Origin of the sequence: Candidatus Uabimicrobium amorphum (assembly GCF_009002475.1) — a bacterium.
In the GTDB taxonomy this organism is placed as follows: Bacteria; Planctomycetota; Uabimicrobiia; order Uabimicrobiales; family Uabimicrobiaceae; genus Uabimicrobium; species Uabimicrobium amorphum.
This window is the reverse complement of sequence record NZ_AP019860.1, coordinates 6,433,600-6,491,270: the sequence shown is the minus strand read 5'-3', so window position 1 is coordinate 6,491,270 and position 57,671 is coordinate 6,433,600. Positions and strand designations below refer to the sequence as shown.

Sequence of the window (57,671 nt, the reverse complement as noted above, 5' to 3'; positions counted from 1 at the left end):
CTATCAATACGACGTACAAAATGAAAAAATGTATTTTTTGGAAAAAATTACGAGGGCGTTTTGAAATTTGTTAACGAACTTGCTGGTCTTTTTAAGAAAATCGCCATCAAAAATAAAGCGCCGAGAATGATCAATACCATTGTATAAGTTTTGTATGACTTTGCTTTTGTGTCTAAATCATTTTCAGCGATCTTTGACCATAGAGACTTAAATTCAGCCTTATCCATTTTATTCCCCACAATACCATGCCTTTACAATTTTGAATTTTTACTGTTATCACATTTCATAATCAATACTCCTGTTCAACTTTAAAAGAAAGAGCATTGATTTGATATTCATCGTCATTACTGTCTTTTATCAACATAAAATTTAGTTTTTTCTCCACATCGATAGGGAATGGAGTACTCTCTACCATGTTGATCCCTAGTAAACTGGCCTCTACTACAGTCATTGAATTGACAATTGTTATTTTAACTTGGCAATCAACCGTTTGTCCTTTTTTTGGTGCTTTCCGTGGATTTTTAGCTACCAAAGGTTGCGCAACTATATAATTTTTATGTACCTTACCATAAATGACTTCTACACTTGTCGAATCATACATGTAAGCTCCCACCGCATACTTTCCATCACCAATACAGAAATAAGGATCAAAATCTTCGCTGGTGCGTGTAACATTTGCCGTAATGGTAATTACAGTTGTTTTTACCTTTTTAAGTTGCTTTTTCTTAACCAGTGGAACATCGATTAAAATGTAGTTTTTTCCGCTAAAGCTAGGGGCTAGGTCAACTAACTTCACCGATTGATAAAAGAGTCGATAGAATCTAGGGGTAATTTTTACATATTTCTTCTTGAGTAAATCTCTCCCGGTAAAAATTTTCTTGTAAACACTTTTCAACTTTTTAGTGGACGAACTCATATGTAAATTTTTTGGGATGGGTTTCTTTTGGCGAGGTGATGGATCTATTACTGTATGCATTTCTTGATAGCTATTAAGTTTATCTTGTACTTCTTTGATGATGTTTCCTTGGGTACCTCTCGTCTGCGATTTATGGCGATATTTTTGTAAAAATTCCGCTAAATATTTCATTTTGTGTGTTTCTGAAATACCGTTTTTACTTATTTTTCTCGATAACGCGTCGTAATCTCTATTGATTTGACTTTTTTCAAGGTTATTGATATCAAAAATAACTTGCGTATTTTCGATCTCCGAAGTTTTTAATTGGAAAAAAAATTCGCCATCCGTGTGTTTCTCGTCTTCAAATTTTAAACGTCCAAACCTTGGTTGTTGGGATTTTGTTTTGTTGGCAACATCTTTGCGCAAATGAATCGCTAATTGCGAAGCATCGTAGTACTGTAACTTATTATTATGTAGTCGACATAGCAAGAAATAAGCAAACGGAGAATGCCCTTTATCTTTATATTCATCTAAAACTTTCTCTACACTACCGGATGTTAAGACCTGACAACTTTTCTCTCTACTATGTCTTTGAACATAATAATCGGCTTGTTGAATACTGTAATCTTTTTCACGTACAATTCCACTATCGCCGCGTGTCGATGCGAGTGCTCCACTGTAACAACTATCAGAAAGTAACAAAACGTGTTTACATTTTTCTGCGATATCCATAATTAAATCACGAACAACAACGTCTTGAATACATTGCACGCGATAATTTTTTTCTGGATTGGCATTCTGCGGTACCCAAAAAGAATCAGCGGTTTGTTTATCATATGCTCCATGTCCGGCATAAAAAATCAAAACGGAGTCCTGTGGCTGAACATTTTTCTCTAGTTCGCCAAGCGCGTCAAAAATGGCTTCTCGAGTTACATTTTTATCTAAAACACGAATTTCGTTTTTTTCAAACATATATCTTTTCGATAGCATTCTTCTTAACGCCGTAACGTCTTTACGTGGAGTTTTTAAGGCACGCCAATATTTGTAATCACTAATACCTATTAATAAAGCGCGATATTTTCCCGGCATTTTACGGTAAATGTAATAACGCTGATTTTTATCCTGATCTTTACGAATGACTGCGCGAAAAGCTTGCTTAGTACCATCTTCAAAAGTACAAATAAGATGCCACTCTCTTCCCATTTTTCTCGATACCAAACGCTGTACACCATGTACACCGTTTTCCTTTAAGATTTTTTTCCATGTATAATTGGAAATTTTACCTGGTTTAGGACCTTTAAAAAGAGCCTGACCTTGACAAACGGAAAACTGCAAAAAAGCTATACATATCAGTAATCTAATACTGTTCATTTATCTACCCCTCTTCGTCTCTTACCGATTGATATTTTTGGTGCCTATTGAAACATTGTTGTATCGCTGCTTCGGCGCTTTTATCTTGAGGATTATTTTTCCATGCTCTGAGATAAAAAATTGTGGCCTTGTACATTGCTGTGCTATTGATTCTAAACTCACCTATCTTTTTGCCTTCAGCCATAAATTTTTGGTATTTTCCAAGGTTTTGATATTGAGACCGTAGTTCTTCTTCCCACTGTTCATTGGTTTTTACAAGAGAAACATCCTTGTTTTTAATATGTTGATCGAGATCGGAAATGTCATCTAGAACCAGTGCCGCCCCACACTTATGTGAGCACATGATGGCATATTCGGTTTCGTATCTTTCCGATTCAGGTATATCAGTATAAGAATGAACATTGGTTCTTACATCGACAGTAAAATCAGACTTTAGACATGTGGGACATTTTAATAACTTCAACCTTTCATTTACCCAGTTTTTTGTGACTTCATTTTGAAAATGAAGTCGTAGACCGAAATCGTAGTCAGAATCGAAATGAAAGCCTAAATATTCCTTATAGACGACTTTAAGACCACGAGAAGAGGGAAAGTACTCTGTTAAATAAGCATCTTTTTTAAGATCAGCAAATCCAGTTCTGAATTCCTCAAAAAAAAGGTACACACATCCGACGAAAAGAAACAAAGCAATAATTCCGATAAAATCTGGGAAGCGGTACACAACTCCCAACCAAAATACAATGACAAATATGCAGCCGGCTAGAAAATATAGTGCTAGATTTTTTAAATATTTAGCTAGATGGTGTTTCCAAACTTGTTTTTTTTGGCACTCTAAGCATAGATCTTTTGCAATTTCTTCTTGTAAGGAAATTTCCTTGGTACAGATAACGCAGATGTTTTGAAGGGAAGGTTGTAGTTGCATTTTCTCTATCGATTCTAACTTAATTTTTTCCTGCATTTTGTACTCCATCATACAAAAATTGAAATATCTCATTCTGACGCTTTTGGTTGCCATAAAACCACAGAGCAGGAGTTTCAGTAATTAGCTAAAGATTAGAATTAACAGAAGAAAGAAGAAAGGAGAGTGATGCAACTGTTTTAATTTAATATAATTAGGGGAATTCAAAATTCAAAAATTCAAAAATTAGTTTCCTTTTTAAGGATATAAAAATGGAAACAGGAATTCCCCTGATAGATAGAGTACAAGAAATATATCCGTGGTACAAGAGTGAAGAGTATAAAAAATTGGAAGAAAGATATGGTACGAGAGTAAAAGAAACTCTAAATGAACTGATACTTTATCCAATATTTCAATTTGATAGTATTAATGATATTTCACAAACGTTACAAAAGAACAAAAACAAATATTATGATCTTTTGAAAGACAAAGATGTCGATTGGTGGCAACTAATCAAAGAAATAAGCTTTGGGCTATTAGTAACGTTCTTAAAAAAATACAGAAGCAAAAAAGAGAAATCGTCAAAGAGTCGTTGGAAAATAAGACTAATTTTAGACAGCACGATAATAAAACGCTGGGGAAGAAAAATGGCATATACATTTAACGTGTACAATCCAACAGATAGGTGCTACATGCATGCGCAAAAATTGTTATTTTTTGCTGTATGCGTAGGAAAAGATAAATTCATTTTTCCTTTAGCCCCCACTTTTATTACATCGAAACAGCACCCTAATCATGTAAGTCCAAAAGTGCAAATAAAACAGATGCTTTTAGAATTAAATAATTATGTACATGCCAACGGTCTTACTCTTGATGGGGTGCGCATGGTTACCGACTCGGAATACTCCATCATTGAAGTTATGAAACTAGCAAAGCAACTTGGTCTTGAATTCTATGGAGCATTAAAGTCTTCGTGGGTTGTTAATATCGATTCTGTTGATACTCATGTTTTAGAACTTAAGAATGGTTGTATTCCTAAGCCTCCGAAGCATAGTCATTCGATCGGTTTGTACTATCGTTTAAATGCATCGCATAACATTCTCGGCGATATTGCTCTGTTAATTAAACCCTACTTTTGCCCATTTACTCGTCGGCTTAAATATTCTGTTTTTCTCTCTTCTAACCCCAATGTTAACTCTAATGTTATACATCAAGAGCATTCTGTTAGATGGAAGATCGAAAACATGTTTCGCGACTTTAAGCATGTTCTTGCCATTGCTTCTTATCATGGAACTTATCATGTCGCACAAAATGCTTCTTTTGCCATCAGTTCTTTACGTTTTATTTTTGCTCGTCTTTCTTTGAAAGTTGCTGCTCTTTCTCCTTCTTTGCGTTGGAATATCAAAAATACTAAATTTACTCTTACTAAACTTTCTCGTTATATTCGAGATCATTATTTTCTTGATTCTAAATCATTTAAATTAAAACGGTTGCAGTACTCTCCCCTTTCTTCTGTTAGGTAACTCCTACTTATCCGACTACTACGGAAACTTCTGCAGAGGTCACAGAGAAAAATGATAAAAAACAATAGAAACATTTTCTTTACAACATTATGAGCTGCATCAATTAAAGAATATTTCCTTTACTGTGTCATCCTGCTGAAGCTGGCTTCAGTTTTATTGGGACGGAACTTTCCACAAGGTGTCATTCCTGCGAACGCAGGAATCCAGCAATGCAAAGTTGACTTGAAAACGCCTGAATCCCTTATCAAATAAGGGATGACACCCTGAGGGAGCTTTCTAGTTCCAGGGAACACTAGGTGTATATTTTCACTAAATTTGGCGCGTTTAGCTAATTGATGGCACACCCTAAATAAACTCAAATATTAAATTAACCTACAGTTCTTTGTAGTTTTTTTGAAAAAAATTTCTCTGTGACCTCTGTGGTTTTATTTTTTCTTTATACAACACGTCCATTAGAGTGAAATGTCTATTTAAAACTGGGGAACAATTTTAGTTCGTAGTCAGTTTATTTTTTTTGGGTAAAAAAAATCGATAAATCCAAACAATATACACCACCCCGAGCAAGAAGGGAAAAATTCCCATTTTATGTTCCAGAGACAGATTGATAAACGTAAATATTACAATGGGATACACTAATATTACAACAAATAAATGCGCCCTTTTTGTTAGATAAATGGATCTCTTTACTTCATCCGTCGATTTTTTGGGGATGATCGTTATCAAAGGTACAATTGCGAGAAAAATAACTATGGTAGTAAATACCACATTTCTGTATTGCAATTCTGCGGGCAACTGGAAGAGTAGGGCAAACGAAAACATCAGATATAATATTGCCTTAATCGATTGTTTTAATTTTTTTACACGCCTTTTTTGTTCTTTTTCTAGCAGCCATTTTTCCTTTATTGTCTCGAGTTCATTGACAACATAGTCACGGCCAACTTCATCTTCACTCATTTTTATAAAATCCATTTGGAAGGCGACGCGTTGTAAATCTCCATTTTTTAGAGCAAACTTCGCATGATCCAAACGACTTTTTAGTTCATAGCGCCTAGCTGTTAGGTTCTTATCCCATAATTCTCGTGCTTGCTCAAAACCAAAAGTTGCTTTGATAAAATTTTCATATAGCAATGGCGTTTGAACTCTTTTTTCTATTTCATCCAGATTATTCCACTCTTTTATCCAATTTTGATTTTCGACCAAAAGTTTTTGTGCTTTATCGGAGATCGCGATACTTTCTTGATGGTTTAGAAAATCGGCAATGGCATTTTTAAAATCGAAAACACTGCGATAACGCTCTTGAATTTCTTTGGACATCGCTTTGTGACACACTTGTTGCAATTCCGCCGGAATACTCGCCGAGAAAAAAGAAACGGGTCTGCTCTTTTTGGCGTTTAGTAGAACTAACCACAAACTTTTCCCCGTATGCGGTGGTTTGCGACGTAATATTTCACACAAAATTCCACCAAGAAGATAGACATCTGTGGCATACGATATGTCTTTGCCGCGCCCTTCGGCTAGTTCAGGGGACATGTAACACGGAGTTCCCAAAGGAGTCGTAATTTCATTTTTATGCACGGTGCGCTTTTGGTCAGGATTTTCTCTCACATCAACGGCAATTCCCCAATCCATCACCAAAACTTCACCAAAATCTCCGATCATGATATTGTCCGGCTTTAGATCGCAATGAACAATTCCTTTGCTGTGAGAATATTCTATCGCATTACATACATTTATTAGTATTTGTAGGTGCTTTACTAAATCGTACTCTTTGGCTTTGTCTTTGTGTTCCGGCGTTTTTGGATAAAGAAGATCTTTCCATGAAGTACCCCTAACAAGCTTCATCGCTAAAAGAACTTCATTACGCTGATCGTGATCTATTTCGTGTACAGGAACAATGTTGGGGTGCTCGAGGTACGCGGTGACCAAAGATTCGGCGAGAAATTTACCTCGATCCGCATCTGGCAACGTCTTTTTTATGGCGATTTCACGTTTTAATTTTGTCTGTTCCGCTTTATAAATAATACCCATACCACCGCGGTTGATTTCTTGGTAGTTCTGGTAGTCTTGCGTGGCATTAAATTCTACTTGGACTTGTGATTCATTTTTCCCTGCCGTGGTTTCTGTCGCAGAAAAAGTCACTTTTTTTTCTATATCTTCGGAATTTAGCGTTGCATTTTCGGAAAACGTCTCGCGGGGAGAATCTTTGTCCTGCGAAGAAACCGTGGAATCCCCAGAAAATGTGTTGTCATATGTATCAGGAGTTGCTGACGATGGGCTATTCGGGGACAGTGTACCATCCCCCGAAAAGGTTTGTTGTTGCGGAGATGCGGTAATATCGTGAGAAAATGTCATTTCTTCGGATTTGTAATTATTCTTTGTAGAGCCTTTGTGTAAACTATCTTGCTCGAGGATTTTTGACCATAACGAGCGGAAAGTATCATTATCCATAATCGCTTCCCGATTTAAATTGAGGTTTTCAAAAAAAGTTATGCCCTTTCGCCACATCGGTTTTACTTTTGTTTACTTTTTTATTTCTGTGGTTTCAAGGGCACATGTGAAGCTTCGCCACCAACCTATTTACTCAAGAGAGAAATATCCAATTCAAAAAAGAATTCGCCATCATTTTCTGCAATTCCCTTTAGTCGACCGAATTGTGGGCTTTGTTTGCTGGCTTGTATCACGTCTTTTCTAAGCTCCAAAGCCAACTGTGAAGCGTCGTAGTGACGTAGTTTATTTGCGCGTAGTCTCTTTAGTAGGAAAAATGCAAACGGTGAGTGCCCGCTATTGTTGTAATTATCGCTCACTTGTTGTACGTTTCCCGATGTCAAGATTTGACAGCTTTTTTTGCGGTCATTTTCAACCACATATTGATCGATACGTAACTGCGCTTCTGATTCTTTTCCCAAAACTTGACGCGCTATTCCACCACCTCCGGCGCGTGTGGCACGAATCAGTTGTCCGCTATAACAACTGTCCGACAATAAAAGTAAATGTTTGCAATTTTGTGCGATTTCCGAGAGAAGATCGCGAATGATAATGTCTTGAACACATTCCACGCGATAACTAGCATCTTGTGTAACGTCCTGTGGGACCCAATAAGAATTATCACCATTTTTTTCATATGCCCCATGCCCGGCATAATAAATTAAAACTGAGTCATCGATGTTGACGGTATTTTTCAGCTTTTCTAGGCTTTTGATAATTGCTTTTTGCGTCACCGTGTATTTTTGCGGATCGCTGTCTGTCAACACGTCAATTTGTGTGAAGTTATATTTCTCTTCTAGAACCTTTTTAAGCTCCGCTACATCTTTTTGCGGAGTTTTGAGTTTATTCCAGTATTTATAATTGTTAATCGCAATCAGCAAGGCGCGATGTTCTCCCGGGACTTTGCGATATACATGGAAATGTCCGTTTTTACGCTGTACGGCATGGAATGCAATTTTGCTTTTGTCACTTAGGGTACAAATGAGTAGCTTCTCTTTTTTGGTTAAATTCACTACCTTGAATTTTTCGATGCCGCTAATGCCTTTTTCGGTAAGGACTTTTTTCCAATCTTCATTTGACATTTTCTCCGCGGTTGGTTGGCTAAAGAGAGTTTGTCCTCTTAGATGCGAAAGTATCGTTTTTTGAGGAATCCCAACACCTGCAGTGCTAGGGTATAGCAAATAACTCATATAACCAACCAATAAAATTGAACCAACAGCGATAAAGGCACGTGCGCGACCAGAAAATCGAGATAAATAGCTTGTATTTTCTTCTGTTGCTTGCGATATAGAATTTACCGTCTCTGATTTTGTATCAGGTGCCGGTTTCTGTGGTGTTTTTTTCACTGGTTTTGGTTTGGGGGCCACGGGAGGAACGCCCAAAGTGTCCCACCACGGTGTCACAAAAGCGTGTTCACTCAGTTGCGCTAAAAACTCCGCAACTTTTTGTCGTCCGACAAGATATTTGATGACATTTGTGTAGTACATTTTGGCATTGGGTGAATCGCTAATCGCGCCTTCGTTGATATCTATTCCCATTAACGCATTTTTTACTTCATCTTTCTCGACAAAATTGTCACTAAGGTCTTGGACCAATTGATGAATTTGTTTTGGAGATAATCTTTGTTCTGTCATAATTTACACTCTTAAATATTTGGTTTTTGTTGTAGTAAATCGCTAGTCCTAACTTTCGAATCATTGATAAGGTATGCTCTATGAAACCAGCTTTTCATTTATTTGTGTGACAATAGGTTATATAACTTTATTCATACAAAGCAGCAACTCTATTTTTGATCCTCGGCTCTTATCACTCCAAAACTAAAACGCGAATTTTGATTCGAAAAAGAGTAACCTTCACCAATGGGTTCGGCTTTACCGTCACCGCAGACACTACCAGACAACCACAGTGTATTATTGACATTGAGTATTTCGTTGCTTCCTTTTTCCATCGCGCAAAAACTAGCGTCTTCCCACTTTAGTGCGGCTTTCCCTACGAGTAATAAATACGAATGATGTGGGGTGTTGTTTTTACGACGAATAAACACACTAGGTTCACAGCGACAGCTACCAATTTCACCAATGGTATCTGCTGGTGAGTTATCGATAACGGATATTTCGAGATGGATCACATTGGCAACAACAGCCGTACTGAGTGCTGGTAGCTTTACCGCTTCGTTGGCAATAAGCTGTCTTCCATCGAGAGTAGTGCCCACTGTGCTCCCCAGGTCTTGAATATAAGCACTGCCATTTTGAACAAAGATTTTAAAATGCTTACCAGAGATCTGACGTATTCCATCTTCGTTGCCTTTTGCTGGCAGAGGTCTCAGACATATATCTTGTTGTTCCTTTTCTATCGAGTTGCGACCGATTTGTAAGGAATCTTTTGCATAGACAAACAAGCGATGTTGTACACCCTCAACTTCACACACTAGCTTGGTACTTTGCAATGGAGAAGCGGTGGACGTAGGCGTTAAAACATTTTGCGTTACGATAGTTCCCGTACCGCTGTAAGTGGCGTCCGGCGCTTGCTTTTCTACAGATATGGGAATACGTGAAATAGTACCCAATTGACCAATCGCAAATGTACTTTCCGGATCTTCGTGAATAGAAGCCAATATTTTTAACGCATCTTTAGGTGAAGCAGGTCTTAATGAACGATCTTTTTCCATAAGATGCCTGATAAAATCTAAAAGCTTCTTGTTAATGGAAACAGACGGTTCAGGAACAGGAGACTTCAAATGCATTTCAACAATATCCAAGGCACTACTTCCCTGGAAAGGTAAATCTCCACATAGACACAAGTAAAAAATCACCCCAACAGAGTAAAGATCGGTGCGAATGTCAATGTCTTTTTCAGCATTGATTTGCTCCGGAGACATGTAGGCCGGAGTCCCCATGATGTTTCCGGTGCGCGTTAGTAAAGTCGCATCGGAAGACACGGAACGCAATAAGCCAAGATCGACAATTTTTGCCATACCATCCGCGCTAAGAAGTATATTAGAAGGTTTTAGATTGCGATGCACCAAATTGTTTTTAGAAATTTCTTCGAGTCCCAGTAATACATCAGAAATAATTGTCACGGCTTGTTTTACAGGTAGTGGTGATGAATCTTTTAACAAGTCTTCCAAAGACTTACCTACGATATACTCCGACGCGATGTATAGATTACCATCTATGTTGCCACTATCAACAGTACGCACAATATGTGGATGATTGAGAAGCATCGCATAATTGGATTCGCGTTGGAATCTTTGCAATAACTCCTCTTTATTACTAAACTTTGATACGATTTCCTTGGTAATTAACTTCAAAGTAACGCGATGACCATTTTCATCATGCGCAAGGTACACATTACCAATGGTTCCTTGACCAACGCGCGAAATGATGCGGTAACTTCCAAATTGCTTGTCTTTTGACGACATTTGCGTTATGCACTCAAGGTACCTCTCAGCAAAAGGAAAACCATCATCTGCAACAGCATTTAGCCACTCTTCCAAGCGATTATGACGACAAAGGTACTTGATGACATTTTGTAAATAAATACTCTCTGTATTTGAACTTTCGATTCTTCCCGTATGAATATCTATTTTTTCAAGGGCAAGCTTCACCTGTTCCGCAGCAAGAAAATTATTTAAACATTCATCTACTAAACTAGAAATTTCTTTGGGGCTAAGGGACATCGATTTTTTCTCCTATGACTATATTTATGTAAAAAAAATAAAATAACAAATATGTAGAAATAATTAAATAACTAGTTAAAATTATTTTTCTGTAAAAAACGGCACTCTCATTCTAACGGGCTTGGTGGTCATCGTCTAAAACAACTAATTTTTGTACTTTTTTGCCATCTCGGACTTGATCCGAAATCCAGTAAAGTAAACCTACTTTTCGGAGCTGGATTCCCATTTTCATGGGAATGACACGTATCGCTATTTGTATAAAATTTTAGACTCTATACACACGACCACCAAACCCGTTAGGTCGGACTTTCAAAAAATATTTTAAAGAGAAAATTATGGATAACGACACATTTCGCTCACTGTGGTCAAAAATTCTTGAACAAGATAGCTCTCATAAATCTAAAGAAAAAACCTTTTCGCATGACATGACTGTACCTCCACAAGAACAAACATTTTCTGGCGATGGAACAGTTCCCCCTGACAGTCCATCGCCAACAGACACATTTTCCGAAGACGCCACTGTCCAACCTGAAGATGCTGTAAAAAAAATGACTCACTCTGTTACAGAAACAACCTCTCCTGACTTGTCAACAGTTCAAGCAAACTTCAACGTTGACCAAGACTATCAAAACTATGAAGAAATTAATCGTGGTGGTATGGGAATTATTTATAAGGCAGAGCAGACAAAACTCCAACGCGAAGTGGCAATAAAAAAACTTATTCCGGGAACCGAGGCAAATAAATTTTTGTCAGAATCTTTAGTCACCGCTCATCTTGAACATCCCAACATAGTACCAGTACACGAGTTAGATCGTAATAAAGACGGAGATATTCTTTTAGCGATGAAACTAGTAAAAGGAGTCTCGTGGAAAGATCTTCTATATCCTCAAACACCAGGACATAAAGAAAAAGCCAAAAAATACGACACCCAAAAGCATTTAGATATACTAATTAACGTATGCAATGCTGTCAGTTATGCGCACAGTAAGGGAATTGTCCACTGTGACTTAAAGCCAGAAAATATCATGATCGGGGACTTTGGCGAAGTTTTGGTCATGGATTGGGGAATTGCGGTAAACATTGACGAAAATCACCATAAAAAACATACTTTACACAAAGATAATATAACGACACCAATGGGTACTCCGTGTTATATGTCTCCCGAGTTGGCAGAGGGACGAGGTAAGAACATATCTTATGCAACAGACGTATATCTTTTGGGAGGAATCTTGTATGAAATTCTACATCGCAAACCACCACACTCAGGTGAAAGTTTATGGCTTGTTTTATTGGCAGCCAAAGAAAGTAAACCGCTAAGTTTGAATGAAGACGTACTACCAATGTTGGGGCAAATTTGCCACAAAGCGATGGCTAAAGAAAGTTGTGACCGCTACCAAAGTGTCGAAGATTTTCAAATAGCACTCAATGAGTATCGACAGCGTCACGAAAGTATATTGTTAGCAACTCAAGCCAATACTTTACTCGATGATACAATGAGTTATGTTGAAACTAATACAAAGTGGGAATTTTGGCAAAAGTTTAAGTTTGTATTTATCCAATTTCCTGGAAAAACTATATCTCCATATTGGTATTTCTCTTCTAAACCCCTACGATGGCTAGGATGTCTGATTATAGCTTTTGTATTATTGCCCACTATTCCTTTCTTGATGCCACTGATGGAAAGTATAGTATCCGCAAATACTTTTTTAATCTTCATCGGAATTATTACTACTCTGACGTTGTCCGCCCCCTTTATTTTCTCAGCGATTCTAATTTCCATATTTTTGAGCTATATCTCTATTTGCCTAAAAATAATACAATGGTTCTCTAGTCTATGGTTACCTGGTTTAAAAAAAGTTCATGTTTTTCCTGAGTCGAAGCTGTCTCCAACCGAAATATATCCAAATTTAGTTCAGGCGATGACACTATACGAACAAGCGATTATTCTTTGGCCAGAAAATAAGAATGCCCAGGAAGACAAAATAAAACTACACACAAAACTAGCAGACCTAGCTTTGGATTTTCAAGATACTAAGCTAGCGTCAGTTCATCTTGAGAAACTTAAAGGTAGTGACAGCAAAGATGTGCAAGAACTACATCGCAAACTATATTACTCTAAAATAGAGGAAAAATGTGTAAAGCATATGCTATGGGTGGCGAAAATGGGAGGTTGCATATTCTTTTACAGTTCCACAGCTTTTGTTGCTATGTTGGCGTCGAACTATCTGGGTATAACCAATTTTGATATTTTAGGTTGGATAAAATCAATATTTTTTGGTCAGTAACGCTTTAGAATGCCCTGTTCAGATTCTCTCAAATTAAATAGTTTGCCATAATACAACAGAAAGGAAAATTGATTATGGACAATGATACATTTCGCTCACTGTGGTCAAAAATTCTGGAACAAGATAGTTCATCGAAGCATTCTGTGCGCAATACATATAAATCGAAGGAAATGACATTTTCTCACGATATTACCGTATTTCCGGCACAACAAACTTTTTCCGGTGATGGAACCATTCACTCTACTCCAGCAACAGATACATTTTCTGAAGACTCTGGGGATGGCAAAATTCTCGCGGATCATCCATCGCCAACAGATACATTTTCTGAAGACTCCACTGTCTCTCCAGAGGAAAGTTTTGCAAGTAACGATGTTCTAGAAGATACTTCTTCTCAAGATGCAACTGTAACCCCTGAAGATTCTGCGGAAAAGGTAACTTTTTCAGCCACCGAAACCACTGCTCCTAAGAGTAGAGCGCGAATTCAAGCTAGCTTTAACACCGAGGAAGATTATCAAAACTACCAGGAAATCAACCGTGGTGGTATGGGTATTATCTACCGTGCAGAACAAACAAAACTCAAGCGCGAAATTGCAATCAAGAAAACGCTACCACAAGTAGAAAAAAACAAGTTTCTTGCCGAATCATTGGTGACGGCATATCTCGATCATCCCAATATCGTTCCCATATATGAGATGGAGCAAAACAACAGTGGCGACATTCTTCTCGCAATGAAACTGGTCAAAGGAATTTCTTGGAAAGACCTACTCTACCCACAAACCTCAGAACACAAAGAAAAAGCCAAAGAATACAATTTGCAAAAACATTTGGAAATCTTAATTAATGTGTGTAATGCCGTAAACTATGCGCATAGTAAAGGAGTAGCGCACTGCGATTTAAAACCCGACAATATCATGATCGGGGATTTTGGTGAGGTATTGGTTATGGACTGGGGGATTGCCGTAGATGTTAGAGAAAATCCCGACGAAAGACGTACTTTCCACAAAAGCGATGTCAAAACGCCGATGGGAACACCTTGCTATATGGCTCCGGAACTAGCGGAAGGACGTGGTAAAGATATCTCGTTTGCGACAGATGTTTATCTTTTAGGCGGCATCTTGTACGAAATTTTACAGCGCAAACCACCACACACAGCTAAGAGTCTGTGGCTGGTTTTATTAGCCGCGAAAGAGAGTAAACCTGTTAGCTTTCGCGATAAAACTTCTCTGCAACTACGTCAAATTTGTCACAAAGCAATGGCCAAGAAAATATCTGATCGCTATCAAAATGTTACCGAATTTAAAAAGGCTGTGGAGGATTATTTGCAACATCGCGAAAGTATCATGCTCGCCAATAAAGCGACAGAATTGTTTAACAAGACAAATAGATACATTAATCAGCATGTCAAGTCAGATAAGTATTATAAGTTCAAGTATGTATTTTACGAAGCTCCTGGAAAAATTCTTTTTCCATATTGGTGGTTGAACGCAAGTAAAGTCACAAAGAGAATATTCATAGCCACAATATTGATGTTATTTTTTACACAGCTTCCCAATGCTTTTTCTAACTCTAAATTTGACGTGTGGCATTTAATAGGTTTTACTATTTTTGCTCCTGCTTCATATGCATGCGGACTTGCAGTAATTATAAATTTTATCTCTCTAATCTGTCGAGTCATTTTATGGTTGTCAGGGAAAAAAAATATATATGTGTTTCCCCCTTTGGAGATATCTCCGTACCGAGTGTACACAGACTTGATAAAAGCGATTGGTTTATATGACCAGTCCATTGCGGCCTGGAAAGGTAACGAGGCTGCGAAACAAAACAAATTGAAATTACATGCACGAATAGCGGATTTAGCTTTAGATTTTAAAGATGTTAAATTAGCAAAAGCGCATTTGGAGATACTGAAAAAAGTGAATGCTACTGGTTTAAAAAACATTCGTGAAAAAGCTCGTCAGGCCGAGATAGAGGAGAAAGCAGATTCTTTTGTTGGAATTTTTGGAAAACTTTTTGGAGTAGTCGTGTTTTGGTTACCCATAGTTGTGATTATTACTGTCATAGCACAAAGTATAGCGTTACAAACATTATAAGAAAAGTAACTGAAAAGAGAAAATTATGGATAACGACACATTTCGCTCACTGTGGTCAAAAATTCTGGAACAAGATAGTTCATCAAAGCATTCTGTGCGCAATACATATAAATCGAAGGAAATGACATTTTCTCACGATATTACCGTATTTCCGGCACAACAAACTTTTTCTGACGATGGCACAATCCACGCGGAAAATCCATCGCCAACAGACACATTTTCTCAAGACGTGACAATTCCACCACAGGAATCAACAAGTACATTTTCTGGGGATTCGACTGTTGATTCGTTGGAAGATACAGCGGAGAGTCAAAACGCCAGTGATACATTCTCCGAAGATGCGACAATGGATACCGAGGACCATACAAAAAAAGTAACTTTCTCAGCGACAGAAACAACTGCACCAGCAAATGCACCGCAAACGAAAGTAACTTTCCAAAATGAATTAGACTATCAAAACTACCAGGAAATCAACCGCGGTGGTATGGGAATTATCTACCGTGTAGAACAAACAAAACTCAAACGCGAAATTGCCATCAAGAAAACGCTACCGCAGGTAGAAAAAAACAAGTTTCTTGCCGAATCATTGGTCACCGCGTATCTCGACCATCCCAATATCGTTCCCATATACGAAATGGATCAAAGCAGTGAAGGTGACATTCTTCTCGCCATGAAGTTGGTCAAAGGCATTTCCTGGAAAGACTTACTCTATCCTCAAACCGCGGAAAACAAAGAGAAAGCCAAAGAATACGACCTACAAAAACACCTAGAAATTCTGATCAGCGTGTGCAACGCCGTGAATTACGCTCATAGTAAAGGAATCGTCCATTGCGATTTGAAGCCCGAGAATATCATGATCGGAGACTTTGAGGAAGTATTGGTCATGGACTGGGGAATTGCCGTTGATGTGAGAGAAAACCCTGACGAAAGACGTACTTTTTACAAAATTGACATCAAAACGCCGATGGGAACGCCTTGCTATATGTCTCCCGAATTGGCCGAAGGACGCGGTAAAGACATATCGGTTACCACGGATATTTATCTTCTAGGCGGTATCTTGTATGAAATTTTACATCGTAAACCACCACATACAGGAAAAAGCCTATGGTTGGTTTTACTAGCTGCTAAAGAAAGTAAGCCTGTTTCGTTTGCAGAAAAAATTCCTCTAGATTTACGCCAAATTTGCCATAAAGCAATGGCGAAAAAACCATCGGATCGTTATCAAAGTGTTACTGATTTTAAACAAACAGTAGCCAATTACTTGAAACACCGCGAAAGCATATCCTTGGCCAACAAAGCTACCGAGTTTTACAATAGCGCTGTCAAATACATCAACACTAATAAAAGTCAGGAAAGTGGTTATAAACTCAAATACTTATTTTTTGAACTTCCTGGTAAAGTTCTGTTCCCATATTGGTACTTTTATGCCAGTAAGATTCTAAAATTTGTTGTTGGAATGGCAGCTGCAGTGTTGATGTGGGTTGCTTCTTTAAATAGTAACGTCCCTATTTCAGGAATTCCGTTTTTGATTATAGCTGCCATCATTGCGAATATTGTCTTTTTGATTGTTCAAACAACATTGTGGTTGTCAGGAAAAGAAAATGTTTATGTATTTCCACAATCAAAGCTATCACCCTCTCTGGTATATACGAATTTAATTAGGGCGATGAGCCTATATGAACAAGCGATCAATACATGGCAAGACAACAAATCTGCACAAAAAAACAAGATCAAATTGCACGCTCAAATTGCAAATATCGCTCTGGACTTCAAGGATATAAAACTAGCTAAAGTGCATATTGAAGAAATCCAAAAATTTGACTTAGCAAGCATAAAAAAATTACACCAAAAATTTCACCAAGCCAAAATCGAAGGAATCAGGGAACGTTCGGCTGTTAACATCTACAAGATCATCAGTTCGGTACTTTTTTATGGAATACTACTCGCGTTATTATCTCATTTTATTTTATCTTATGTAATCGCACAATAAAATTGCTCGTTTTTGAAAAACAGAAAACTATTTTCGGCCACAAATAAAGTCACAACTGATACTAATAACCACAGGAACTAAAATGGATGATGCTAAATTTCGCTCGTTATGGGCAAAAGTTGTCGAACAAGATAACGCACAAGAACATTCAATACGCAACACCTATAAAGAAGAAGTGACATTTTCTCATGACATAACGCAACTTCCTCAACAACAGACATTTTCTGAAAATGCAACCGTCAGCATGGAAGACAACATCGAAAAAGTTACTTTCTCTGCTATTGAGACAGCAGCACCTAAAAACGTATCGAAAACACAACCCGACCTTGATACCAAACACGACTACAAAAACTACCAGGAAATCAACCGTGGTGGTATGGGAATTATCTATCGGGCAGAACAAACAAAACTCAAACGCGAAATTGCTATTAAGAAAACCTTACCGCAAGTAGAAAAAAGTAAGTTTCTCGCCGAATCATTGGTCACCGCGTATCTTGACCATCCCAACATTATACCGATACATGAAATTGATCAAAACGACGAAGGCGATATTCTTCTCGCGATGAAATTGGTCAAAGGCATTTCGTGGAAAGATTTACTTTATCCTCGAACAGTAGAGCACCAAGAAAAAGCCAAGGAGTACAACGCCCAAAAACACCTAGAAGTTCTCGTCAGCGTTTGTAATGCAATGAAATACGCACACAGCAAGGGAATAGTCCACTGTGATTTGAAACCGGAAAACATTATGATCGGAGACTTTGGCGAGGTACTGGTGATGGATTGGGGAATTGCGGTAGATGTTCGAGAAAATCCCGATGAAAGGCGTACCTTCTACAAAAATGATATTACAACACCGATGGGTACACCTTGCTATATGTCGCCAGAATTAGCGGAAGGACGTGGTAAAGACATATCCTTTGCGACAGACGTGTATCTTTTAGGCGCTATTTTATATGAAATTCTGCATCGCAAACCACCGCACGCAGGAGAAAGCTTATGGCAAGTCTTGTTGGCCGCGAGAAACAGTGAACTTCATTGTGAAAGTACTACTCCCGCAGAGCTACAACAAATATTTAGAAAAGCGATGGCTAGAGAAATTTCGAACCGTTACCAAGATGCCGATTTGTTTTGTCAAGATCTACAAAATTATTTGCAGCATCAAGAAAGTATATTTCTCACAGAAACGGCCGTAAAAGAACTACTTTCATCGCAAAAGCAACAAAATAAAGAGCAAGTTTATGAAAGTTTGATGACCGCGATCGTTCGTTTTTCTAGAGCGCTCGAAATTTGGGAAAACAACAGCCGGGCTTTTAGCGGAATGGTTCAAGCACGACTAGCTTACGCACAAATTGCGCTAAATAATAACGATTTTGGGATTGTCAGTTCACAACTCGAAAAAATCGAACAGTTAGATCGGCAAAAGCATTTGCGAAAATTTGGTTACGTAACGAAAGACAAGCTTTCACAACTACAATTTTTGCAAAAGAAGCTACAATTTGAACAAAAAAAACAGAAAAATCTATTGCGCATGCATCGTTGGCTAAATACCGCTTTTTTTATTTTTTTCGCCCTGGCTTTTCTAGCTGCGCAAAATGTAAAAGTGCAAATATTACCTGTGATTCTTTTTGCAGGATATGCGCTAGTTACAAGAGGAAACAATGCCGCTTTTTTTGTGATCGGATACCCAGTATTTGCATTGCTTAGCATTTGCAATTTTATGATGCTTCTTTTCCTTACCCAATTTGAAGTAGATATGTGGAAAGTATTGGTCCTCATTGGCGCAATTGTTTTCTATTGTATATGGAAATTGCGAAATACCAACAACAAAAACGGCGTTCGTTTGCAAACATACTTTGATTTTTCTGGCATTCACCGTGACGCCGATGACCAAATAGATTTTAAGAATACAGTGGAAATGTTGATAATAAATTTGGCAGATGACGATACGGACAAACGCATCAACACACGCAACAAACTACAAGAGATCGGTTATCCGGCAATTGAATTTCTCCTTGAAGCAGCGAAAAATCACGAAAATTGGCTGGTACGTTTAAATTGCCTAAAAACAATTGCGCAAATCGCACCAGGAGATGTGGCGCTGCGAAATTCCCTTCGCGAATTGTATGATTTAGAACAAGACGAAGATGTAAAAAAGCAATTGCAAAGTATGCTGTAGGCCTAGAAGGTTAGACTTTCTGATAAATGTTGGTAAGGCTTATGGCTCGGAAGTTAGGGGGAAAGGAAGTTATCATTTTTTATATGTGCACTTTGATTGTGGCTATGATCATTGGCAGCCACAATCAAACCCTGCGTAGTACAGTTGCACACCAAGTTTGGCCTATCCACCATCGCGATTGTAAATCAATGGTGGCTCATGCAGGTTATCGGATGCGAAAAGCGACATATGGCTGATGGTGATTGGGCAGAGGTATTCTTTTTGTCACGCGGGCGGTATACACTTGAACTGTCCACGTCCACCATCCCCATCTTTTGTTGATCCATCGTTTTACTTTTCTGGTTCTTGGCTCATCATACACAACTCTTTTCCATCTTCGGTAGGTTGCGATACCAGCCTTCACCTCGATGCGTCCTATTCTCATTTTCGCACCTCTGCTTTTAAAAGATCTGATGATCAAATCTTTTAACGCTCTTTTACCTACACCTCTTAGGTTCCGCGCAAAATGATCGATATTTCTATCCAAGTAATTGCTGAAGTAAACCCAAGGATTTCCAGAATACGCGGATAAACCGAATTTGATGTATTCTTTCTCATCGATCGTCACTCCCCAAACGACGTCCCAACCACCGCGTTTGATATTTCTTTGGACTTCACCTTTGCTACTCCCTGCAAAAACAAAACTCGAGAGAACTGTCATCGTCAAAATAGTTAAGCACTTTTTCATCACGAAACTCCTAATTGAAAGTATGAATTTGTTTTTCTTTACTCATCAATACGACGGAGTCTCCGTGATAAAAAAATTTTTTTAGTCTCGTTGTATAAAAAACGATGTATTCACTATATAATAACTAGTGAAAAATAATTATGCATTACCGTTTTACTTATAATGTTTGGGGATAAAAGCGTCCAGAAAACCCAATTTACTACCATCATTATTTCCAACGAATTGCCGCGCTTTTAGAGTTATCCAATTTGCGCTCGTTTCTAGATGATTACGGTTTTTCATATTGAGTTTGGCAAAAAGTGCCAGTAACTCTTGTATTTCTTTTATCCCCCCTGATTTGCTATTTGCTGCCTTGAGTATCTTATAGGTTCTATTGACTTTGCTTAGCATTGTTTCATAGTATTTTCCAGGTTTGGTAGCTTTGGCCAAACCACGTAGAGCATATTCCAAATCTAACATTAAACCTGTAATAAACATAACGCGGAGTCTCTCTTTTGATGATACTGCATTTTCTTTATTATTTGCGGTTACAAAATTGTGGCGCTCCGTTCCTTGTGACCAACTAACTAACTCGAAAGCACTTCCCGCTTTGTGACCACCTACATTGACCAATTCTTCATCAGGCACACTGTGGCAGTCGTAGCAAGTTTGAGCTATTGAATATATATCTACAGGATTGTTCATCCCTTTGTCTATCGATTTTTGGCGTCTCGTTATTTTGGCAACTGTTTTGTCGTTGTGTACGAGAATCCAATCTTTCCCCGCTCCATGACACAATTCGCAAGAAACGCCAGAGACAACCTTGTTTGTACCTCCCTGTTGTGTATAATGGCATTTGTCACACCGTCCACTTTTTTTGATAGAGCCTTTACCACCCAGTTTTTGGAAAATATTTTTCGCTCTAGGTCTTTTTTCCATTTCTGCAAAAGTTTTGTAATGCGGTGTTTTTTTCCAGACCTGGGCTTCTTGGGTATGGCAGAAGCCACATTTTTTTGCCGTTACTATTTTTTTTATATCTACAGGTCGTTTTTTTATCGCCGAAATTCTTTTGATTTGCTGTTGAGTTTCCTGTTTTGACAAGAAAACCTTCGTTGTTTTTTCTTGCGTTTTTTCGATTTTACTTTTTGATGTTGTTGCTTGGTTCTTCTGAACAACTTGTATATCAGCCTTTCTTTTTCTGCTTTTTTGTACAACATCATTCTCGTGTTGATCTACCACTGATTTTGTATTTGCCATCTCATTTTTATATTGGTCGACCATGTACCTTATACTGCCATAAGGATCTGTTTTAAATGACCTAGCATGATAGTTATGACACGTGGTGCATTTTTCATTTGCGACATTGCGATTATGACAACTGCTACACAAATCTTTCGATATAGACCGAAAGCTAATGAGTTTTTTGCGATCATAATTCTCATCAAAAAATTTGTTGTTGCCTCCAACAGGATCTTGTTTTTTTAATATATGGCAAGAGGAACAATCCATTTCTGCTAAGATATGTTCCCGATGTGAAAAACGTGTGAATTGTACTTTGGGTTTTGTTTTACTAGATTCCCAGTTAATTTCCCACGCCGCATCTTTACTTTCTACTTTATCAATAGTGTGGCATTTTAAACAACGATTTACCGCATTCAAAACATAATGGGTGTTGCCTTCCACTTCACCTTCAGAATCAGGCTTGTCGGTGTTGTAGCTTCTAACCATTAAATCTAACCATGCTTTCATGACCGGATCTTTGTGTCGGGAAGGTCGATAGTGTAATGTATAATTACGAAAGTACCAACCTGTAGGAGAGTTTTCGTCTTTGAACTCAAAGTTATTAAACCGCTTGCTGTCTTGGGTATTAATAGGAGGAAAAACGCGAGATTGAATTACTTGTAGAAACTCAGCAACATTCGGAAATAGATTTTTTATCGTTTCACTTTTAATGGAAACGTGTAGTATTTTTTCGAGACGTCGTTTTAGTGCCAAGGTATTCTCACTAGTAATCTCGTCACAAAGACGCTGAATCATCATTATGTATGCATTGATGGCTTTGATTTCATTCTTTTTGCCATTCGTAGGAGAATCTGCGATGTGATCGTACAAAAACGTATCTAAGTATTTCGATATATCGTCATCACTTAATTCTTTATCTTTGGACAACAAAAGCCTCATAAAATCAGTAGCTTCGCCTGTATCTTCTTTGTCTATAGAAGGCCAGTGGGTAAATTTGGGGCGTACTTCGAATTGTTTAGACTGCAGATAAAATTTTTCCGTTAAGAATCCTGGAAAGCGGATAACAGCAATGTCTTCATCCTCTTTCAAAATGTTTGTTTGATGGCATTGATTACAAGCCTCTTCAAAATTTTTAGTTAACATGGCTTGCTCACTTTTATCTAGTTCGTGGCACGCATTGCAGTTGTGAGGTGCTGTGCTAGACCTACTGCGATCCTCAAAGTACTCCTCAAAGTGGTTTGTGTGATTGAAGTAGATATGAGTACCTTTTTTATGCGGGTAGTTATCAAAATTTGGATGGCCTTTCCAAAAATCAGAAGAACTTTGGTTATGGCATATCTGACAACTGTTATTATCAACCACCGAGAGATTGAAATTACGTCCTTGATGTTCTTTATGACAAGAAGAGCAAGCTATTTGAGGAGAGACGGCATTGTCTAGATTTTTTTTAGCTTGCGACAGCGTTTGGGAAAAACGAAATTCTTCAACTTTTTTATCATTCAGACCATACTTCTTCCAATGATTTTGTGATAAACCATGAATATTTAGCGCTGCTGATGAAGACTCTTCCCCTCTAATATCTGTTTCTTGTTGGTGGCAGCGAATACATCTTTCTGTATTTGAAATACCTTGTCCTTGATGACAAGTCGAGCAGCTATTTTCTGGATTAACACGCATACTTGCAATATTGTGTGCCGTTGTAATTTTACCTTGCTGCAACGAATTATAAATCAAAAATATAATTAGAAAAGTTACTGTAACCAATACATATGAGGATTTGATCTTAAATTTTTTATCTAAAAAACGGAAATAATTGCCCAAAAATCTGAACGTAGAATTTATTTTCCAAAGAATCAAACTTTCTTTTCTATTTTCTATTTCTGAAAAATCTTCGGTGGAAAAAGCAACGGCACGCTCTGTTGTATTGTCTGTTGGGATATCATTTTCTGAGCTGTTTATATCTGTTTGCGCTGAGGATATACGTGCTCTTTCTTCAGGAATTTGGTTTACGCTATTTTCTTTTGGTTCCTCTTTAAGAGGATCTACGCTATTCGAACTGTTTGGAATATCGTCAACTAGCACTTTATTTGAATTGTAGCTCTTGTATGTCTTTTTTATACTGCCATTTTGCATTTCTTCGTCGGAAATTATTTTAAGCCATATTTCTTTTGTCTCTTCAATATCCATGAATTTTTTCTACCTTTTTATTGTATTGATTCATTATTTACTCATAAACGATTGAAATTCATTCATAAATCGGAGATATTCACTATAATTCCACAATGATAAGCAAAAAGCGTAAATGTAAATTCCAACATAAAGGATGCATGCCATAAGAACGCTCAAAGCGAGCGCAGAACTAAATATCTTAGCTATATATAAAAAAATTTGTTTTATTGAAAAACGTAATGAAAGAATTGTAAGAATAGTGATCAAAAATACAACTACTGGTACTGTATACGTGTCTTTATTTTCAATAAATGGATTACCTGAAATAAAAATTGCTTTGAGAAAACCCGTAAAATGGTAAATAACCCAACAGTACAACGTTATTTTTATACGGCTCAAAATATGAACCATCGTTTTTTTTTCTTGGTCTTTTTTGTGTATTTCTTTTTCTATTTTCTTTATATCAAGAGAATTATCAGCAAAACGTTTCAAAAATATGATTTGCGATTTTGCAATGGCAATATCCTGATTGGCCAAAGCAAATTTCAAATATGACAAGCGTGCGGCATATTCCCCTTCGATTGCTCGAGAGTTACCTTTCCACAATGCCAATGCTTCCTGGAAAGAGGCAATCGTACTCGATAAATCATTGTAAATCAGTTCATAGCCATCAACCTTTTTTCGATTCTTTTTCAAGTGTTCAATTTTATCAAGACTTATCGCCAGAGATTTTTGAGCTCTGTTACTAATATCAATGCTCTCCCTATGCTTTAAAAAGTTTTCGATGTCTTTTTTGAATTCCTTAATTACCTGATAACGCTGATTCTTATTTTTTTGCAAAGCGCGAACACAAATTTGCTGTATCTCTAGTGGTACATCCTCTGTAAATTTCAGCTGCAATTCTTCGGTGAGTTTTGCCAAAATTTGCAAAATATTCTCTCCAGTATTTGGCAACTTCCGTGTTAAGATTTCATATAAAATACCACCGAGCAAGTACACATCTGTCCACGGTCCAATATCACGTCCTTGGCCTCGCGCTAATTCAATGGGCATATAACTTGGTGTTCCCATAGGGTGTCTGACATACAATCGATGGATTGCCTTAGGCGTATTTACTCTACTGTCATCAATATCCACCGCAATCCCCCAGTCCATGACCAAAACTTCGCCAAACGCGCCAATCATGACATTTGAAGGTTTTAAATCGCAATGGACGATTTTCTTGCTGTGGGCAAAATCTACAGCATTCATAACACTAAACAAGATATTAATGTGATCTTGTGTATCATAGCTTGCGGCCATTTTACGCTGCTCTGCCGTTTTGGGATGTAGTAAAGAACTCCATGGCACACCACCGACAAGCTTCATCGCGAGCATAATCTGCTGTGAAGACTGTTTTAGCTCATACACCGGAACAATATTGGGGTGATCTAGAAAAGCAGTCACTAGAGATTCGAAAACAAAACTACTCTTTTTATTCTTGTCATTGTCCATCATTTTTTTGATGGCGACTTCGCGTTGTAAACTATGTTGTTTGCCACGAAAAACAACTCCCATTCCCCCACGTGCAATCTCATCTAAAATTTCATAGTCCTCGTTTCCATAACTCATTTGTGCAGTATTTGCTATGTCGACGTTTTGATTATTTTGACCGAAATTTGGGGCAACTGTATTTTGGCTTGTGAAAGTTTCGCTGATTTCTATATTCGCAATTGTTTTTTCATTTGTGAAAGTTCGGTTTACCTTTTCGTTGGCAATTGTTTTTTCATTTGTGAATGTTTGACTTATCTCTTTTTTTGCAAGTGTTTTTTCATGCGAAAATGTTACATCTTTTTCTTCTGGCATTATGGATTCCCAAAACTAGTTGTATACAATGTCGATATGTGTACAACAATTGATATTTCTTTTGTGTCAGATACATCAATTTTAAGTACTTTCTACACAAAACAAAATAACAAAAATGACTCAATTTTGAGCTAGCTGTTTTTTATGAAAATTTGAAAACGAGCTCGATTAGCTTCACGAGGCTCAAGTAAATTGATCTCGTAGCAAACCAGAAGTAATAATGAGGGATTATGGTGGGCTTTAAAACAAAATTGCATCAATTCGTTGATACGGCCATTTATCAAAGCTTGTATCGACGAATTGATGTTTCGTTTTCATTTTGTTGAGGTTTGTATATTGCTTATTGATGATTGTATATTTTTAATGTATTAGAAGCTAACTTTCTGTCTTGATGTCTTCTGTCGTTTGCATAAACTATGTATGTGGGTTCACTTGTTATCGAATGCGAAAAGCTACGTACGGTTGATGGTGATTGGGTAGAGATATTCTTTTCGCCACGCGAGCGGTATAGAACTCCACCGACCACGTCCACCATCCCCATCTTTTGTTGATCCATCGTTTTACTTTTCTAGTTCTTGGCTCATCATACACAACTCTTTTCCATCTTCGGTAGGTTGCGATACCTGCCTTCACTTCGATGCGTCCTATTCTCATCTTCGCACCTCTGCTTTTAAAAGATCTGATGATCAAATCTTTTAACGCTCTTTTACCTACACCTCTTAGGTTCCGCGCAAAATGATCGATATTTCTATCCAAGTAATTGCTGAAGTAAACCCATGGATTTCCAGAATACGCGGATAAACCGAATTTGATGTATTCTTTCTCGTCGATCGTCACTCCCCAAACGACGTCCCAACCACCGCGTTTGATATTTCTCTGAACTTCACCTTTGCTACTTCCTGCAAAAACAAAACTGGAGAGAACTGTCATCGTCAAAATAGTTAAGCACTTTTTCATCACGAAACTCCTAATTGAAAGTATGAATTTGTTTTTCTTTACTCATCAATACGACGGAGTTTCTCTGATAAAAAAATTTTTTTTAGTCTTGTTGTATAAAAAACTATATGTTTAATGATGAATAGCTCAAAACTTTTACGTTATTTTTTATTAGAAGTTTCTGTTTTAAAATTGGAAGAGTCATGAAACTGTTTACTAAATGAGGCCGCATGATAATTATGACAAGATGTACAATTTTCGCCTACTAAATTACGATTGTGACACTTACTACACAAATCTTTTGAGATAAACTTAAAATCACTCACAAATTTTTTGCTATTGTGACTACTGAAAGATTTATTATAGGCTGCTTTATTAAAGTCTGGATATTTTTTTAATGTATGGCAGGAAGAACAATCCATTTGCGCTAAAACGTGCGGCTGATGCGAAAAACGTGTAAATTGAACTTCCTCTCCTCGCTTACCAGGTTTCCAGTTAATTTTTAACACCGAGTCTTTTTGTGAAGACTTTTCAACACTGTGACATTTGAGACAACGATTCATGGCACTCATTATATAACTAGTATTCCCTTGGACTTCATCGTAATAGTCAGGAGCATCTGTGTTATAAGTTTTTGCCATCAAATCTAACCACGTTTTCATGAAGGAATCTTTATGTTTCATGGGGCGATATTGTAATGTATAGTTGCTGAAATACCATCCTGTAGGAAGTTCTTTCTCTTCGAACTCAAAAGCGTTGAAATGCCTTTTGCGCTTAGAGTTTATTGGCGGAAGAATTCGCTCTTCCACTACTTGCAAAATATTACTAACGTTAGGAAATAGATTATCAAGTGTTTTGTTGTTGATAGAAACACTGAGAACTTTTTGTAAACGTTCCTTTAGAGCGGATGTATCTTCATTCGTTATTTCATCGCAAAGACGTTTGATCATTAGTACATATGCGTTAATTGCCCTAATTTCATTTTCGTCTTCGTCCGAAGGAGATTCCGCGATCATATCAACCAAGAATGTTTCTACATATTCAGAAATATCTTCTTCTTCCAGTTCTTTATCTTTTGAAAGTAATAAACGCATCAGATCAGTGGCTTCCCCAGAATCTTCTTCATCTAGAGAGGGCCACTTTCTAAACTTGGGACGCATTTTGAATGCCTTAGACTGAGCATAAAAGTCTTCGATTAAAAATCCTGGGAAGCGAATAATATTCAAATCTTCGTCTTCTTTAAGTATATCTTTTTGATGACATTGGGCGCAGGTTTCCTCGAAACTGTTTAGAGCCATCTGTTCACCTTGCCCAAATTTGTGACATGTTTGGCAATTCTGTGATACACTTATACCTTCTTTTTTCTTATATCGATAATAGTCAGAAAAATGTGATACGTGGTCAAACATAATATTTGTCCGTCGCTTATAGGGGTATTGATTAAACTCGGCGTGGTCAGCGGAAAAATTGGCAAACTTTTTCTTGTGGCATGTTTGACATTTACGGTTGCTTAACTTAGTGAGTATGGAATTACGTCCTTGGTGTTCTTGGTGACAAGCAGAACAAGCTAGCGGGGGAAGTTTTTCATTTTTTTGTATATCTATCTCATCTAGTTTTTGTGCAAAAGGTTTCTTTATACTAAAGTTAAAGAAAGAATTTTGTTGAGTCTTCCAAAAATCAGGGTTATGTTTTTCCCAATATTCTTCTGGTAAGCCGTGAGCATTTAATGCTGTAACATTTTTTATCTCATCGGAAGATTGTTGATGACAAACTGTACACTGTAAAGCATCATTACGTGGATTTTTGTCTTGCGTGTGGCACATATGACAATTTTGTTTACTTGTATGAATGGCCGCATGTGCTGATGTTAATTCTCCCAACTGCGCTGAATTAGCAATAGCAATAATGATAGCAGGAACTAAAACAGCAATGGCAACATAAGACATTTTTATTTTTGCCATAAACTTTTCGATATGAGAAAAAATCGACCTTACAAAAAGAATGATGCGCAACATAAACATATTTTGGTAATGACCAGTTTCCAAAATATCTTTAGTTGATAGTGAGGATACCGCTTGTTTTACAGCACCATAATCGGGTAGATCATTCTTATAATAGTTATTCGCGTTATCGAAATTTTTCTTGTCCTGTATTTTTTCTTTTATGGTTGGTGGGCCTTGTTGCACAGTTGTTTCTTCCGCATCAACTCTTGCTAGATTTTTTTGTTCATCCAATTCTGCCGTTTTGTGCAGAATTGTTTCTCTTCGTTTTCCACTGTGTTTTACATTGCTTTGTGATTTACTGGGGCTATTTCCCTTGTAAGTTTTTCGTACGTTACCGCTTTCCATTTGTTCATCAGTGAGTATCTTACTCCATAAATTTTTGGTTTCTTCTATGTCCATTTACAATCTTCCTACTATGGAAAAAATATTGGGGATAATCGTTCTGCTAAAATAACTATCAGGCCTAACAATGATAACAAGAGAAATACTGAAGCCACTACCATAAAAATAAAACTCAACAACTTACCGACAAGTAAAAAAATTTGTTTGCCGGTAAAACGCAAAGACAACAACGCAGTAATCGCACAGACAAATAAAAATGCATTTATGAGACGTTGATTTTTAGAGTAAGAGCTCAACTCAACCAGAAAATTTAGACAAAAAAGAATACCATATATTGAAAAAGAATACACAAAGCGACTCCAGATATACGCAATGCTTTTTTTTTCATCGTCTTTTTCTTGAATATGCCGTTCAATATTGTGAATATCAATAGCATTTTCTGCGGTAGTAAATTTTCTTAATGCGGGTAATTGTGACTTTGCAATAGCGATATCCTGGTTAGATAAGGCATATTTCAAATACGACAATCGCGCCAGATACTCCCCTTCAATAGCTTCAGTGTTACCTGCCCACGATTTTAATGATTGTTGGAAATTAGCAATTGCACTGGATAAATCATTATAAATGAGTTCATAGCCATCAATTTTTTTTCGGTTTTTTTGCAGCTCTTCGATTTTACGTAGGCTTGTCATCAAAGATTCATGGGCACTGTTACTGATATCAATACTCGCCTTGTGTTTCAAAAAGTCTTCGATGTCTTTTTTGAATTCCCTAATCTCTTGATAACGCTGATCCTTATTTTTTTGCAAAGCGCGAACACAAATCTCTTGAATTTCTGTTGGTACGTCCTCTGCAAATTTCAACTGCAGTTCTTCGGTAAGTTTTGCCAGAATTTGCAAGATACTCTCGCCGCTATTTGGCACCTTGCGCGTTAAGATTTCATATAAAATACCACCGAGCAAGTACACGTCTGTCCACGGTCCAATATCTCGTCCTTGCCCTCGAGCCAACTCAATAGGCATATAACTCGGTGTGCCCATAGGATGTTTGATATGCAACCGATGGATTGCCTTAGGAGAGTTTTCTCTATCGTCATCGATATCCACCGCAATCCCCCAGTCCATAACCAAAACTTCGCCAAATGTACCGATCATGACATTGGAAGGTTTTAAATCGCAATGGACGATTTTTTTACTGTGGGCAAAATCTACGGCATTCATAACGCTAAACAAGATATTAATGTGATCTTGTATATCATAGTTCGCGGCAAGTTTACGGTCCTCTGCTGTTTTTGGGTGTAGCAAAGAACTCCACGGTACACCACCGACAAGCTTCATTGCCAGCATTACCTGTTGCGAAGATTGTCTTAGTTCATATACAGGAACAATGTTGGGATGATCGAGAAAAGCGGTAACTAGAGATTCAAAAACAAAGCTATTCCTTTTGTTCTTGTCATTGTCCATCATTTTTTTAATGGCGACTTCGCGTTGTAAACTATGTTGTTTACCACGAAAAACAATTCCCATCCCTCCGCGCGCAATTTCATCTAAAATTTCATAATCATCATTTTCATGATTCGCGCGAATGGTTTCTGTTATGTCGACGCTTTGGTTATTTTCACCGACATCCGTTTTTTCCTCGGAAAATGTCTGTTCGATTTTTTTTAGATCAACAGTTTTTTCACATGTGAAAGTTTCACTTGTTTCTATATTAGCAAGTGTTTTTTCATGTGTGAAAGTTTCGTTTGCCTCTTTGTTGGCAAGTGTTTTTTCATGTGTGAAAGTTTCGTTTGCCTCTTTGTTGGCCAATGTTTTGTCATGTGAAAATGTCACATTTTTGTCTTCTTGCATTATAGATTCCCAAAATTAGGTGCATACATTGTGGTGTACACACTCAATTGATATTTCTTTTGCGTAAGATACATCAATTTTAAGCATTTTTTGGAAAACAAAATAACAAAAAACGCTAAATAATTAAATAAATGAAAAATATCCTGACTCTAACGGATTTGGTGGTCATGTTTCATAAAGAAAAAAATGAAAGCACAGAGCAGGAGTTGCAGTAATTAGCTAAAGAGTAGAATTAACAGAAGGAAGATATAGTACGAGAGTAAAAGAAACTCTAAACAAACTGATACGTTATCCAATATTTCAATTTGATAGGAGAAAAGCAGAAGGTGAGGGTGTATTTTCAAAATTGTGTTGATCAACAACAGATAAAACTAATAGAGACGCAGTTGGCTAGAACTTATTTGTAACAGGTATTCAAAAGCTGGCGTCAACTAAAGTAAGCCTAATTTAGCTAGGCTTACTTTGAAATTATCAACATTAACCAAAGATGGAGTTATTTTGTGTTAATCATACCCAATTTTTTCATAATGCCTTTTAATCTAGGTAGGTATGTTTCATTAAAATCATGAGCATCTAGATCGAAACTGGGAGGTCCACTCTTCCCCACAAAATTAACAACCGGATCATCATTATCGACTAAACGGTAGTAGCGAACATCTTTCGGTGGTCGTGGATGGTTGAGATTTTCATTTACAGGAGAGCCTACTGCGACCCAGCGTAAGTGCTTTTTTACCCAAGGCCTGTAGCCTAAAATTTGCATTATAAAACACGCATTACGAACTATTGCACACCCTTGAGAGTGGCTTATAATTGTCATTGGTTCACTTTGTTTCGCTTTTTCATACATTAACCTAGCTACGCGTCTAGTACAATAATTACTTACATAAATTTTATCTGGTGCTTTTCTCAGATCAAGATCAGTAATACTCACAGTAAGTTTTTCAAATAAGTTTAGATTATACCAAGCTAAATCGCTTAAGGTTTCTGTAAAATCTAGTGCATAAAATTTATTTCCTGTATTATATCCCTTCGGATCTTCTTGGGATTGGTTGTAAATTACGTTAATAGGATGCTGTAACGAATCAGCAAGTTTTCTCATAGAAATTTGAGCTTTTGTTTTAGTAGTCAAAACACCATTAACATAGTAGATTATATGACCACCTAGCATTTTTCCTTGGCTATCTGTATCTTGTTGCAAATCTTTTGGTATGCTCACTCTTTCATCCATTAAGGCGTTTAACAGTTTTTTTAAAAGAGTTGCTTCTAGCCTACCAAACTCTACTTGTATAGCTTTTTTCAAAGTTTGCCTGCGACGCCGAAGAAACTTCATTCCATTTTCCCACTCTTTTTGAGGGTCGTAGTTTTCAATGTCAAAATTCTTGACCGCTCGAATTCTATTATCGAGATATTCTCCTGCGTTTTTGAGTTCTGAGCGTATGCCGTCATCTAAAGTTTGAAAGCGATTATCAATATACTTACTTAAAACTTTACTGCGATCACCAAGATAATCATTCGTAACTTTGAGATGCCTTCTAATATCAAAAGTAGCTTTTACAAAATTTCCTATGTGTTCCCCTTTTTCATCAACCCAACTGGTGAAAGTCTCCCAATCAGATTTTTCTTGGTAGTCACTTTTTTCGCCAACAATTCGGTAAGCTATTTCCTCTCCGCCTTTTACAGCGAAATATAGATATTCGCCGCCTACCGACCAGTTTAAATCGAGGTCTATTTTTTCGTATCCTTCTGGGGTGTCTTCATGGCGAATCAAAACTTTTATATCCTGAACAGGTTGATACCCCCCTCGTTTGTAGGCCATATATATGTATGCCCCACCTGAAGCAGCATTGAGGTCATGCCCCATAAAAGTATATCCGGGAGGAACAGAAACTTTTTCGGGACCAGCTACCAAAAATAATCCAGTAATTCTGTCATTAGGATCTTTTGGAGTTCCAACTTTATAGCACAAATAAATATATTCCCCGCCAGCACCTAAGTTAAGATCCTTTGTACTTTTGTATCCTTCAGGAATCTCCTTGCCATCCCACTTCACAGTGAAGTCTACTATTCCTTCTCTGTAGACGGTTATACTCTTTTGAACTGTAATATCTGTACCCGCAAAATTCGCCGTTATATTTAGCTCTAAGTCTCTAGTATCTGTAGATAGTGTTTTGAAAAAGTTACTCATTTGGACATTTGGATCATTTTCAAATTTCCCATGTCCACTAGGTGTAACTTTCCACAGACATTTATCTGTTACCTTGTAGAGACAAGGTTCAGTTTCGGAAAAAGAAGCATAAGCATCAAATTGAGGTTGTTCGTTTTCGTAAAACGCATCAGGACCAACAATGGTTATTCTTTCAATGTTTGTTTTATCAACAGATATTTTTGTCCTTTTAGATTTAAATCCAGGCTTTAGAATAATCCTATTTTTTGCGATTAACTCTGTTTTTGTACTTCCTAAATTTTGAGTTGTGTAAATACTGTTTAGTGATCTGTGTACCGCACCTGTCTCTAAAGATTTCCCTGTTTCAAGATTACAATCCAGATATAGCTTTTTTTCTTGCGCGGTTAAAAAACTTATCACAAGAAATAATAAAATAAAATATTTTTTATTCATATAATCCTCATACTGTATTCAAAAATACCTACTTTTCTCTATAAACAAGAATAGCAATGTAAGGCTGCCACGAAAACGTTTTTGAAATTGTTTGCCCAAAAAGTTTATTCGAACCAGAATAGGAAGCAACACCAGCTCTAATATCAATACGGATACTTCCATATGACCTTATTTTTCCCTCTACATGCTCTTTGATGACATCATGTGGGTCTTCCCCTGCGACTAATGCTTCAAAAAATTTCTTCATAACATCAAAAATTAAATTGCTAACATCATCATGTATTTCGTTTGCAATTTGTCGCGCCGTTTCTTCTAAATACAATGAAAATGTATCAATAGTATTTGCGGTAATTTTTTCAAAGGATTCAATACCAATTTCTTCCAGTTTCGTAAGAGTTGCACTACCGCCCCCTCCTGAAACATCAATGCCTATAGCTACTAATATCTCTGCTAAATCTGTTTCTGTAATTTCTCGTCCCCATGCTACCTTGTGTCCATCTTTCTCAATTTTAGCGCGCTTGTCCCATTTATTAGTTGAGTAGTCGACTGCATTGTTAATAGCTGTTTCTATTTTTTGAAGTTCTCTCTGGATTACTTTTGCTTTTTCTTTCGCTTTTTCGATTTCAGATTTCAAGATTGCCAACTTTTGATTAACATATCCATCAATTCGTTTATGCAAGTAATCCTCATCATTCCCATAGGGGATAGCAAGTATTTCGTTACCACCTTTTACGAAAATAAAGATGTCATCTCCATGATGCAAATCATCATTTATCTGACGATGGCATCCAAAATTTGTACTGAGATTTATCCTTGTATATCCTGATTCTGGTATTGTAGTGGCATCTTTCGCGGCAATTAAAGCTTCAATGGGACTGTTTCCTCCGGTTTTTACGCAGAGATAAACATAGGCCGTTCCATCACCACAACTTTTGTTTAAATCAACAATAGCTTTGTATCCATGAGGAATTGGAGTACCTTCACCACCTGCGACTATAGCAATACCCGTGATTCTCTTCTCTGGAGAGATCGCTTCCAATTTGATTCCTAAATCAATATAATCAGTATCTCCTCCAGAACCGCTCGTAAAACCATTTGCGTTTCTTACTTCAATCCAAGTGTGGCTGTTTGCTGTCGCTTTAGCAATAGCATCTGCGCGATCTTCATCTATTCCTGCCTGAATGGAAGTAATACCAAGCTTTAGAATTTTTATTGGAAATGAAATTTCAAATGTAACTGTTTCTATACTAAGACTAGCTATAATATCCATATCTACATCATATGGAACTGCTTTAGCTTTAAAATTACCTACATTAATATCACCATATTTCTTGTGTGAAACAATCCATTTGCAAGAATTAGATATATCTTTTGGTGCTGTATTTGCGAAATGTGCTGTTACTTTATATTTTCCATCTCTATTTTCATATAAAGCACTCGGTCCGCTAATAGAAATTCCTGTTGGTATATTTTGTGAAACATGAGCGTGAAATTTCGATATTTTAAATCCTGGATTTAGCCGTATTCTTTTTCTAGTAACGACTCTCTCCTTATGTTCTACACCAAACATTTTTCCGCCCAAGTACATTTCTGTAGGAATTTTTTTATAGACAGTTTTTGTAGGGCCATAGTAGTCAGAAAGTAGAAATACGGGTAATAAAAAAAGAGTTAATAATATTTTCATACCTTTATCCTTCAAAGAATAAAAAAAGGCAGTAAACCTGCCTTTTATTTATTTTTTCAACAAACTGCGAAGTAAATTTTCTACCTTTTCGATACGTTCTTGCATTTCGCGTTTTTCTGTTTTGAGGGATTTGATTTGTTTGTTTTGCTGGATGGTATACAAAGTAAGTTCTTCTATTTTTTGTAATAACTTTCCTTGCATCTTACCTAGTTGGATACCTCTTCTTTTAACTTCTGTTTCAGAAGGGATGTCTGGCAGATGTTTATTCTTTTTTATTTGTTGTTCAACTTCTTCTAAAGATATCAAGTCATAATTGTCGGCAAAAACAAAATCTGGCCAATCTGCACGTAGTGCAACTTCAATTTCTTCCGCAATTACTTTACCTTTTACTGCAAGATGGTAATCACCATAAGGCGCACAATTTATTCCCACTTGTTGGTGTTGATTCCATTGCAGAGCAATTTTTTTCTCACTCGTAGTAGTACCTAAACCTCCGCCTGAATAGCCATATACAACTGGTCCACTCGTAGCAAGATTGGCGAATGGCTTTTCTTTGTAGTAAATGCCAATACCATGATGATTATCTGAGTATAACAATATATCATTTCCATTTGTTTTCAGAGTGCCACTAAAGTTGCTCTCTCCTTTTATTTGCAAACCTGTAGCAATAACTTTTGAAATTTCTATCTCTTCTGCTTTAACCTTGCCTTTAACTGCAAGATGAAAATCTGACTGTGGGGCGCAATTTATTCCCACTTGTTGGTGTTCATTCCATTGCAGAGCAAGTTTTTTCTCTCCCGTAGTAGTGCCTAAACCTCCACCTGTATGACCATATACAACTGGTCCACTTTTCACAAGATCGGCAAACGGCTTTTCTTTGTAGTAAATGCCAATACCATGATGATTATCTGAGTATAACAATATATCATTTCCATTTGTTTTCAGAGTACTATAAATATAAACATTACCGTCAGTAGCAACATGTATTCTTTTTTCTCCTTTGGTAACGATGTTTAGGCCATAATCCCCGTCGATATTACCGATAAAAGGTGCATTTCCATTATCGTGACCAAATTGTATTCCAACATTGTTTTCTGGATAGGTTACAAATTTTGCTGAACCATTTACTTCTAGTTTTGTTGGAGAAGTCGTTGTACCAATTTTAACAGATGAGTTTTTTAAAGAATCACCAAAGAATTCCATCAATGTTCCATGGCCCGGCACCGTAACTTTTAGCTTTTCCTCCCACATATCAATGGCATATCTACCATGCTGATAACCATTTTGTTCACCAAAGGTAATTTTAGGATTACTACTTCCAATATGCAATTTCGATTTAGGATTGGTTGTACCAATACCTACATTACCATTTACTTCTAGTTTTGTTGGAGAAGTCGTTGTACCAATTTTAACAGATGAGTTTTTTAAAGAATCACCAAAGAATTCCATCAATGTTCCATGGCCCGGCACCGTAACTTTTAGCTTTTCCTCCCACATATCAATGGCATATCTACCATGCTGATAACCATTTTGTTCACCAAAGGTAATTTTAGGATTACTACTTCCAATATGCAATTTCGATTTAGGATTGGTTGTACCAATACCTACATTACCATCTAAGTTTAAATGCATTCTACTGGTGGTTCCCTTAGTCGTGAAGTTGATGGTTTTACCAGCTATTCTCAGTTTATCAGAAAAAAGAATACCTTGACCTTGTAACTCATGTACAAAGGTATCATTCCCTATTTGAATGTATGGACCATCTGAGTGGTTAGTACGGAAGTGTGCTGCTTTTCTCGAATCGCCAGAGTTGACATAAATTGTTTGTGTAAAGTCTTGTGCTGTCGCAAAAACTACCAAATTCAACAATAGAAGAATATATTTTGACATAAAATAGCCCTTATAATTATTAATTCTTTCAGTATTTGATTTACTTAAAAGTTTATAGTTTATCTTTTGTTTTTATGTAGTCCAGAAAATTATCAATGCCGTAAGTTAAACCAAAAGAAAGAAAACCAATATCTATTTGTAATTTTTCATCTATGTATATATTTAGGGCACACGTAGAAAAAGTTATTTTAATTTTATAAAAATTTAAATTTCTAAGGTTATCCCTTACAGCTATGTAATAGTTTTATTGGAATAAGTGTTGAACTACAGAAATGGCAAAAAGAAATAAAAAAATGCTGTGGGTATGAAAAATAGACAATCACCAAGAATTGATTTAGTAAAGTTCTCCTTAGAAACAGAAGACTAGAGTTTTTATTTTGTGTTTTATTTAAAACGCAGTTAAGCAACACAATCACTTATCAAATTCGTCAACACAAGAAATTAGAAAAAAACATTAAGGTGTGTTAAATTGAAGACAGGAAAAAAAAGAGGACCCGAAAGTCCTCAATCTAACCAACTTATTACCAGTTTAGCCCTGAACTTTTTCGATAGCGCCCGGAGCTTTGAATATGGAATAGGTTGGTATTTTCCTACTCAAACTGCGAGCAGTTTTTCGTGAGCAGGAAAGCCCTTTTTTCTTGCGACTCTTTACTTCGTTTTCTGCCCATATGGTGATGCACCACAAAAACGCAGAGATACCTACGAGTAAAAAGCCCTCCCATGAAAAAAACATGATGGTGTGGGTTAAAAAATAAAACGTTAGATTCTTCCACAGCCACCAACTATTATTTCGCTTTCTCTGTGCTTAACCACCAAACCCAAAAAAAGAAACCAAATACCAACACCAAGCCCTAAAAGAATTTAGATTTGTTGCTATGTAACATATCGACAGAAGTTAACTCGGTCACAGCCGAATTTCTGATATCAACATTCTTGCAACTTTTCTATTTGTTCTAAGGTAAGTAAAAAAACTTTTATAGCGTTCTCTTTCCGTCGTATTGATAAACAAAGAAAGAAATCAATTGGCATTTACATAGCCTTTACTTTACAACACATAAAAGGAGAGAACATGCGTACACTCATTCTTTGTTTAATACTTTGTATTCCCGCATACTCGCAATCTGTAACAAAATCGGAAATAGAACTAAAAATTAGTGGAGAGTTCCCTAACGGAGAGTACATCTCGCCAGAAATAGCCACCTTAGATGGAAAAGACGTTAACGAACATACTTTTGCACCGGGAGATTACGAACTTTACGTATCAGAACCAGGGTTCTTTCCGTTGACAAAAAAAGTAACTATTCCCCAGAGTAAAGAAGTATTTGTCATCGAAGAAAAGCTGGTAACTAAGCCACGTAGGATTCTATTCGATCTAACATACGAGCTGTCACCACCGCAGGAGCTAGATCCGATAAAAATTACACTGTCTCCCGTGGATGATCCTACGCAAGAACTCACAATAAAGCCAGGTGATATGGTAAAACCCAATAGTTATTGGTTAAAAATTGAAAAGCCAGCTTACCGAACCATCGAAATAACACAGCATATTTGGCCAGATGAGCGCCCACATACGATTGAGCAAAAACTATACACCAAACAAGTAAAGCTTTCTTGTAAAATTACTCATGACGTTCCTCCGCCTAGTGATGTAGGGCCTTACCGAATCAGTATCGTTGACAAAAAAACACAAGTACCACTTTTTCTACAACGCTCGTATATTCGACCTGGTCTATATGAGGTTACCATTGAACAACCATACTATAAAACCATCGGCCCTATCGACTTCTATGTTGCTCCTGGAAGAAAAGCGGTGATACAAGGCCATTTAATTGCATACGAACGCTGTTTAGATTTGCAGATAAATGCGCGAGATAAAGTGCAGGTGGTAAGTGTTATAGACTCTAGCACCAAAAAAGCGATCACTTGCTATGATACATTTCGACCGGGAGAAAAACTAAATCTACAATTGAAGTTTCGGTCTCACGAAACCATGAACACCGTAGTCGAATTTGTTGTTGGTCAAGGAAGTCAAGTCGTACCGATCTCTCCGCAGCCAATGCAATCGTTTGTTGTAAAAATAAAAGATGCCAAAGAGCACTACGATTTTGAGGTGGATTTAAAAAAGATAGAGGACCATCATCTGCGGCGTGAAGGAGGGATACTTTTTGATACTTACAAAGAAATAGTTATCAAAAAACTCCGAAAAAATAAAGGTTTTTGATAACTATTTCTTTGTTGAAATACCTGTTTTTCAACAGGAGGTTTACCTGCGTAAATTCAATCAAATTTCGATACCAAGACTAATAAAGCACATAGATTCTCTTATCGCCGTAAATAAGTTACCTCAAGTTTTAGTTACAATAGAAAATGTTATAACGAAGCATAGACATCTACTCAAAAAATGTAGTGAAGAACATAAACGCTTATTTATCTCTTATCTAAAACAAATTGAACCTTGTTTTCAACAAGACCAAATACAAAAGCTCATTAGTCATATCAAAAGCGTAGATGTGGAGATTACCAAAATAACAAAATAACAACGCAAGTTTTTAAGCCACAGAGAGAGGTCACAGAGAAATTTTCTATAGAAAAGACTTTAAATACCGTAAGTGACTATATCGAAGATACTTATTTATTTTTTACAGAATAAAGGTTCTATTGTTTTTTATAACTTTCCTCTGTGATCTCTCTCTGTGATTTTGTACTACAAAAAGTTAAATACGACATTTTATTAGGAGAATTTATCTAATAAATAGTTGTTAATGGTATTTGCTAGCCATGAACTAAACTTAAACTGTGTGCGAATAAAGAGAGTTTTCTTTGATGTTTTGAGAGATATTATCACGCCTTTTCCTACCCCCTTTGCTTCTAAAATGTTTTCGGAAGGTATTTTTATTGGTCGCAATTGAAAACCACCAAGAATTTCACGCTTTATAATAACTCTTTTATTCGTAAGGCTAATTTCTCTAAGAAAAGAAGTAGATATATAAGATATTAGTAGTAGTGAAAATAAACAAAAATGAAAAAAGAGTAGATTTTTTGTCGGGAATAGCCTATCCGTAAGAAAATAAATAAAATACGGTGGTGTAAGAAATAGTAGTAGTCCGATACTAGCGCGAATCCAAATTTTATTGTTTTTTATATGAACGTTTATATCTTTTTCACTGCGTCTTACGGTTATAGCTTCAGAAGGGGGATGAAAAGGATCTATATCGGTTTGATTTTCTTGTGAAGAGAATACATAACTCTTTCTCTTTTCCACAACACTTTTCCGAGTCCTTGCGAAGTGGGAAAATAAGAGAAGAAAAGCGATAGTAACTGGATGGTTATTTTGGTAAACAAAGAATAACAAAACGCCTAAAATCGCTGCAAGTGTAATGTAGCTAAAGAGAATGGTATGTGTTTCGAAAAAGTTCGTGTATTTCCCTTTTGCTAGATTACTTTTTCTTCTGGTTATGAATTCTGGTCCAGATAAAAATACACCAAAATACACAATGGAAAAGATAGTTAAAGACACTAGGCACAAGAGGCTAAATAAAAACCTAACAGATATTGAAAAAAAACTATATTTTACAAGGAAATCCTCAGGGTAGAATATTGCTTGATACTTCGAGATTACAAATGGCAAAACGAATGCTGTTATGACCAAAAATATAGCCCATTTGCTATAAAACGTAATTCTTTGTTCTTGTTTACGTGTTTGCGTTTTGGTATGGAAATTTTTTTGGAGACCTGTAGTATCAACAGTCAATTGTTGTAATTTTTTAATTTGTGTATTCGCTACTCCCAAATCCCCTTGGATTAATGCGAAATCTGCATAAGCTATACGTGCCTCTTTTTCGCCTTGGAGGGCTTTGTGATTGTCAGGCCATTTTTTATGCGCTTGGTGAAAAAGAGCGATGCATTGTGAAAGATTTTCGTATAAGGAATACCATTCTCCATCGTTGTAATCTCCTTGTTCTTGGATAATGTGTTTACTGTTCACGAACATTTTTTCTGCTTGTTGGGTAATCTCAATACTTTCACGACGCTGAAGGTAATTCGTGAGTTCCTTTTTAAAATCTGAAACACTGGGATAACGGTCTTTATTTTCTTTGGCCGTAGCCTTATGACAAATTTGTTGTAGTTCAAGAGGAATATCTTTGTCAAAAATAACAGCTTTACTCTCTTTGGCAGCCAGCAAAACTTTCCATATACTTTCACCCGTATGCAGTGGTTTGCGATTTAAAATTTCGCACAATATTCCCCCTATAAGATAAACATCCGTAGTGTATGATATATCCTTACCGCGGCCTTCGGCTAATTCAGGGGGCATGTAACACGGCGTTCCCAAAGGAGTCGTAATTTGACTCTTATGCACTGTACGCCTTTGCTCTGGGTTTTCTTTAACATCGATAGCAATGCCCCAATCCATCACGAGAACTTCTCCAAAATCTCCAATCATAATATTGTCAGGCTTTAAATCGCAATGGACAATTCCTTTGCTATGGGAATATTCAATAGCGTTACATACATCAAATAGTATTTGTAGATATTTGATAAAATCGTACTCTTGTGCTTTGTTTTTTTGCTCAGGAGTTTTTGGGTAGAGAAGTTCTTTTAATGAGATGCCTTTGACAAGTTTCATTGCTAAGAGAACTTCGTTACTTTCTGCATGATCGATTTCGTGTACGGGGACAATGTTGGGATGTTCGAGATAAGCTGTTACTAAAGATTCGGCAAGAAATTTATTTTTGTCTGCACCAGGCAAAGTTTTTTTTATCGCAATTTCTCGTTTTAGTTTTGTTTGTTCTGCTTTATAAATAATGCCCATACCACCGCGATTAATTTCTTCATAGTTTTGGTAGTCTTGTTCGGCCGTAAAGTTTATCTGAACTTTGGATTTCCCTGGGGCGATTGTTTCATTCGTCGAAAAAGTAGCGTTTTCCTCAACATCTTTTATATTTAGTTTTGACGCTTGACAAGAAGAGTCGTTATCCGGTAAAGAAACGGTTGACTCTTCAGAAAATGTGCTTGTTGGCGAACAGTTATCTAAATATTTAGTATCACTACCAGAAAAGGTATTCTGTTGTGGAGATACGGTGATATTGTGAGAATATGTCATCTCTTCGGGTTTCAGCTGGGTACCTTTAAAATCATTTTGTGAATGATCTTGCGTGAGGATTTTTGACCATAGTGTGCGAAAAGTATCGTTATCCATAATTGTTTCCATGTTTTGAAAATTTAGACTTGTTGCGATGTTTTTAGCGATCTTTAGAAATTTTTATCCATAAGATCTAAACCACGTTGTATCTTTTTTTAGTGTATTGGATTTTATTAAAGGCACCAATATTTCCGAAGTCACAGGAGCGGAAAAGCATAGCCATTTATCTTTTAGTATTTCCTTCTTCCAGTTTACTTGCAAGCAACACCAGATTTCTAAAAAGCCATAATCACTATCCTTTTCATCTGGAAGTACATCGACAAATACTTGGCAAAAATGACTCTTATCTCTTTTGTGCGAAAGGAAAGTTGATAACGTTGAATAATCACCTTCACGTACAGACGAGAGCATGCCCAATACAGCTTCAATCGCAAGAGGGGGAGATATATAACACTCTAGAAATTGCTGCGATTTTTCACTAAATCGAAAATTTTTGGTATACAAAAAAGCAGCGATCGCTGCTCCCACCGATGCTAATAGGATTAACAACACCTCTGTCATCAGGGCAAATGTAGAGTTTAACATATCTGAATTTAAAAAATCTGATTGATCACCTGCTTCTGGGGTAAAAAAGATACTTAACCAAGCAGTGTTTAAGGGGTAATTTTTCTCTGCCACGGCTTCTAAAAACATTTTTTTTCCGACATAAGCACCCAATATGACAACTAAAAATGCGAATATTGCTGCTATTTTAGGACTGCGGTTTTTCCATTTAAACCCAGAATAGGTAATCATAAGACCTACAAAAAAAGCTATCAAGAAAATCGGTGTGATAAAAGATCCCAGGTAGTAAAACGGTGCTCCGAATAACCAAAGATGAATTGCCAAAAACCAACAAAACGGAGCGTACCAAGAACTCACACCAAATAAAAAACTTGTTGCATATAAAAAAAGACTGCCAATACCAAGAACAAAACCTCCTACTGCAATACCCATCAAGCTGAAAAAACAAGCAACAGGGATTCCGAGAACAAGCATCGCAATAACACTCTGAAGAGTAGTTTTTCCGCTAGATGTATAGGCTGTTTGGACAGAAGGCAGAATTTTTTTCATAGATTTTACTGCCTTTTTTAAATTCTCTTTTGCTTTTTGTTTCGAGGAGTACTCTTGTTCTAAATATTCTACATTGGGCAGGTTTAAATGAGCTAAGTAGTGGCGGTTTTTTTTGGCCGATTTAATTTTTTGTTCTAAAGCGTTCACTTCTGAGGAAAAATGTTCCATGTCTTCTATTTGCGACAATGAAAGTTTGTCTAATTGGCCAGCAGCTAGTGTCAAATCTCCATTCATGAAGGCGACTTTGGCGTATGTTAAACGAGCTTGAAGTTTTCCGTGTATGGCTTGCTCGTTTCCACTCCATAAGTCGACAGCTTCGTCAAAACCAAAAATAGCTTGTGGTAAATTCTCGTAGAGTGTTTTTGTATCGCTACTTTGTTGGTTGTCCTTTATCTGTTCTAGCTGCTGCAAAGTGTTTTGCGAATTTTCTAAAATTTGTTGTGCTTTGTTCGATATTTTAATGCTGTCACGATGTTGTAAGTAATTTTCTACGGCTTTCTTGAACAAAATAGCATTTTGATAGCGTTCGTTGTGGTTTTGGGCCATTGCTTTATGACAAACTTGACGTAGTTCAAGAGGCGTGTTCTCGCTAAAAGAAACAGGCTTACCTTCTTTGGCGGCTAATAAAACTAGCCACATACTTTTACCGTCATGTGGGGGACGACGTTGCAATATTTCGTATAAAATACCACCAAGTAAATAGACATCCGTAGCCGATGATATATCTTTGCCACGTCCCTCTGCTAGTTCTGGAGACATGTAGCATGGAGTTCCCATAGGTGTAGTAATGTCATTTTTATGAAAAGTGCGCTTCTCATCAACACGATCGCGAATATCAACAGCGATTCCCCAGTCCATAACTAGAACCTCACCAAAGTCACCAATCATTATGTTGTCAGGTTTTAAATCGCAGTGAACGATTCCCTTGCTATGTGCGTAATTGACAGCATTGCATACACTTATTAGAATTTCTAAATGTTTTTGCAGATTGTATTCTTTCGCTTTATCTTCATGTTCTAGTGTCTCAGGATACAATAGATTTTTCCAGGAGATACCTTTGACTAACTTCATGGCTAAAAGAATATCCCCATCGTTGTTTTGATCTATTTCATAAACGGGAATGATATTGGGATGATCTAAATAAGCAGTGACCAACGATTCCGCAAGAAATTTATTTTTATCTACTTGTGAGAGGATCTTTTTAATCGCAATTTTTCGCTTTAGCTTTACTTGTTCAGCCCGATAGATAATTCCCATTCCACCACGGTTGATTTCTTGGTAGTTTTGATAATCTTTCTCAGTGTCAAAAGTTGTTTGGATTCTTTCTTTATTTTGAAGAGTCGACTCAATGGAAGAAGTCACCTCTGCTATCGAGTTTTCAGAAGAAACGGTGGCGTCTTCAGAAAAAGTATCTCTTGTATTATTTTCTGAATTCTCTCCAGGCGAAACAGTGGAGTCTTCGGAGAATGTGTCTACCGGTGATCGATTTTTCGTATAAATTGTCCCGTCGTTGGAAAATGTATTCGTTAGTGGAGAACCAGAGTGAATTGTGTCATCACCAGAAAAAGTCTGTTGTTGTGGAAATAGCGTGATATCTTGAGAAAATGTCATTTCCTTCGATTTATATGTGTCACGTATCGATTGTTTCTGTGAACTATGTTGTTTTAATATTTTCGACCATAATGAGCGGAATGTATCGTTATCCATGATCCCCCCTAAAATATTTGTCTATAGATCGGTAAAGATACATCAATTTTAAGCATTTTCGATATAAAACAAAATAACAAAACCATAAATAATCAAATCGATTGTTTTTCTGAAACTTGAAATGAAAAAGATTTCTCGCTCTAATGGATTTGGTGGTCATGTTGCATAAAGAAAAAAATGAAACAACAGAGGTCTGTGGTTTATTTAACAAGATAGTACCCTTGTTCTTTTTTTCCTTTTTTCACCAACTTTTTCCAAAAAGTACTTACCAAATGTCCTCCAGAAATCGTAATGAAAAACAAGCAAAATGACATGGTTCCGAACTCAAATGTAGATTTTTTTATAAGAACTAAAACAAAAATCGTGATACTAATAGCAAAAATTAGAGCCACGAATGTATTCAACAAAAAAAATCCTATACTCGATATCGGACTTAGGTTATTTTCTTGCAAAAAACCCCAGTTTTTACGTATTTGTTCGCGTATTTTCTCATCAGATTCCATTTTCAAACGTTGAAGTATGAAGTTTTTCACCATCCGCGAGCCAATATCGATTTGGGATATGGTTTTTATGGCGTTGTATCTGAGAGGTGTACTTTCAGTGCTGGCCGCTTCAAAAAGTAGAGGCAGAGATGGTTGACCAATTTCGATCAATGTCTTTTGTGCTTTGAGGCGCTTCTGGGAATCTTCATGTTCTAAATTAGCGATTTCATCCGATATGGTCTTTTTTATATTTACTTCCTTATTTCCCAAAGTTTTCATATTTAAATTCAGTTTTTTGTGTATAGTGGCTTTTTTACTGCGGTGTGGTATCAACATCAAGATTGTTATTGCCAAAAACCAAAACAGTTTCCATTGTGCAGGAAAATGTAGCGTCATTTTTGATTCAACAACATACGTGGCAAACCCGGAAAGTGAGAGAATTATGGCCAAATTCATCAAACATAACAATACAAACTTGAAGCCTTCTCCCAGCCAACGTACTAGCACCGGAATACATAGCAAAAATGCAATGGCAAAGTTTATCCATCCTATATTCGGATCTATGGTAAAAAAAATGACAAATGTGCCAATAAACAACAGGGTATACAAACTGACTTTTAAAATAGATAATACCGATTCAAGATTTTCCATACTGTCTAAATCTTCACTCAGAAAAAAAATGCTTTTCCGTTGTTCTGCAGAGATGAGTTTGTGCTTTTCGACGTAAGTATTTGCGATTATTTCTAAAAGTTTTCCCAGTTCGCGACGTGCAAGGGCAAACTTCTTATCCAAAAGAGCCAAACGCATATAGGCGATTCTCGCTTCGATTATGCCCTTATACGCAATTTTATTTTTATTCCATATTTCCAGAGCTCTCTCAAAGCGAAAAATAATTCGCGAAAGATTTTCGTAAATAAAACTATTGCTACTAATTTGAATTTCCTGTATTCCAATATGGGCAATCTTAATACTTTCTTGGTGTGTGAGATACGCTTCAATTTCTAGAATAAAGTCGTTTATATTTGTATAGCGCTGCCCACTTTCTTTTGCCATCGCTTTGTGGCAAATCTGTTGCAAATCAAAAGGGACGCTCGCGTCGAAAATAACAGGTTTATTTTCTTTTGCCGCGAGCAAAACCAACCACATGCTTTTTCCTGTATGCGGTGGCTGACGCTGTAGTATTTCATACAAAATTGCCCCGAGTAAATAAATATCCGTGGCATATGAGATATCTTTACCACGTCCTTCGGCTAGTTCGGGTGACATATAGCACGGTGTCCCCATCGGCGTTGTGATATCACTTTTGTGAAAGGTGCGTTTTTCGAAATTCTCATGAACATCGACGGCAATCCCCCAGTCCATCACCAATACCTCGCCAAAGTCTCCAATCATAATGTTTTCCGGTTTTAAATCGCAATGGACAATTCCCTTACTATGCGCGTAGTTAACAGCATTGCAGACATTGATCAAGATTTCTAGGTGTTTTTGTAAATTGTACTCATTAGCTTTTTCTTTGTGTTCTGCTGTTTGCGGATAGAGGAGGTCTTTCCACGAAACTCCTTTCACCAGTTTCATTGCGAGGAGAATGTCACCGTTGTTATTTTGATCCATCTCATAGATCGGTACAATATTGGGATGATCTAAATACGCTGTCACGAGTGATTCAGCGACAAATTTATTTTTTTCCATCTGTGGAAGCGTTTTCTTAATAGCAATTTCGCGTTTGAGCTTTTTTTGCTCAGCTTTGTAGATAATCCCCATACCACCGCGATTGATCTCTTGGTAATTTTCGTAGTCTTCCTCTGCAGGCAAGCTGGTTTGGATTTGCGCTTTATCTTTAGGAGAAGTCGTTTCCCTTGTCGAGAAAGTGGCTTGATCTACTGGAGTTTCACAATGAACAGTGCCGTCCTCCGAAAATGTGTCCGCTGGCGATGGATTGTGAGAATGGATTGTGCCATTGTCAGAAAAAGTTTGCTGTTGCGGAAACACGGTAATGTTATGAGAGTAGGACATACTTTCTGATTTGTACGTTTCGCTTATTTTATCACTGTCGAGCACTTCGGGAGTTACGACTTTACTCCACAATGTTCTAAATTGTTTTTCATCCATTTTGATCTTCCTCTTCCATTTCGCTCAGGTATGTTTGTGCTTTGTCAAAAAAGCCTTCGTCGAATAAATAGTTGTTTATTACGTTACATAGCCAGGATATTTCCGACTTGGGAAAGTAAATTCTTAGAGGTTTTGTCTGTCCTTGGCGATAAACAAATAGAGACAATAGTAGGTTTTTTCTTTTAACAGCAGCGTTCTTTATTTCATTTTTTTTAAGTTGTATCACAGCTGTTTCTTTTCCAAGAACGCTTTTCTTTATACCAATTCCACTTGGCGAAAATCTTAGCTGGGAGTGCCTTCTAAAATGAGGAAAAATTATTATTAGAGGGCACAAAAAAATCATGGCTATGGCCAAGGAGGGAGCCTCTAATAACGAAAAAATAATAATAAACAACAAAGCCAGCACGAAACAATGAATAACCCTCTTCGACGAGTCCATCATCTGTGATTTGCAAACAACGACTTCTCCATCTTCATATGAGACTTGGGTTTGTTGTCCATCTATTGCAAAGTAGTTGATGTCCTCATTTTTTCCCAAAAATATCGGAGTATTGGAATAACTAGTTTTCCATTGGCTATCTAGTAAAAGATACGTAATGACGGAAGCAAAAATGATCACTAGATGACTTGGGGGATTGTTTTTCACACAAGAAAACACAAGAAACAAGAATATGGGGATAAGTATTAATTGGTTAATTACTTGTGTGATCTCACTGGATATACGTACTTTGGTATAACCAAGTCTTCCTGTCTCGTAGAGAAAACTTTTTATCAAAAATGACAAAAGGTATCCGATACACAACACCACGATAATTCCTACCAAAGCTACAAAAAATAGCGTGTCAATTTGATTATCAAAACTCCAACGCGTTTTTTTTGTGATCTGGGGCAAAGCAAATGCCACAAAAGCAAACAGCATGCACCATTTACTTGAGGAAAGAAATGTTTTATCTTGATTTATAGAGGCGGTCTTAATGCGCAAAACCTTTGCCAAAAATTTTATCGATTTATCTTCAGGAAACATTTGTTGTAGTTTTTTTAATTGTGTATTCGCCACGCCTAAATCACCGATCTTCAATGCCAAGTCAACGTAAGCAACACGAGCTTCGTATTCCCCATCTGATATCTGTTGATTTTCCTCCCACAATTCACGCGCCTGATGAAATAAAACAATTGTCTGCGAAAGATTATCGTAAAGATAGTGCTGCTCTTCTTCGTTCAATTTACCTTTTTCTTTGGAAATGTATTGGCAATTTGTCAAAAGCGTTTTGGCTTTATGTTGCAAAGCAATACTTTCGGAATGCATAAGGTAGTTTTGTAACGAATCTTGAAATTCAGTCACGCTTTGATGTCGCGCTGCTGTGTCAGCAAGTAAAGATTTGAGGCATAGTTCTCGTAGTTCCTGCGGTATATTGTCTGCAAATTCGGGAATATGACCCTTTTTAGCATCGAGTAACGTTAACCATAAACTTTTGGCATTGCGTATTGGTTTGCGATGCAGAATCTCATATAGAATGGCTCCCAAAAGATAGATATCCGTGGCATTACATATGTCTTTACCGCGCCCTTCCGCTAGCTCAGGGGGCATGTAGCAAGGTGTTCCCATGGGGGTTGTAATATCATCTTTATGAAACGTGCGTTTTTCGCCAGGGATTTTGCAAACAGCGATTCCCCAGTCCATGACCAATACTTGTCCAAAATCTCCGATCATCACATTGTCCGGTTTTAAATCGCAGTGCACTATTCCCTTACTATGAGCATAACTTATGGCATTACAAACGTTCATTAATATTTGTAAATGCTTTTGCTGGTCGTATTCTTCTGCTTTCTTTTTGTGTTCTTCCGTTTGCGGATAGAGAAGATTCTTCCACGAAATACCTTTTACCAACTTCATTGCCAAAAGAAGATCGCCCTCATCATGCTCATCAATCTCATATATGGGAACAATATTAGGGTGGTCAAGATACGCTGTTACGAGTGATTCCGCGAGAAACTTATTTTTTTCAACTTGCGGTAAGGTTCTTTTGATGGCGATTTCGCGTTTGAGTTTTGTTTGCTCCGCTTTATAGATAATCCCCATACCACCGCGGTTGATTTCCTGATAGTTTTGATAGTCCTGTTGCAAACCAAAATTCTTTTTATTTGGTGCAGTGCTTCGTGAGTCGAAAGTTTCCTGCGCAGAAAAAGTGACTCTCGCTGCGTCTTCAGCGTGAACAGTTGGATTTCCCGAAAAAGTGCCTGCTGCTGGTGGATCATTAGAGTGGATTGTTTCATCGCCGGAAAAAGTCTGTTGCGCAGACACGCGAAGGCTACTAGAAAATGACGCGTCTTTGGATTTGTACGTTTCGCTTATTTTATCACTGTCGAGTACTTCGGGAGTTACGACTTTACTCCACAATGTTCTAAATTGTTTTTCATCCATATTTATCTCCCTTTTCGCGACGGACAACTTCTCTTCTGGCACCATTTATTCTAACGAGTAGATTCTAACTCCAAATTTTCTGAGTTTTATGTACTTTCCAAAAATATAGTTTTTATTTATAAATCCATTGTATCTTTATATTTTTTGATAGTCAAACAAAGCTTACGGTATTTATACGCTATATTTGCTTTTTTGTTATTGATCTTTGCACAAAGATAAATCATAATTTCTCTTTGTGCAATATTTTAGATGCCCAGAAGTCCCACCCTATAGAGGACGGGGACTTCTGGGAGTTTCGTTAAATTTCAAAGTGAGAAATCATGGATAATGATACATTTCGCTCTCTATGGTCAAAAATTCTGGAACAAGATAATTCGCAAAAGCACTCGGTACGTAATACATATAAATCGAAAGAAATGACATTTTCGCACGATATCACACTATTTCCACAACAACAGACTTTTTCTGGTGATAACACAATTCACTCTGCTCCTCTATCAACAGATACATTTTCCGAAGATTCAACTGTCTCCTTTAAAGATTCAGCAGAAAAAGTTACTTTTTCTGCCACTGAAACCACCGCGCCTCAAAGTAGAAAAAGAATTCAAGCTAGTTTTAATACAGAACAAAACTATCAAAACTATCAGGAAATCAACCGTGGTGGTATGGGAATTATCTACCGTGCGGAACAAACCAAACTCAAACGCGAAATTGCCATAAAGAAAACGCTACCACAAGTAGAAAAAAATAAGTTTCTCGCCGAATCATTAGTCACCGCGTATCTCGATCATCCTAACATCGTACCCATATATGAGATCGATGAAAACAACAGTGGTGACATTCTTCTTGCCATGAAGCTAGTCAAAGGAGTCTCCTGGAAAGATCTACTCTATCCCCAAACCGTTGAGCAAAAAGAAAAAGCCCAAGAATACGACCTAAAAAAACATTTAGAAATTCTCATTAGTGTATGCAACGCAGTAAGCTATGCACATAGTAAAGGTATTGTCCATTGTGATTTGAAACCCGATAATGTCATGATTGGAGACTTTGGCGAGGTATTGGTGATGGATTGGGGAATTGCCGTTGATGTCAAAGCAAATGCCGATGAAAGACGCACTTTCCACAGTAAGGAAATTACAACACCGATGGGAACACCTTGTTATATGTCACCAGAACTCGCGGAAGGAAGAGGAAAAGACATTTGCTTTGCCACTGATGTTTATCTTCTCGGAGCAATTTTATACGAAATACTACACAAAAAGCCGCCTTTTCGCGAAAACAATTTGTGGCTAACCTTACTAGCCGTAAAAAATGGAAAAACGCCAACATATAACAAAAACATATCCTCCGAGTTAAAATATATATGCCGTAAAGCCATGGCCACCAAGATAGAAAATCGTTACCAAAGTGTGTCTGAATTTTCCAGCATGCTACAAGAATACTCTAAGTATACAGAAAGTATGAACGTCACAGATAAAGGCATTCAAATTATAGAAAGCACTATTCGTGAAATAGAAAATGTACATAAGAAAGTAAAAACTAAGGAAAAAGATAGTTTAGATATGCACTCGCAACATGTGAGGGCATTAAAACAACGTCAATATCAATTTTACGAAAATTTTTCTGAAGCAATTTTCGCTTTTAAAAGAGCTATTGAGATATGGGGAAAAAATGAGACGGCAAAAACGGAAATCTGCAAAGCACGTTTAGAATACGCTTGCTTTGCTTTTGCCAATGATGACTTTGCTTTAGCGGCATCGCAAACAAAAAAAATAGTGCATCTCTCCGGAGTAAGAAAGACTACATTTGAGCAACTAAAAAAAAATTTACTACGTAAAGAAAGTTTTATAAATCGCGATTGTAAAGTAATTCTAGTGCTTGTAAGCATATATGTCATTCTTTTTACAGACACGGAGGTGACAAGTAACATAATCACATTTTGTCAAAAACACGATATTGTCACTGCATCATTAATTGTCGCTGCTTTGGTCTTCTCATATAAATTAAAAGAACATACCTTTTTATTACGTTTAATTTTTGTTTGCTCATTTCTCATAATAGGGACATTATTTTTGTCGATCAGTCCGCACTATGGTGGCACAGGATTCATAAGTATTATATTTTTAATTGTTGTAGCTGATAAACATTTAGTCCCCTTCATTTTTAAATTCATCCGCTTATCCTATGAGCTTCTTATTTTGTATATTTTTTGCCGCATGATGTTTTGCTATCCTATTTTATCTATTATTTTATTGATATCGTTGAATATAATAGGCATATCATTCCGTGTAATATTTGGTTCCCTGGAAGAAAAAAACGAAACCGTGCCACAAGAAAAAATGTTTTGTGCTGTTGAGAAAGGAAGAGAACAGGACTTACGTCATCTGGGTAATTTGCCAATTGAAGCGCGCGACAGAAATGGTTTAACAGCTTTAATGATAGCTGCAAGTTATGGAGAGCTTGCCATTGCCAAAATTTTGATAAAACAAGGAGCAGAATTAGACGCCGTTAGTATAGATAGTGGAGAGACTAGTTTAATGCTTGCCATCAGGTCAAAGAATATCGAAATAGCAAAATTACTAATCAGAGAAGGAGCAAATATTAATATAGAAGATCATAGTGGTAAAACAGCATTTGAAATGCTAGATAAAGACAATAACCAAATTCTTTATCTAAATACACAATAAAATCATAAAAGTAAAAAATTGATTGCCATATCTCAAAGGAAGGTTAAACGAGGATGAGAAAAAAGGAGCTTCGTCAACTATGGGAAGAGTTGGTTTCCATGGCGGAACTAGAAAGTCCTGATCCAGGAATTACATATCTGCCAGCAGAAAGTCAAGTTTTACAAAACATCCATTTTCCGCAAGTTTCTCACTTTGATGAAAATGGAATGGTTCTTGAACACTCTAAAAGTGATGTTGATGTACAACAAACTACCTTGAGACGTAACGTCGTCATTAAAAAGATAAAGGATGATAGTGAAAAAGATTTTTTTATTCAAGAATCCTTGATTACCGCCGCACTGGAACACCCTCATATTTCTCCCATTCATGAATTAGTTGAAGATAAAAATGGTCAAATGTTGTTGGTTATGAAAAAAGTAAAAGGCTATAGTTGGCAGCAACTTTTACATTCCGAAAAAGAAGAAATTCGTAAATTTTTGGACAAAAATACAATCTCAGGTACGGAAACGCCCAACCTAAAACGTATCCGTTTTCATTTGGACGTGTTGTTAAAAGTTTGTGACGCAATAGCTTTCGCTCATTCCAAAGGAATTATCCACAATGACCTCAAGCCGGCAAATGTTATTGTGGGAGATTATGGTGAAGTCATCGTCAAAGGATGGGGATCAGCGATATACAAAGGCAAAGAAAGCGCCCCACATTTTCGTACTGACATCCATCAACCAATTGGAACTCCTTCTTATATGGCACCTGAGTTAGTTGAAGGAAATAATGACAATATCAATGTAACAACCGATGTCTACCTTCTCGGAGCTATTCTATGCGAAGTTGTAACCCATAGACCTCCTCATTTTGAGGATAGTTTATGGCAAACTATCCTTTCTGCGCAAAAAGGACAAGTACCAAAATTAAAATCTGATAGTTCATTAGATGATCAACAATTGCATGATATTTTTAGCAAAGCGATGGCGAAGAATCCACAAGAGCGCTATCAAAGTGTTTCTTCATTCAAAAGCGCAATTGTTACTTATTTCGACCATCGAGAAAGTATAAAAATTGCAGAGGAGGCCAAAAACCTATTTTCTGAGACGATCAATGCCTCATCTAGCCCCAGAAAAAATACTAGCGATTTGTATGAAGGGTTGACAACAGTCACGGCTAAGTACAGTCAGGCTCTAGACCTATGGCCTAGAAATAGTAAGGCTCAAGAAGGCGAAATACAGGCTCATTTGGAATATGCAAAAATAGCCATTGCAAATAAGGAGTTTAATCTTGCGGAAGTCCATCTAAACTACTTGAAAACATACAAGTCAAAAGATATCAAAAAATTTAGGAAGAAACTGCAAAAGAAAAAGAGAATTCAGCGAGGGTATGCTATCGTAAAAAGAAGATTTGTTCTGACATTTTTTTTTGTTATGGTACTAGGGAATTTTTTCGCTGGAGCTCTTTACTCTGGGCCTAATAATATCTCTAAATATTTCATAATATCCCTTGCTATTTCTGTCCTGTTATTTGTCTTTTTGTATAAGTTAAGAAACAACAAATATGCTATTGGATTTATTAAAAAAATAGTATATATTCTTTATATCTCAGCTATTATTCTCTCTATTTACTTTTCCGTTCGGTTAGGCGTTTTTTGGTGGCAAGTATCTCACATAGAGAAAAATCCATTTGTATCCTTAACCCATGAAAAGTCGTACATACGTAAAAGAGCTGCCAAAAAAATTCTATCAAAAAAACTATATCTTAAAACAGAAAAAGTAGATCCTAATAACCTGATTAAGGCTCTTCGTTACAATGATGCTTCCATAAATGAAGTGTTGATGAAAGTTTTACCCAATAAGATAGAACAAAAACATGCAGTACCTCTAATTTTGGAGATTAGAGATGACAATGATAGAGCTTCGTTGCTTTTAGATGGCATAGAGTGGCAAAAAGTTTCTGTACAACAACAGACAATCGAAGGTCTCAATAACATTCTCTCTGATAACAAACAACACTTTTTACAAAAAATGGCTGCGGCAAAGACCTTAGTAAAAATTAAACCTAATTCTCCGCAAGTCGTTCCACATCTTATTTTGCTTCTCAAAGGTGGTGGCTGGAATATACAACATGTCGCTCAAACACTTTTAATAAATATGGGAGAAGTAGCCGTTCCTGAATTGACCAAAGCTTTGACAACTCTTAACAACTCTAAAATAATCGCTATCTTGACTGAAACGCTTGTTGGAATAGGCAAAGTAGCTGTCCCCTACCTAATAACTGCGTTGAAAGATTCAAGCGGAAAGCGTAGTCGAGTATTGAAAATCTTAGGTCGTATAGGTGCATCAGAAGCTGTACCAGCTATTATTCTTGTATTCAAAGACCAGGATCCGTCTGTCAGAAAGCTTGCAATACATACATTAGAAGAGATAGGAGAAGTAGAAAAAGCCGTTCCCTACCTTATCCTTGCTTTAGGAGATCGTAATTCTGAGGTAAGAGAAAAAGCAACAAAAGTACTGGATGATACAAGAGAGAACATTTTGCCTTTGGTTAGCAAATTTATTCAGACAGAGGCAAATGAGGCAACTATTACATTAAGTTACAAAGCTTTAAATAGCTGTTTATGGAAAATATATTTTAAAGAAGATAAAAGCGCTTTTACTCAGATAGATCTAAAACTCTTATCACATTCAAAAAACAAAAGTCATCTTAATACAGTAGCAGCAATCTACGCTTGGCAAGGAAATGTAGAAAAAGCACATGAATATGCCACTAAAGCCCTGCAAGAAACACCAAGAAGAGTAAATCTACTTCTTCAGGGACAGTCCCCTAAACAAGTAGAAAAGACGATGAAATATTAAAGATGTTAGTCATATTAGACTTGACGTACAGCAAGTAATAAAACACTAAAATGAAGATGAAATTTACTGAATACGACCGTTTGATATCCAGAAAAGAAGCATATAAATGCTAAAACATAGCACCATTATGTCATGAGGAATAGTAAATCCGGTAGTAACGTAAAGAAGCCTTGCTAGTAGTAACCCAACACAAGTTAGAGATATCATATGAAGTACTGATAACAAATTAAACCATCTATAAACTAGAATTATTAAGAAGACTAAAAGAGATAATTTCTCACTTAGTGGCTCCTCACTTAGTAACTCTGATGGCATTCGTGTCAGAATTGGTGTAACAATTTCAATGATTTCAATAATCTCAGGTAGAAAAAAAACTATCAAAATGTAACAAGTTAAACCAATACTATACTTTAATTTCCTTCTGATAAGAGCATAGCTCTCTTTGTTTTTTTTGAGATCTTGAATATCTTTTTGCAAAGATTGTACTTTTTCGCATTTGTTTTTTACTAGATGTTTAATTTGAGTATTTGCTAGATGAAACTCCTTATTCATAGAAGCCAGTTTGGCGTATGCAAAAAGAGCTTTTTGTTCACCTTCGCGTGCAGCATTATTTTTTGGCCAAAGTTTTAAAGCTTGGCGGAATCCTGAAACAGATTTTTCCAGTTTCTCGTAGAGAAATATATTGTTACTTTTTTGTCGTAACCTCATTATCCCCTGAATTTTGTCCAGCAAGAAAAAGAAAACCCCATAGTCTTTATGACGCTTTTCTTGTTCGATAATTTTGTTATTGCACTCAACAAATAAATTTTCTGCGTTTTTAGTAAGAGTGATACTTTCTTTATGTCCAAAGTATTCACTAATCGCGTTTTTAAACTCCGTTACGTTCTGGTAACGTTCGTCGGAATTTTTAGACATGGCTTTCGTGTAAATATCTCGAAGCTCTTGTAAATCTAAAGAGATAGAATCTACAGATTCAGAAAACTTTCCTTCGATGGCTGACAGCAAAACCATCCAGACGCTTGCTCCTTGATGCGGTGGCTTCCCTGTGACAATTTCATGTAAAATAGCCCCTAGAAGATAGACGTCTGATGTTTCTTTGATGTGCTGGACATCACCTTTTGCAAGTTCTGGCGAAATGTAACAGGGGGTTCCCATTGGTCCAGAGATCATAGATTTATGTAGGTAAAAAGGATTTTTTTCCCCAATACTTGTTGCGATTCCCCAATCCATGACAACAACTTCACCGTAATCACTTACCATAATATTTTCGGGTTTTAAATCGTTGTGTATAATTTTTTGTTCATGTGCAAAAGCTATCGCATCGCAGACTTTTAACAAGATGTTTAAGTGATACTTTACTTTGTCCTCTTCCTGAATCTCACAAGGTTTTTTCCCGATGTTCCTAGCGATAAAATGCTTTATTTTTTGTTTGTTAGAACTTAACAATTCTTTCCAGGTATAGCCCTGTATATTTTTCATGACAAGAATAATTTCATTTTGTTTATTTAGCGCTAACTCATGAACAGGAGCGATATGCGGATGCTCTAAGAGACCCGTAAGAAGAGATTCTTGAATAAAACGTTCCTCATTTCCGCCTTCTTTTATTTTTTTTACAACGACATCCCGATATAAATTTTGTTGTTGTGAGTGAATCACAACGCCCATACCACCTTCTGCGATTTTCTTTTCTTCACGGAAGTGATGGACAACTGGCAGCCCTAAGGAATCACGTATGTTTATTGATGCATTATATTGCTTTTGGGATAAGTCATTTTTTGTTTTTATATCAGAAAAAGTGCTCTGTTTTTTCTCTTTGAAAATTGTCTTTTCATCCGAGAAAGTTTGTCCAGTTATTTCATTAGGGGTAATAGTTTTGGTATCTGAGAAGGTTTGTTCCGTTGTTTCGTTAGGGGTAATAGTTTTGGTGTCTGAAAAAGTCTTCAAATGGGGCTTGTACGTAATATCGGCTTGATCAAAATGTTGAGATGTAAGAATTGCCCATTGCTCTTTAAGCTTTTCTTGATTTGTGTAGTTACTCATAATAAATCCGATAAATTCAGCTATTATAAAAAATACAAGTATTTTACATGTGTAGTATTTTATTCTAACGCTTAGATTTTGCTTTTCCATAATTTTCTTACAAAGATAAAGTCAAAAGGCTTATAATCTTTTCTTCTTTAAAAGGTAAATGAAAAGAGAGTGCGAAAACTTATTACGTCTTTTTTACGAGCTACGCTTTGCTGTGTTGAGGAAAATAGCGATGAAAAAATTTACTGTGATGTTTTTTTTGATTTCATTTGTGTTTATAGTCGCGGAAGATAGATCAAAAGAAAGTATTTCAAATTTGGTAAAACAACTCCATAATGCCGATACTCGATTAGAAGCTATTGAAAAACTAGGAAAAATGGGCCCAGAAGTAAAATCGGTTTTACCGGCATTGAGAAAGTTATTACACCAAGCCATTGAAGAAGACAATTCACTTTTGACCTT

Annotated in this window: 29 protein-coding genes (1 of these 29 running past the window's edge); 9 read left to right on the top strand and 20 right to left on the bottom strand. The window is 36.8% G+C overall.

What is annotated here, in order from left to right; all coding sequences use genetic code 11:
* Positions 1 to 47 precede the first annotated feature (47 nt).
* From UABAM_RS23050 to UABAM_RS23040, 3 genes are all read right to left on the bottom strand, one after another.
* Positions 48 to 227 carry a hypothetical protein gene (locus tag UABAM_RS23050; RefSeq protein ID WP_151970351.1) on the bottom strand — a complete coding sequence of 60 codons (180 nt, stop codon included), beginning with the start codon at positions 225 to 227 and terminating at the stop codon, positions 48 to 50.
* Between the two features lie 62 nt (positions 228 to 289).
* Positions 290 to 2,266 (bottom strand): caspase family protein, encoded by a 1,977-nt coding sequence (locus UABAM_RS23045; protein ID WP_151970350.1) that lies wholly within the window; start codon positions 2,264 to 2,266, stop codon positions 290 to 292.
* A 4-nt stretch (positions 2,267 to 2,270) separates the two neighbouring features.
* On the bottom strand, positions 2,271 to 3,224 hold the full coding sequence (locus UABAM_RS23040) for a hypothetical protein (protein WP_151970349.1): 954 nt from the start codon (positions 3,222 to 3,224) through the stop codon (positions 2,271 to 2,273).
* 212 nt (positions 3,225 to 3,436) lie between these two features.
* On the opposite strand from UABAM_RS23040, the gene UABAM_RS23035 reads away from it, so the two are divergent.
* Complete coding sequence (locus UABAM_RS23035) at positions 3,437 to 4,687, top strand: hypothetical protein (protein ID WP_151966752.1); 1,251 nt, start codon at positions 3,437 to 3,439, stop codon at positions 4,685 to 4,687.
* Between the two features lie 489 nt (positions 4,688 to 5,176).
* Here UABAM_RS23035 and UABAM_RS23030 read toward each other — a convergent pair whose 3' ends face one another.
* The 3 genes from UABAM_RS23030 to UABAM_RS23020 form a co-directional block, all read right to left on the bottom strand.
* The gene (locus tag UABAM_RS23030; protein ID WP_173013514.1) at positions 5,177 to 7,135 is read right to left on the bottom strand and encodes a serine/threonine-protein kinase; all 1,959 of its coding nucleotides are present in this window, start codon (positions 7,133 to 7,135) and stop codon (positions 5,177 to 5,179) included.
* A 125-nt stretch (positions 7,136 to 7,260) separates the two neighbouring features.
* Positions 7,261 to 8,805: a caspase family protein gene (locus tag UABAM_RS23025; RefSeq protein WP_151970347.1), complete on the bottom strand. Its 1,545-nt coding sequence runs from the start codon at positions 8,803 to 8,805 to the stop codon at positions 7,261 to 7,263.
* A 149-nt stretch (positions 8,806 to 8,954) separates the two neighbouring features.
* Entirely contained in the window at positions 8,955 to 10,850 is a 1,896-nt protein-coding gene (locus UABAM_RS23020; RefSeq protein ID WP_151970346.1) for an FHA domain-containing serine/threonine-protein kinase, read from the bottom strand.
* Between the two features lie 335 nt (positions 10,851 to 11,185).
* Here UABAM_RS23020 and UABAM_RS23015 point away from each other — a divergent pair, with 335 nt between their 5' ends.
* From UABAM_RS23015 to UABAM_RS23000, 4 genes are all read left to right on the top strand, one after another.
* On the top strand, positions 11,186 to 13,135 hold the full coding sequence (locus tag UABAM_RS23015; RefSeq protein WP_151970345.1) for a serine/threonine-protein kinase: 1,950 nt from the start codon (positions 11,186 to 11,188) through the stop codon (positions 13,133 to 13,135).
* Positions 13,136 to 13,209: 74 nt separating this feature from the next.
* The gene (locus UABAM_RS23010; RefSeq protein ID WP_151970344.1) at positions 13,210 to 15,225 is read left to right on the top strand and encodes a serine/threonine-protein kinase; all 2,016 of its coding nucleotides are present in this window, start codon (positions 13,210 to 13,212) and stop codon (positions 15,223 to 15,225) included.
* A 25-nt stretch (positions 15,226 to 15,250) separates the two neighbouring features.
* A complete protein-coding gene (locus UABAM_RS23005; protein ID WP_151970343.1) occupies positions 15,251 to 17,215 on the top strand; it encodes a serine/threonine-protein kinase in 1,965 nt (654 codons plus the stop codon).
* 82 nt (positions 17,216 to 17,297) lie between these two features.
* Positions 17,298 to 19,391: a protein kinase domain-containing protein gene (locus tag UABAM_RS23000; protein WP_151970342.1), complete on the top strand. Its 2,094-nt coding sequence runs from the start codon at positions 17,298 to 17,300 to the stop codon at positions 19,389 to 19,391.
* 205 nt (positions 19,392 to 19,596) lie between these two features.
* Here UABAM_RS23000 and UABAM_RS22995 read toward each other — a convergent pair whose 3' ends face one another.
* The 9 genes from UABAM_RS22995 to UABAM_RS22955 all read right to left on the bottom strand — a co-directional run bounded on the left by UABAM_RS22995 (position 19,597) and on the right by UABAM_RS22955 (position 36,675).
* Positions 19,597 to 20,118 carry a hypothetical protein gene (locus tag UABAM_RS22995; protein ID WP_151970341.1) on the bottom strand — a complete coding sequence of 174 codons (522 nt, stop codon included), beginning with the start codon at positions 20,116 to 20,118 and terminating at the stop codon, positions 19,597 to 19,599.
* A gap of 153 nt (positions 20,119 to 20,271) precedes the next feature.
* Positions 20,272 to 23,526 (bottom strand): multiheme c-type cytochrome, encoded by a 3,255-nt coding sequence (locus UABAM_RS22990; protein ID WP_151970340.1) that lies wholly within the window; start codon positions 23,524 to 23,526, stop codon positions 20,272 to 20,274.
* Between the two features lie 33 nt (positions 23,527 to 23,559).
* Complete coding sequence (locus UABAM_RS22985; protein WP_151970339.1) at positions 23,560 to 25,353, bottom strand: serine/threonine protein kinase; 1,794 nt, start codon at positions 25,351 to 25,353, stop codon at positions 23,560 to 23,562.
* 435 nt (positions 25,354 to 25,788) lie between these two features.
* Positions 25,789 to 26,310: a hypothetical protein gene (locus UABAM_RS22980; RefSeq protein WP_151970338.1), complete on the bottom strand. Its 522-nt coding sequence runs from the start codon at positions 26,308 to 26,310 to the stop codon at positions 25,789 to 25,791.
* A 140-nt stretch (positions 26,311 to 26,450) separates the two neighbouring features.
* Positions 26,451 to 28,691 carry a cytochrome c3 family protein gene (locus UABAM_RS22975; RefSeq protein ID WP_151970337.1) on the bottom strand — a complete coding sequence of 747 codons (2,241 nt, stop codon included), beginning with the start codon at positions 28,689 to 28,691 and terminating at the stop codon, positions 26,451 to 26,453.
* Positions 28,692 to 28,705: 14 nt separating this feature from the next.
* Positions 28,706 to 30,484: a serine/threonine protein kinase gene (locus UABAM_RS22970; RefSeq protein WP_151970336.1), complete on the bottom strand. Its 1,779-nt coding sequence runs from the start codon at positions 30,482 to 30,484 to the stop codon at positions 28,706 to 28,708.
* Positions 30,485 to 30,977: 493 nt separating this feature from the next.
* Positions 30,978 to 33,101, bottom strand: coding sequence for a hypothetical protein (locus UABAM_RS22965; RefSeq protein WP_151970335.1), 2,124 nt, complete (start codon positions 33,099 to 33,101; stop codon positions 30,978 to 30,980).
* Positions 33,102 to 33,129: 28 nt separating this feature from the next.
* Positions 33,130 to 34,785 (bottom strand): hypothetical protein, encoded by a 1,656-nt coding sequence (locus tag UABAM_RS22960; RefSeq protein ID WP_151970334.1) that lies wholly within the window; start codon positions 34,783 to 34,785, stop codon positions 33,130 to 33,132.
* A 48-nt stretch (positions 34,786 to 34,833) separates the two neighbouring features.
* A complete protein-coding gene (locus UABAM_RS22955) occupies positions 34,834 to 36,675 on the bottom strand; it encodes a DUF4200 domain-containing protein (protein ID WP_151970333.1) in 1,842 nt (613 codons plus the stop codon).
* 1,069 nt (positions 36,676 to 37,744) lie between these two features.
* On the opposite strand from UABAM_RS22955, the gene UABAM_RS22950 reads away from it, so the two are divergent.
* Positions 37,745 to 38,896 (top strand): peptidase associated/transthyretin-like domain-containing protein, encoded by a 1,152-nt coding sequence (locus UABAM_RS22950; protein WP_151970332.1) that lies wholly within the window; start codon positions 37,745 to 37,747, stop codon positions 38,894 to 38,896.
* 510 nt (positions 38,897 to 39,406) lie between these two features.
* Here UABAM_RS22950 and UABAM_RS22945 read toward each other — a convergent pair.
* From UABAM_RS22945 to UABAM_RS22930, 4 genes are all read right to left on the bottom strand, one after another.
* Positions 39,407 to 41,875, bottom strand: a complete 2,469-nt coding sequence (locus tag UABAM_RS22945) for a serine/threonine-protein kinase (RefSeq protein ID WP_173013513.1) — start codon at positions 41,873 to 41,875, stop codon at positions 39,407 to 39,409.
* A gap of 63 nt (positions 41,876 to 41,938) precedes the next feature.
* Positions 41,939 to 44,638: a protein kinase domain-containing protein gene (locus tag UABAM_RS22940; RefSeq protein WP_151970330.1), complete on the bottom strand. Its 2,700-nt coding sequence runs from the start codon at positions 44,636 to 44,638 to the stop codon at positions 41,939 to 41,941.
* A 200-nt stretch (positions 44,639 to 44,838) separates the two neighbouring features.
* On the bottom strand, positions 44,839 to 47,229 hold the full coding sequence (locus tag UABAM_RS22935) for a protein kinase domain-containing protein (RefSeq protein ID WP_151970329.1): 2,391 nt from the start codon (positions 47,227 to 47,229) through the stop codon (positions 44,839 to 44,841).
* On the bottom strand, positions 47,222 to 49,651 hold the full coding sequence (locus UABAM_RS22930) for a serine/threonine-protein kinase (protein WP_173013512.1): 2,430 nt from the start codon (positions 49,649 to 49,651) through the stop codon (positions 47,222 to 47,224). Before UABAM_RS22930 ends, UABAM_RS22935 begins: the two co-directional genes overlap by 8 nt.
* Before the next feature lie 320 nt (positions 49,652 to 49,971).
* Between UABAM_RS22930 and UABAM_RS22925 the strand changes: the two genes are divergently transcribed.
* Both UABAM_RS22925 and UABAM_RS22920 read left to right on the top strand, forming a co-directional pair.
* Positions 49,972 to 52,338 (top strand): protein kinase domain-containing protein, encoded by a 2,367-nt coding sequence (locus UABAM_RS22925; protein ID WP_151970327.1) that lies wholly within the window; start codon positions 49,972 to 49,974, stop codon positions 52,336 to 52,338.
* Positions 52,339 to 52,391: 53 nt separating this feature from the next.
* Entirely contained in the window at positions 52,392 to 55,181 is a 2,790-nt protein-coding gene (locus UABAM_RS22920) for a protein kinase domain-containing protein (RefSeq protein ID WP_151970326.1), read from the top strand.
* Between the two features lie 63 nt (positions 55,182 to 55,244).
* Here the strand turns inward: UABAM_RS22920 and UABAM_RS22915 are convergent, their stop codons facing one another.
* A complete protein-coding gene (locus UABAM_RS22915; RefSeq protein ID WP_151970325.1) occupies positions 55,245 to 57,311 on the bottom strand; it encodes a serine/threonine-protein kinase in 2,067 nt (688 codons plus the stop codon).
* Positions 57,312 to 57,441: 130 nt separating this feature from the next.
* On the opposite strand from UABAM_RS22915, the gene UABAM_RS22910 reads away from it, so the two are divergent.
* Positions 57,442 to 57,671 carry the 5' end (the start) of a HEAT repeat domain-containing protein gene (locus tag UABAM_RS22910; RefSeq protein ID WP_173013511.1) on the top strand. 6,136 nt of this gene lie beyond the right edge of the window, so 230 of the gene's 6,366 nt are visible here — the first part of the coding sequence; its start codon is at positions 57,442 to 57,444; the stop codon falls past the right edge of the window.

Bases quoted from the DNA above. Each gene is read 5' to 3' on its own strand.
- UABAM_RS22980 (WP_151970338.1), bottom strand. From the start codon at position 26,310: ATGAAAAAGTGCTTAACTATTTTGACGATGACAGTTCTCTCCAGTTTT.
- UABAM_RS22920 (WP_151970326.1), top strand. From the start codon at position 52,392: ATGAGAAAAAAGGAGCTTCGTCAACTATGGGAAGAGTTGGTTTCCATG.
- UABAM_RS23015 (WP_151970345.1), top strand. From the start codon at position 11,186: ATGGATAACGACACATTTCGCTCACTGTGGTCAAAAATTCTTGAACAA.
- UABAM_RS23025 (WP_151970347.1), bottom strand. From the start codon at position 8,805: ATGACAGAACAAAGATTATCTCCAAAACAAATTCATCAATTGGTCCAA.
- UABAM_RS22915 (WP_151970325.1), bottom strand. From the start codon at position 57,311: ATGGAAAAGCAAAATCTAAGCGTTAGAATAAAATACTACACATGTAAA.
- UABAM_RS22935 (WP_151970329.1), bottom strand. From the start codon at position 47,229: ATGGATGAAAAACAATTTAGAACATTGTGGAGTAAAGTCGTAACTCCC.
- UABAM_RS23000 (WP_151970342.1), top strand. From the start codon at position 17,298: ATGGATGATGCTAAATTTCGCTCGTTATGGGCAAAAGTTGTCGAACAA.
- UABAM_RS23050 (WP_151970351.1), bottom strand. From the start codon at position 227: ATGGATAAGGCTGAATTTAAGTCTCTATGGTCAAAGATCGCTGAAAAT.
- UABAM_RS22930 (WP_173013512.1), bottom strand. From the start codon at position 49,651: ATGGATGAAAAACAATTTAGAACATTGTGGAGTAAAGTCGTAACTCCC.
- UABAM_RS23040 (WP_151970349.1), bottom strand. From the start codon at position 3,224: ATGCAGGAAAAAATTAAGTTAGAATCGATAGAGAAAATGCAACTACAA.
- UABAM_RS23035 (WP_151966752.1), top strand. From the start codon at position 3,437: ATGGAAACAGGAATTCCCCTGATAGATAGAGTACAAGAAATATATCCG.
- UABAM_RS22945 (WP_173013513.1), bottom strand. From the start codon at position 41,875: ATGGATAACGATACTTTTCGCACACTATGGTCAAAAATCCTCACGCAA.
- UABAM_RS22960 (WP_151970334.1), bottom strand. From the start codon at position 34,785: ATGAAAATATTATTAACTCTTTTTTTATTACCCGTATTTCTACTTTCT.
- UABAM_RS22990 (WP_151970340.1), bottom strand. From the start codon at position 23,526: ATGGATATTGAAGAGACAAAAGAAATATGGCTTAAAATAATTTCCGAC.
- UABAM_RS23020 (WP_151970346.1), bottom strand. From the start codon at position 10,850: ATGTCCCTTAGCCCCAAAGAAATTTCTAGTTTAGTAGATGAATGTTTA.
- UABAM_RS22995 (WP_151970341.1), bottom strand. From the start codon at position 20,118: ATGAAAAAGTGCTTAACTATTTTGACGATGACAGTTCTCTCGAGTTTT.
- UABAM_RS22970 (WP_151970336.1), bottom strand. From the start codon at position 30,484: ATGCAAGAAGACAAAAATGTGACATTTTCACATGACAAAACATTGGCC.
- UABAM_RS22940 (WP_151970330.1), bottom strand. From the start codon at position 44,638: ATGGATAACGATACATTCCGCTCATTATGGTCGAAAATATTAAAACAA.
- UABAM_RS22955 (WP_151970333.1), bottom strand. From the start codon at position 36,675: ATGTCAAAATATATTCTTCTATTGTTGAATTTGGTAGTTTTTGCGACA.
- UABAM_RS23030 (WP_173013514.1), bottom strand. From the start codon at position 7,135: ATGGATAATGATACTTTCCGCTCGTTATGGTCAAAAATCCTCGAGCAA.
- UABAM_RS23005 (WP_151970343.1), top strand. From the start codon at position 15,251: ATGGATAACGACACATTTCGCTCACTGTGGTCAAAAATTCTGGAACAA.
- UABAM_RS22965 (WP_151970335.1), bottom strand. From the start codon at position 33,101: ATGAATAAAAAATATTTTATTTTATTATTTCTTGTGATAAGTTTTTTA.
- UABAM_RS23045 (WP_151970350.1), bottom strand. From the start codon at position 2,266: ATGAACAGTATTAGATTACTGATATGTATAGCTTTTTTGCAGTTTTCC.
- UABAM_RS22975 (WP_151970337.1), bottom strand. From the start codon at position 28,691: ATGGACATAGAAGAAACCAAAAATTTATGGAGTAAGATACTCACTGAT.
- UABAM_RS23010 (WP_151970344.1), top strand. From the start codon at position 13,210: ATGGACAATGATACATTTCGCTCACTGTGGTCAAAAATTCTGGAACAA.
- UABAM_RS22985 (WP_151970339.1), bottom strand. From the start codon at position 25,353: ATGCCAGAAGAAAAAGATGTAACATTTTCGCATGAAAAAACACTTGCA.
- UABAM_RS22925 (WP_151970327.1), top strand. From the start codon at position 49,972: ATGGATAATGATACATTTCGCTCTCTATGGTCAAAAATTCTGGAACAA.
- UABAM_RS22950 (WP_151970332.1), top strand. From the start codon at position 37,745: ATGCGTACACTCATTCTTTGTTTAATACTTTGTATTCCCGCATACTCG.